Origin of the sequence: Nonomuraea sp. NPDC050022, from assembly GCF_044460705.1 — a bacterium.
In the GTDB taxonomy this organism is placed as follows: Bacteria; Actinomycetota; Actinomycetes; order Streptosporangiales; family Streptosporangiaceae; genus Nonomuraea.
Map to the genome: position 1 here is coordinate 1 of NZ_JBITKE010000025.1, position 55,060 is coordinate 55,060.

General features: G+C 69.8%; 56 protein-coding genes and 2 pseudogenes (1 of these 58 cut by a window edge). 39 read left to right on the forward strand and 19 right to left on the reverse strand.

Features of this window, described 5'->3' with window-relative positions; translation table 11 throughout:
- On the reverse strand, nucleotides 1-206 hold a 206-nt coding region (locus tag ACIBO2_RS57440), incomplete at its 3' end, for a TCP-1/cpn60 chaperonin family protein (protein ID WP_397305231.1).
- Between the two features lie 203 nt (nucleotides 207-409).
- Between ACIBO2_RS57440 and ACIBO2_RS57445 the strand changes: the two genes are divergently transcribed.
- From ACIBO2_RS57445 to ACIBO2_RS57495, 11 genes are all read left to right on the forward strand, one after another.
- Nucleotides 410-1,021: a TetR/AcrR family transcriptional regulator gene (locus ACIBO2_RS57445; protein WP_358556038.1), complete on the forward strand. Its 612-nt coding sequence runs from the start codon at nucleotides 410-412 to the stop codon at nucleotides 1,019-1,021.
- A 157-nt stretch (nucleotides 1,022-1,178) separates the two neighbouring features.
- Nucleotides 1,179-2,684: a carboxylesterase/lipase family protein gene (locus tag ACIBO2_RS57450; RefSeq protein WP_397305232.1), complete on the forward strand. Its 1,506-nt coding sequence runs from the start codon at nucleotides 1,179-1,181 to the stop codon at nucleotides 2,682-2,684.
- 123 nt (nucleotides 2,685-2,807) lie between these two features.
- On the forward strand, nucleotides 2,808-3,341 hold the full coding sequence (locus ACIBO2_RS57455; protein WP_358556032.1) for a PadR family transcriptional regulator: 534 nt from the start codon (nucleotides 2,808-2,810) through the stop codon (nucleotides 3,339-3,341).
- Complete coding sequence (locus ACIBO2_RS57460; protein WP_358556029.1) at nucleotides 3,338-4,078, forward strand: ABC transporter ATP-binding protein; 741 nt, start codon at nucleotides 3,338-3,340, stop codon at nucleotides 4,076-4,078. The genes ACIBO2_RS57455 and ACIBO2_RS57460 overlap by 4 nt, the downstream gene beginning before the upstream one ends.
- Nucleotides 4,079-4,083: 5 nt before the next feature.
- Nucleotides 4,084-5,874, forward strand: a complete 1,791-nt coding sequence (locus tag ACIBO2_RS57465) for an FtsX-like permease family protein (RefSeq protein ID WP_358556026.1) — start codon at nucleotides 4,084-4,086, stop codon at nucleotides 5,872-5,874.
- A 141-nt stretch (nucleotides 5,875-6,015) separates the two neighbouring features.
- Nucleotides 6,016-7,083, forward strand: a complete 1,068-nt coding sequence (locus ACIBO2_RS57470; protein ID WP_358556023.1) for a hypothetical protein — start codon at nucleotides 6,016-6,018, stop codon at nucleotides 7,081-7,083.
- A gap of 114 nt (nucleotides 7,084-7,197) precedes the next feature.
- Nucleotides 7,198-8,040, forward strand: a complete 843-nt coding sequence (locus ACIBO2_RS57475) for an SAM-dependent methyltransferase (RefSeq protein WP_397305233.1) — start codon at nucleotides 7,198-7,200, stop codon at nucleotides 8,038-8,040.
- A gap of 112 nt (nucleotides 8,041-8,152) precedes the next feature.
- Nucleotides 8,153-8,278, forward strand: coding sequence for a hypothetical protein (locus ACIBO2_RS57480; protein WP_357957063.1), 126 nt, complete (start codon nucleotides 8,153-8,155; stop codon nucleotides 8,276-8,278).
- A gap of 87 nt (nucleotides 8,279-8,365) precedes the next feature.
- Nucleotides 8,366-9,304, forward strand: coding sequence for a SagB/ThcOx family dehydrogenase (locus ACIBO2_RS57485; RefSeq protein WP_358556017.1), 939 nt, complete (start codon nucleotides 8,366-8,368; stop codon nucleotides 9,302-9,304).
- Entirely contained in the window at nucleotides 9,301-10,332 is a 1,032-nt protein-coding gene (locus ACIBO2_RS57490; protein WP_358556014.1) for a TOMM precursor leader peptide-binding protein, read from the forward strand. The genes ACIBO2_RS57485 and ACIBO2_RS57490 overlap by 4 nt, the downstream gene beginning before the upstream one ends.
- Nucleotides 10,325-11,689 carry a YcaO-like family protein gene (locus tag ACIBO2_RS57495; protein ID WP_358556010.1) on the forward strand — a complete coding sequence of 455 codons (1,365 nt, stop codon included), beginning with the start codon at nucleotides 10,325-10,327 and terminating at the stop codon, nucleotides 11,687-11,689. Before ACIBO2_RS57490 ends, ACIBO2_RS57495 begins: the two co-directional genes overlap by 8 nt.
- 56 nt (nucleotides 11,690-11,745) lie before the next feature.
- Here ACIBO2_RS57495 and bla read toward each other — a convergent pair whose 3' ends face one another.
- From bla to ACIBO2_RS57510, 3 genes are all read right to left on the reverse strand, one after another.
- The gene (gene bla / locus ACIBO2_RS57500; protein WP_358556007.1) at nucleotides 11,746-12,690 is read right to left on the reverse strand and encodes a class A beta-lactamase; all 945 of its coding nucleotides are present in this window, start codon (nucleotides 12,688-12,690) and stop codon (nucleotides 11,746-11,748) included.
- A gap of 107 nt (nucleotides 12,691-12,797) precedes the next feature.
- Nucleotides 12,798-14,846: a prolyl oligopeptidase family serine peptidase gene (locus tag ACIBO2_RS57505; protein WP_358556004.1), complete on the reverse strand. Its 2,049-nt coding sequence runs from the start codon at nucleotides 14,844-14,846 to the stop codon at nucleotides 12,798-12,800.
- A gap of 7 nt (nucleotides 14,847-14,853) precedes the next feature.
- A complete protein-coding gene (locus tag ACIBO2_RS57510; RefSeq protein ID WP_358556002.1) occupies nucleotides 14,854-15,666 on the reverse strand; it encodes a MerR family transcriptional regulator in 813 nt (270 codons plus the stop codon).
- A gap of 215 nt (nucleotides 15,667-15,881) precedes the next feature.
- On the opposite strand from ACIBO2_RS57510, the gene ACIBO2_RS57515 reads away from it, so the two are divergent.
- From ACIBO2_RS57515 to ACIBO2_RS57525, 3 genes are all read left to right on the forward strand, one after another.
- Nucleotides 15,882-16,721, forward strand: a complete 840-nt coding sequence (locus ACIBO2_RS57515; RefSeq protein WP_397305234.1) for an oxidoreductase — start codon at nucleotides 15,882-15,884, stop codon at nucleotides 16,719-16,721.
- 10 nt (nucleotides 16,722-16,731) lie between these two features.
- Nucleotides 16,732-17,322, forward strand: coding sequence for a TetR/AcrR family transcriptional regulator (locus ACIBO2_RS57520; protein ID WP_358555996.1), 591 nt, complete (start codon nucleotides 16,732-16,734; stop codon nucleotides 17,320-17,322).
- A gap of 575 nt (nucleotides 17,323-17,897) precedes the next feature.
- Complete coding sequence (locus ACIBO2_RS57525) at nucleotides 17,898-19,331, forward strand: MFS transporter (RefSeq protein ID WP_358555993.1); 1,434 nt, start codon at nucleotides 17,898-17,900, stop codon at nucleotides 19,329-19,331.
- Between the two features lie 236 nt (nucleotides 19,332-19,567).
- On the opposite strand, the gene ACIBO2_RS57530 is transcribed toward ACIBO2_RS57525, so the two are convergent.
- Nucleotides 19,568-19,966: a nuclear transport factor 2 family protein gene (locus ACIBO2_RS57530; protein ID WP_358555990.1), complete on the reverse strand. Its 399-nt coding sequence runs from the start codon at nucleotides 19,964-19,966 to the stop codon at nucleotides 19,568-19,570.
- Nucleotides 19,967-20,191: 225 nt separating this feature from the next.
- Nucleotides 20,192-21,235, reverse strand: coding sequence for an NAD(P)-dependent alcohol dehydrogenase (locus ACIBO2_RS57535; RefSeq protein ID WP_358555987.1), 1,044 nt, complete (start codon nucleotides 21,233-21,235; stop codon nucleotides 20,192-20,194).
- A gap of 310 nt (nucleotides 21,236-21,545) precedes the next feature.
- Between ACIBO2_RS57535 and ACIBO2_RS57540 the strand changes: the two genes are divergently transcribed.
- The 3 genes from ACIBO2_RS57540 (at nucleotide 21,546) to ACIBO2_RS57550 (ending at nucleotide 23,744) form a co-directional block, all read left to right on the forward strand.
- Nucleotides 21,546-21,923, forward strand: a complete 378-nt coding sequence (locus tag ACIBO2_RS57540) for a DUF2255 family protein (RefSeq protein ID WP_364014805.1) — start codon at nucleotides 21,546-21,548, stop codon at nucleotides 21,921-21,923.
- A gap of 110 nt (nucleotides 21,924-22,033) precedes the next feature.
- Nucleotides 22,034-22,912, forward strand: coding sequence for a TIGR03619 family F420-dependent LLM class oxidoreductase (locus tag ACIBO2_RS57545; RefSeq protein WP_397305235.1), 879 nt, complete (start codon nucleotides 22,034-22,036; stop codon nucleotides 22,910-22,912).
- Nucleotides 22,913-23,054: 142 nt separating this feature from the next.
- Nucleotides 23,055-23,744, forward strand: coding sequence for a type 1 glutamine amidotransferase domain-containing protein (locus ACIBO2_RS57550; protein ID WP_397305236.1), 690 nt, complete (start codon nucleotides 23,055-23,057; stop codon nucleotides 23,742-23,744).
- Here the strand turns inward: ACIBO2_RS57550 and ACIBO2_RS57555 are convergent.
- The 3 genes and pseudogenes from ACIBO2_RS57555 to ACIBO2_RS57565 all read right to left on the reverse strand — a co-directional run.
- A complete protein-coding gene (locus ACIBO2_RS57555; protein ID WP_397305237.1) occupies nucleotides 23,741-24,676 on the reverse strand; it encodes an SDR family NAD(P)-dependent oxidoreductase in 936 nt (311 codons plus the stop codon). The genes ACIBO2_RS57550 and ACIBO2_RS57555 overlap by 4 nt on opposite strands.
- Nucleotides 24,677-24,798: 122 nt before the next feature.
- Complete coding sequence (locus ACIBO2_RS57560) at nucleotides 24,799-25,092, reverse strand: alpha-L-rhamnosidase C-terminal domain-containing protein (RefSeq protein ID WP_358556047.1); 294 nt, start codon at nucleotides 25,090-25,092, stop codon at nucleotides 24,799-24,801.
- A gap of 3 nt (nucleotides 25,093-25,095) precedes the next feature.
- Nucleotides 25,096-25,308: pseudogene (locus ACIBO2_RS57565) on the reverse strand (hypothetical protein); the annotation flags it as partial.
- On the opposite strand from ACIBO2_RS57565, the gene ACIBO2_RS57570 reads away from it, so the two are divergent.
- Nucleotides 25,223-25,603, forward strand: coding sequence for a hypothetical protein (locus ACIBO2_RS57570; RefSeq protein WP_358556050.1), 381 nt, complete (start codon nucleotides 25,223-25,225; stop codon nucleotides 25,601-25,603). The pseudogene ACIBO2_RS57565 and the gene ACIBO2_RS57570 overlap by 86 nt on opposite strands.
- Nucleotides 25,604-25,637: 34 nt before the next feature.
- Here the strand turns inward: ACIBO2_RS57570 and ACIBO2_RS57575 are convergent, their stop codons facing one another.
- Nucleotides 25,638-26,042, reverse strand: coding sequence for a RidA family protein (locus ACIBO2_RS57575; RefSeq protein WP_358555973.1), 405 nt, complete (start codon nucleotides 26,040-26,042; stop codon nucleotides 25,638-25,640).
- 148 nt (nucleotides 26,043-26,190) lie between these two features.
- Here ACIBO2_RS57575 and ACIBO2_RS57580 point away from each other — a divergent pair, with 148 nt between their 5' ends.
- Entirely contained in the window at nucleotides 26,191-26,571 is a 381-nt protein-coding gene (locus ACIBO2_RS57580) for a helix-turn-helix domain-containing protein (protein WP_358555970.1), read from the forward strand.
- Between the two features lie 55 nt (nucleotides 26,572-26,626).
- Here ACIBO2_RS57580 and ACIBO2_RS57585 read toward each other — a convergent pair whose 3' ends face one another.
- Complete coding sequence (locus ACIBO2_RS57585; RefSeq protein ID WP_358555967.1) at nucleotides 26,627-27,070, reverse strand: helix-turn-helix domain-containing protein; 444 nt, start codon at nucleotides 27,068-27,070, stop codon at nucleotides 26,627-26,629.
- An 85-nt stretch (nucleotides 27,071-27,155) separates the two neighbouring features.
- On the opposite strand from ACIBO2_RS57585, the gene ACIBO2_RS57590 reads away from it, so the two are divergent.
- Complete coding sequence (locus ACIBO2_RS57590; protein WP_358555965.1) at nucleotides 27,156-28,034, forward strand: aldo/keto reductase family oxidoreductase; 879 nt, start codon at nucleotides 27,156-27,158, stop codon at nucleotides 28,032-28,034.
- 103 nt (nucleotides 28,035-28,137) lie between these two features.
- On the opposite strand, the gene ACIBO2_RS57595 is transcribed toward ACIBO2_RS57590, so the two are convergent.
- Nucleotides 28,138-28,881: a TetR/AcrR family transcriptional regulator gene (locus ACIBO2_RS57595; protein ID WP_358555962.1), complete on the reverse strand. Its 744-nt coding sequence runs from the start codon at nucleotides 28,879-28,881 to the stop codon at nucleotides 28,138-28,140.
- Between the two features lie 85 nt (nucleotides 28,882-28,966).
- Here ACIBO2_RS57595 and ACIBO2_RS57600 point away from each other — a divergent pair, with 85 nt between their 5' ends.
- From ACIBO2_RS57600 to ACIBO2_RS57630, 7 genes are all read left to right on the forward strand, one after another.
- Nucleotides 28,967-29,491 carry a DUF1707 domain-containing protein gene (locus ACIBO2_RS57600; RefSeq protein ID WP_397305238.1) on the forward strand — a complete coding sequence of 175 codons (525 nt, stop codon included), beginning with the start codon at nucleotides 28,967-28,969 and terminating at the stop codon, nucleotides 29,489-29,491.
- Between the two features lie 229 nt (nucleotides 29,492-29,720).
- Nucleotides 29,721-31,325 carry a DHA2 family efflux MFS transporter permease subunit gene (locus tag ACIBO2_RS57605; protein WP_397305239.1) on the forward strand — a complete coding sequence of 535 codons (1,605 nt, stop codon included), beginning with the start codon at nucleotides 29,721-29,723 and terminating at the stop codon, nucleotides 31,323-31,325.
- Nucleotides 31,326-31,395: 70 nt separating this feature from the next.
- Nucleotides 31,396-31,998, forward strand: coding sequence for a TetR/AcrR family transcriptional regulator (locus ACIBO2_RS57610; RefSeq protein WP_397305240.1), 603 nt, complete (start codon nucleotides 31,396-31,398; stop codon nucleotides 31,996-31,998).
- Nucleotides 31,999-32,079: 81 nt separating this feature from the next.
- Nucleotides 32,080-33,297: a cytochrome P450 gene (locus ACIBO2_RS57615; protein ID WP_358555951.1), complete on the forward strand. Its 1,218-nt coding sequence runs from the start codon at nucleotides 32,080-32,082 to the stop codon at nucleotides 33,295-33,297.
- A gap of 200 nt (nucleotides 33,298-33,497) precedes the next feature.
- Nucleotides 33,498-33,920 (forward strand): nuclear transport factor 2 family protein, encoded by a 423-nt coding sequence (locus tag ACIBO2_RS57620; RefSeq protein ID WP_358555948.1) that lies wholly within the window; start codon nucleotides 33,498-33,500, stop codon nucleotides 33,918-33,920.
- Between the two features lie 31 nt (nucleotides 33,921-33,951).
- Nucleotides 33,952-34,830: a helix-turn-helix domain-containing protein gene (locus tag ACIBO2_RS57625; protein ID WP_397305241.1), complete on the forward strand. Its 879-nt coding sequence runs from the start codon at nucleotides 33,952-33,954 to the stop codon at nucleotides 34,828-34,830.
- A gap of 70 nt (nucleotides 34,831-34,900) precedes the next feature.
- Nucleotides 34,901-35,296, forward strand: a complete 396-nt coding sequence (locus tag ACIBO2_RS57630; protein WP_358555941.1) for a VOC family protein — start codon at nucleotides 34,901-34,903, stop codon at nucleotides 35,294-35,296.
- Between the two features lie 18 nt (nucleotides 35,297-35,314).
- Here ACIBO2_RS57630 and ACIBO2_RS57635 read toward each other — a convergent pair whose 3' ends face one another.
- The 4 genes from ACIBO2_RS57635 to ACIBO2_RS57650 form a co-directional block, all read right to left on the reverse strand.
- Nucleotides 35,315-35,719, reverse strand: a complete 405-nt coding sequence (locus ACIBO2_RS57635; protein WP_397305242.1) for a YybH family protein — start codon at nucleotides 35,717-35,719, stop codon at nucleotides 35,315-35,317.
- 18 nt (nucleotides 35,720-35,737) lie between these two features.
- Nucleotides 35,738-36,736, reverse strand: a complete 999-nt coding sequence (locus tag ACIBO2_RS57640; protein ID WP_358555935.1) for a sigma-70 family RNA polymerase sigma factor — start codon at nucleotides 36,734-36,736, stop codon at nucleotides 35,738-35,740.
- Between the two features lie 31 nt (nucleotides 36,737-36,767).
- Entirely contained in the window at nucleotides 36,768-38,279 is a 1,512-nt protein-coding gene (locus ACIBO2_RS57645) for a carboxylesterase/lipase family protein (protein ID WP_397305243.1), read from the reverse strand.
- A gap of 119 nt (nucleotides 38,280-38,398) precedes the next feature.
- Nucleotides 38,399-39,022, reverse strand: coding sequence for a TetR/AcrR family transcriptional regulator (locus ACIBO2_RS57650; protein ID WP_358555930.1), 624 nt, complete (start codon nucleotides 39,020-39,022; stop codon nucleotides 38,399-38,401).
- A gap of 54 nt (nucleotides 39,023-39,076) precedes the next feature.
- Here ACIBO2_RS57650 and ACIBO2_RS57655 point away from each other — a divergent pair, with 54 nt between their 5' ends.
- From ACIBO2_RS57655 to ACIBO2_RS57665, 3 genes are read left to right on the forward strand one after another with little or no spacing between them, the layout of a single operon-like run.
- Nucleotides 39,077-39,439 carry a GatB/YqeY domain-containing protein gene (locus tag ACIBO2_RS57655; RefSeq protein ID WP_358555927.1) on the forward strand — a complete coding sequence of 121 codons (363 nt, stop codon included), beginning with the start codon at nucleotides 39,077-39,079 and terminating at the stop codon, nucleotides 39,437-39,439.
- A 19-nt stretch (nucleotides 39,440-39,458) separates the two neighbouring features.
- Nucleotides 39,459-39,644 (forward strand): hypothetical protein, encoded by a 186-nt coding sequence (locus ACIBO2_RS57660; protein WP_358555924.1) that lies wholly within the window; start codon nucleotides 39,459-39,461, stop codon nucleotides 39,642-39,644.
- A 50-nt stretch (nucleotides 39,645-39,694) separates the two neighbouring features.
- Nucleotides 39,695-43,114 (forward strand): hypothetical protein, encoded by a 3,420-nt coding sequence (locus ACIBO2_RS57665; RefSeq protein WP_397305244.1) that lies wholly within the window; start codon nucleotides 39,695-39,697, stop codon nucleotides 43,112-43,114.
- On the opposite strand, the gene ACIBO2_RS57670 is transcribed toward ACIBO2_RS57665, so the two are convergent.
- A complete protein-coding gene (locus ACIBO2_RS57670; RefSeq protein ID WP_358555918.1) occupies nucleotides 43,050-43,886 on the reverse strand; it encodes a pentapeptide repeat-containing protein in 837 nt (278 codons plus the stop codon). The genes ACIBO2_RS57665 and ACIBO2_RS57670 overlap by 65 nt on opposite strands.
- Nucleotides 43,887-44,024: 138 nt before the next feature.
- On the opposite strand from ACIBO2_RS57670, the gene ACIBO2_RS57675 reads away from it, so the two are divergent.
- The 5 genes and pseudogenes from ACIBO2_RS57675 to ACIBO2_RS57695 form a co-directional block, all read left to right on the forward strand.
- Nucleotides 44,025-44,855, forward strand: a complete 831-nt coding sequence (locus ACIBO2_RS57675) for an NAD(P)H-binding protein (RefSeq protein ID WP_358555915.1) — start codon at nucleotides 44,025-44,027, stop codon at nucleotides 44,853-44,855.
- A 125-nt stretch (nucleotides 44,856-44,980) separates the two neighbouring features.
- Nucleotides 44,981-48,739, forward strand: coding sequence for a S8 family peptidase (locus ACIBO2_RS57680; protein ID WP_397305246.1), 3,759 nt, complete (start codon nucleotides 44,981-44,983; stop codon nucleotides 48,737-48,739).
- Between the two features lie 160 nt (nucleotides 48,740-48,899).
- Nucleotides 48,900-49,259: a metalloregulator ArsR/SmtB family transcription factor gene (locus ACIBO2_RS57685; protein ID WP_358555909.1), complete on the forward strand. Its 360-nt coding sequence runs from the start codon at nucleotides 48,900-48,902 to the stop codon at nucleotides 49,257-49,259.
- The gene (locus ACIBO2_RS57690) at nucleotides 49,256-49,873 is read left to right on the forward strand and encodes an SRPBCC family protein (RefSeq protein ID WP_358555906.1); all 618 of its coding nucleotides are present in this window, start codon (nucleotides 49,256-49,258) and stop codon (nucleotides 49,871-49,873) included. Before ACIBO2_RS57685 ends, ACIBO2_RS57690 begins: the two co-directional genes overlap by 4 nt.
- Nucleotides 49,874-50,026: 153 nt before the next feature.
- A pseudogene (locus tag ACIBO2_RS57695) lies at nucleotides 50,027-50,356 on the forward strand (DUF4326 domain-containing protein); the annotation flags it as partial.
- Between the two features lie 57 nt (nucleotides 50,357-50,413).
- Here the strand turns inward: ACIBO2_RS57695 and ACIBO2_RS57700 are convergent.
- A complete protein-coding gene (locus ACIBO2_RS57700) occupies nucleotides 50,414-51,361 on the reverse strand; it encodes a zinc-binding alcohol dehydrogenase family protein (RefSeq protein ID WP_358555903.1) in 948 nt (315 codons plus the stop codon).
- 91 nt (nucleotides 51,362-51,452) lie between these two features.
- Here ACIBO2_RS57700 and ACIBO2_RS57705 point away from each other — a divergent pair, with 91 nt between their 5' ends.
- The 4 genes from ACIBO2_RS57705 (at nucleotide 51,453) to ACIBO2_RS57720 (ending at nucleotide 54,749) form a co-directional block, all read left to right on the forward strand.
- The gene (locus ACIBO2_RS57705) at nucleotides 51,453-51,929 is read left to right on the forward strand and encodes a MarR family transcriptional regulator (RefSeq protein WP_358555900.1); all 477 of its coding nucleotides are present in this window, start codon (nucleotides 51,453-51,455) and stop codon (nucleotides 51,927-51,929) included.
- A gap of 199 nt (nucleotides 51,930-52,128) precedes the next feature.
- Nucleotides 52,129-52,941, forward strand: a complete 813-nt coding sequence (locus ACIBO2_RS57710) for a hypothetical protein (RefSeq protein ID WP_397305247.1) — start codon at nucleotides 52,129-52,131, stop codon at nucleotides 52,939-52,941.
- A gap of 39 nt (nucleotides 52,942-52,980) precedes the next feature.
- Nucleotides 52,981-54,111: a histidine kinase gene (locus ACIBO2_RS57715; RefSeq protein ID WP_358555894.1), complete on the forward strand. Its 1,131-nt coding sequence runs from the start codon at nucleotides 52,981-52,983 to the stop codon at nucleotides 54,109-54,111.
- Nucleotides 54,108-54,749 (forward strand): response regulator transcription factor, encoded by a 642-nt coding sequence (locus ACIBO2_RS57720; protein ID WP_358555891.1) that lies wholly within the window; start codon nucleotides 54,108-54,110, stop codon nucleotides 54,747-54,749. The genes ACIBO2_RS57715 and ACIBO2_RS57720 overlap by 4 nt, the downstream gene beginning before the upstream one ends.
- A 70-nt stretch (nucleotides 54,750-54,819) precedes the next feature.
- Here the strand turns inward: ACIBO2_RS57720 and ACIBO2_RS57725 are convergent, their stop codons facing one another.
- Nucleotides 54,820-55,060, reverse strand: partial view of an SWIM zinc finger family protein gene (locus ACIBO2_RS57725; protein ID WP_397305248.1) — the final stretch only. It continues 866 nt past the right edge of the window; only the last 241 of its 1,107 coding nucleotides appear in the window; its start codon lies beyond the right edge, outside the window; it ends in the stop codon at nucleotides 54,820-54,822.

Consider the following 55,060-nt stretch of genomic DNA (forward strand, 5'->3'; position numbering starts at 1 on the left):
ATCTTCTCCCACGGGTCCTCGAGCTCGATCTCCTTGGCGATGGACACACCATCGTTGGTGATCGTGGGAGCGCCCCACTTCTTCTCCAGCACGACATTGCGGCCCTTGGGACCCAGGGTCACCTTGACCGCGTCGGCCAGCTGGTTCATGCCGCGCTCAAGGCCGCGCCGGGCGTCCTCGTCGAACGCGATCATCTTCGAAGCCATTCCTGCTCCTGCTCTCGATAGGGGGCTGTCCGGGACGGCGCCCGCGACGGACGGCCCGCCGACAGGCGGACCTCGCCGTCCCGGCACACCCCGCCGGTTGGCACTCTCCAGGGGCGAGTGCCAGGCGTCCCGTCGCACTCTACCCACAACTTGCGTGACACGCACCTAGTGCGTGTCACGCATCATCCGATAGTGTCGCTCCCATGAACGACGACGCCCCCGACCTCCGGGCGCGCAACAAGCAGGCCACCCGAGAGGCGATCAGCCACGCCGCGCTGCGCCTGGCCATCGAGCAGGGCCCGAACGGGCTGGCTCTGGTGCGCGTCCATGACATCGCCACGGCCGCGGGAGTCTCATCCCGTACCTACAACAACTACTTCTCCAGCAGGGCGGAGGCGATCTGCGCCTTCCAGGCCGACCAGGCCGGCCGGGTGGGGCAGGCGCTGCGCGCCCGGCCCGCCGGGGAGCCGCTCGACCAGGCCGTCATCGCGGCCGTGATCGAGCTCTACACCGACCCTGAGCCCGACAAGGCCGGCCTGCGCATGATCATGTCGACGCCCGAGCTGGAGGGCGAGGCGCTGAGGGCGTTCACCATGGCGGAAGGCCCGCTCGCCGAGGCGATCGCGGCCCGCACCGGCACCGACCCCCAGCGCGACCTGTTCCCCGCCGTCACGGCCGCCGCGGTCGCCGCCGCCATCCGGGTGGCGGGGCGACGCTGGCTCGAGCCCGGCAATACGGAATCCTTCGCCGCGATTCTGCGCGGCGCTCTGTCCTGCGTCGTTCCCGCCGCGCCCTCTGAACGGACTCAGCCCTAAGGGCTTGAAGCCGTGCTCTCGAGCGCGTGGCCGGAGCTGACGTCGTATGGGTGGCGGCGGCGACCCGCTCAATAACGAGGTGCGGCGAACCCGCGGTTCGGGCGAAGATGGCCGCGCCCGGCTGTGGGAGCCGGCATCCCCGGATGAGGAGCGTGCCATGAGCGCCATCGGATCCGCACACCCGGAGGTCCAGGTGGGCACGGGACGGCTGCGCGGAAGGATGGAGGACGGCGTGGCCGTCTTCCGCGGCGTGCCGTTCGGGCGCCCGCCGGTGGGCGCGCTGCGGCTGGCCGCACCGGAGCCGGCCGAGGCGTGGGACGGGGTACGCGAGGCCGCGGCGTTCGGTCCGCGGCCGCCGCAGTCCAGGTTGCTGGGCGCCGCCAGCGCGGACGGCGCCGACGGCGACTGGTTGACCGTCAATGTCTGGTCCCCCGACCTGGGCGCCGCCGGGCTGCCGGTGATGGTGTGGATTCATGGCGGGGGCTACATGTACGGGTGGTCCGGCGACCCCCTCTTCGACGGCCGAGTGCTCGCCCGGGACGGCGTCGTCATGGTCACCTTCAACTATCGGGTCTCCGCCGAGGGCTTCGGACATTTCCAGGGGGCACCGGCCAACCGCGGGCTCCTGGACCAGGTGGCAGCCCTCCGCTGGGTGCGGGACAACATCGCGGCCTTCGGCGGCGATCCGGACCGGGTCACCGTCTTCGGAGAGTCCGCCGGCGCCGGGAGCATCGCGGCGCTGATGACGATGCCCAGCGCCGCCGGTCTGTTCCACCGGGCGATCGCGCAGAGCGTACCGGGCCCGTTCTTCTCCACTGAGCTGGCCGCCGACATCGGCGCCGCGGTAGCCGGTGAGCTGGGCCTGTCCCCGCTCGCGGGCGAACTCGCCCGCCTGTCGCCGGAGCGGCTGATCGAGGCCGGGGACGCGGTGGCGGAGAAGATGGGCGACTGCCCGCGGTGGGGCCACGCGGCGCACGTCCGAACGCCGTTCGCGCCGGTCGTGGACGGCGAGGTGCTGCCCGCGGTGCCTTGGCGGTCACTGGCGGACGGGGCCGCGCATGAGGTGGAGCTGATCGTGGGTCACACCCGCGACGAGTATCGGCTGTTCATGGCCATCAGCGGTGACACCGGCCAGATCACCGCCGAGCGGGCGGACACCGCGCTGCGGGTGCTCGCCCCGGACCCGGAGGCCTACCGGGCCGCCTACCCGGGTGCCGACGAGGAGCGGCTGTACGAGCTGGTGCACTCCGACTGGTTGTTCCGGATGCCTTCCCTGCGCCTGGCCGAAGCTCGCCAGAGGCACGGCCGCGCCTACCTGTACGAGCTGACCTGGCCGGCCCCCGGCATGGGCGGAGCCATCCTCGGCGCCTGTCATGGGCTCGGCCTGCCACTGACGTTCGGCAACCTGACCGCCGGCGCGGCGGGAATGCTGATCGGACAGGATCCGTCCCCGGCCGCGGCCGAGCTGTCGGCCCAGGTTCGAGCGGCATGGATCGCCTTCGCCACGGCCGGAGACCCGGGCTGGCCGGCGTACGAGCCGCAGAACCGGCACACCTGGATCATCGACACCAAGCCCGACGTAGCAGCGTATCCGGAGGAGACCTCCCGTGAGCTGTGGGCCGGGCACGCCTTCGGCCCTCTCGCGTTGCAGGCGAATCCATAACCGTTCCAACCCCATACATGGGCCGACCACCGTCCAGGCGCTGACGACGAAGGCGCCTGGTGCGGCGTTTTGACACCTCCTACGGGTAACCGCTATCTATTGGCTAACCGTTAGGGGGATGGAGTGCAGGACGCAGTGCTGGCGATGCTCGCCAAGGAGCCGTCACACGGGTACCACTTGCACGCTCGGCTGCAGCGAACTCTCGGCCCGCTGGGCGAGTCGATGAACCGCGGCCAGATCTACGTGACGCTGGCCCGGCTGGAAAAGGCCGGGCTCGTTGTCTGTGAGCGGACGGACGGCCTGCCCGAGCGGCCCGAGCGCAAGGTCTATGAGCTGACACCGGCCGGGCAGCAGCGGGTGGCCGCCTGGCTGGCCGAGGTGGGCTGGCCGAAACCGGACCTGGCGGAGTTCCACCTCAAGCTCGCCGCGGCCGCCGCGGCCCGGCTCGCCGACCCGGTCGAACTGGTGGCGGCCCAGCGCCGTGAGTTGCTGCGCCGCTTGCGTGAGGTGCAGCAGGCGGCACTGGCCGAGCCGCCGGGGTCGGGCGCCGGCCTGCTGCTGGAAGGGGTCGTGCTGCGGTTGCAGGCGGACCTGCGCTGGCTGGATTCCTGTGAGCGGGCCTGGTCCAAGGCCGATGACGAAGTCGAGGGCGCATGAACGTGTCAAGTGCCGTGGTCCGGGCCTGCGGCCTGGTGAAGACGCATGGTCAGGGGCAGAGCCGGGTCCGCGCGGTGGACGAGGCCGACCTGGAGGTGCCTCAGGGGGAGACGCTGGCGGTGATGGGGCCCAGCGGCTGCGGGAAATCTACGCTGCTGCACCTGCTGGGTGGCCTGGAACGGCCCACCGATGGAGCGGTGTGGGTGGCCGGGCGGCGCATCGACACGCTGAGCGAGCGGGCTCTGGCGCGCCTGCGACGCCGGTCGGTGGGGTTCATCTTCCAGGCCTTCCACCTGGTGGAGGAGTTGTCCGCGGCCGAGAACGTGGAGCTGCCCGCGCTGCTGGCCGGACGCTCGCGCCGCCAGGCCAGGCGGCGCGCGAGCCTGCTGCTGGAACGGGTCGGGCTCGCCGACCGTGCCCGGCATCTGCCGTCGCAACTGTCGGGCGGACAGCGCCAGCGTGTCGCCGTCGCTCGCGCGCTGGTCAACGAACCGCTGGTCGTCCTGGCCGACGAGCCGACCGGCAATCTCGACACCGCGGCGACCCTCGACGTACTGAGAATCTTCGAGGAGCTGCGTTCCGCGGGCCAGACCTTCGTGATCGTCACGCATGACGAGCGGGTCGCGGCCACCGCGGATCGGCTGATCTCGATGCGCGACGGAATGTTCGTCGACGACACCCGGCTGGCCGGCTCCCACCCGCGCGGCCTCGGCGGGCTGATCGGGCTGGAGGGCTGAACGGCATGGGCTCCATCGTGCTCGTCGTCCGCCTGGTGCTGGCTGACGTGCGGCGACACAAGGTCCAGGCCGCGATGCTCCTGCTCGCGGTGACCGTGGCCACCGCCACGATGGCATTGGGCCTGTCGCTGGGCGGCGTGAGCGACGCGCTGTACGAACAGACCCGCGCGGCCACCGCCGGGCCGGACGTGGTGGCGCTCTCCGGCGACGCGGGCCCCGCCGAGACCGCGGCTCTGGCCGCACTGGCGGACGCTCCCGAGGTAGTCGCCCACCACGGCCCCTATCGCATCGTCTACGCCAACCTCACCACGCGCGATTCCACGACGTCCCCCGTGGTGGTGCACGGCTTCGCCGAGACGCCCGGCCCGGTCGACCGGCCGCTGGTGACCTCGGGGCACTGGGTACGCTCCGGCGGCGCGGTCCTCGAACGCGGCTTCGCCACCGCGCTGGGCGTCGGCGTCGGCGACCGCGTCACCATCTCCGGCCGTTCGTACCCCGTCCTCGGGATCGCCGTCACCGCGGCCACCTCCATCTACCCCTGGGCGGCGCAGATCGGCCCGGGCGGCGGCCCCAGCGACGCCAGCGGCCTGGCCTGGATGACCCGATCGGATGCCCGGGCCCTGGCGTCATCCAAGGATCTCTCGGTGACCACGGCTGTGGACCTCAAGCTGCGCGACCCCGCCGCGACCGAGGCCTTCATCGACGCCCACAGCGACACCACCGTCAGGGTCGACTTCCACTCCTGGCAGTTCAAGGAGACACAGGACCTGGTCATCCTCAAGAACAGCCAGCCGATCCTGGTCGTCGGCAGCTGGCTGCTCAGCTTCCTGGCCATCACCGGAGTGGCGGCGCTGGCCGCGGGACGCGCCGTCGAGCAGACGCGCCGGGCCGGGCTGCTCAAGGCCGTCGGCGCCACCCCGGGTCTGATCGCCACCGTCCTGCTCACCGAGTATCTGGTGCTGGCGCTGATCGGCGACACGCTCGGGCTGGTGATCGCCCGCCTGACCGCGCCCGCCATCGCCAGCCCCACCGCCAGCCGGATCGGCGACGTGGGCGGGCCCGACGGCGCCACCATCGTCACGGCGACCGCCCTCGCCGTGGCGGTGGCGGTGCTGTCCACGCTGCGTCCCACGCTGCGGGCCATGCGTACGGCGACCGTCACGGCGCTGACCGCCACCGCGCGCCAGCCCCGTCACCGGCCCTGGCTCACCGCGCTGTCCGCGCTGCTGCCCACGCCGCTGCTGCTCGGGCTGCGGCTGACCGCCCGCCGGCCGGGCCGCGCCGCACTGCAGGCGTGCTCCACCGCCACCACAGTGATCGCGATCGTCGCCCTGCTGACCATCTACGTCCAGCCGGAGCGGGGCTACGGCCTGGACGGCTCCTCCGTCCTGCCCAACCTGCGGGGCGAGCACGACCGCCGGCTGATGCTCGCCGTCACCATCCTGCTGATCGCGCTCGCCGTCGTGAACACCCTGACGTTCACCTGGACCACGGCCATAGAGGCCCGGGCGAACATGGCCATCGCACGTACGCTCGGCGCCACCCCCGGACAGATCACCGCGGGCCTGTCCACCGCTCAACTCCTGCCCAGCCTGCCCGGCGCCGTCATCGGCATCCCTCTGGGCATGGGCCTGCTCTCGCTCTTCTCCGCCAGGAACACGGTGGACCCTCCATCCTTGTGGCTGCTCGGCGCCGCACTCGCGACTCTCCTGGCGACGGCGGCACTCACTGCCCTGCCCGCACGCCTGGCGGCACGCCGGCCCGTTGCGCAGGCCCTCAGCGCCGAAACAGCCTGACCGGCCCCCGCGCAGAGGTCCACATCCGATGGGCGGCCCGGAATGAAGCGATTCGATAGACGGAAAAGGAAGCACGAAGTGGCATCTGACGCCGCCGGCATTCGGCGATTAGTGATAGACACAGGAGAGCCCCGCGGATGGGTGTCTCCCAGGACAGACCTGGTGACGGCGCTGCTCGGCACCTGGTTCGGGGTCGGATTGATGATCGACGCCTGGGCGCACAGCAACCTGGCGCAGCTGGAGACGTTCTTCACTCCATGGCACGCGGTGTTCTATTCCGGCTTCGCCGTGGTCTCCGGCTGGATCATCTGGCAGGTGTGGCGCAACGTGCGCGCCGGGCGGCAGGGTCTGGCGGCCGTCCCCACCGGTTATCTCGCCGGGCTGGTGGCGATTCCCGCATTCGCCGTCTTCGGGTTGGCCGACATGATGTGGCACACCATCCTCGGCATCGAGACGACCATCAACATCTTCTTCAGCCCGTCGCACCTCGGCCTCGTCGTGACGATGATGCTCATCATCACGACACCGCTGCGCTCGGTATGGAACGCCCCCGACGTCGGCGCCCGGCCGTCGCTCGGCCGCCTGCTGCCGGCGCTGATCGGGCTCGCGTTCGCCACCACGTTGGTGTCGCTGTTCCTGTCGTACGGCGGCGCCATGAAGTACCGCCCCGAGGGCATCGTCCGGGCTTTGTCCATGCTGCAGAACGCGGGCGGCGGTGCGGGAGGCGCCGGCCCCGTGGCGCTGGGCCCGGGCGCCGAGCAGGTGGCCGTCGCGATGGTCGTCACCAACGTCGTCGTGCTCGGCCCGGTGCTGTTCCTGGTGCGCCGCTGGCTGTTGCCGTTCGGCTCGGTGACCGTCATGTACGCGGTGATAGCGCTCATGCCGGCTGCCCAGACGGGGTTCCGCAATATACCGATCCTGGTGTCGTTCGTGATGGCCGGGGTCGTGAGCGACCTGCTCATCCGCTGGCTGCGGCCGTCGGGTGAGCGGCGCGGCGCCTACTGGGCTTTCGCCGGGCTGTCGGCCTTCGCCACCTGGTCGCTGTACATCGGGGTCGCCTCGGCCATCGGGGGCGGCCTGCCCGCCGTGCCCGAGCTGTGGACCGGGGCGCCGGTCGTCGCCGGGCTGATCGGGCTGGCACTCGGGGCGCTGCTCCTGCCCAACGCCGTCTCTGTCAGTGGACGGGGGATCCTCCGAGATCAAGACTGAGCACCGACAACAGACAACGATGCATCACGGCGACACTAGGTAATCGTAGCGCTACGGACAGTCACTGATCGGGTATGGTCGCGTTGATCACGCGCACTCCCTTAAGGCTTCCACATGACTGTCACCAAGCTCGACGCTGCCGCACATCGCCGCTGGCTGGGCAAGTCCATGGCGCTGAGCTGCGGGCTGTGGGAGGCGACGAACGACCTCGACGCCGCCCAGCTCGCGAAATTCCGGCTGCTGAGTGACTGGGCGGAGGTGAGCGCCCAGTCACGCGTCCTCGACGTGGGCTCGGGCTACGGCGGCTTCCTGAGCTATCTGAGCCGAGAACGCGGTGTCACAGCCGCGTGTGGTGTCGACGCCTCCGATCACGCATGCCAGGAAGCCGAAGGGTTGCGGCTGCGCGGGGTGACCATCCATCAGGGCGACTACCGCGCCTTCAACCCTGACCGGCCCTACGACGCGGTCGTCAGCATCGGGCTCCTGGAGAACCTGGAGAATGTCGACGGCACGCCCGACGCCTACACGGGGTTCTTCGCCCACGCACACGCGTGGACCAGGCCGGGCGCCCGCCTGGCGCTGGAGAGCACGATCCGGGGCCACAGCGAGAGCTGGCCGGCCGAGGCCGCACGATACGTCGAGGCGATGCGACGGCTGCGCCTGACCGGCACCGTTCTCACGCTCGACCGGCTCCTGGCCGCCTGCGGGCGTTGGTGGGAGCCGATCCACGTACGGACCCACCGCGACGACTACGCGCGCACCTTCGCGGCCTGGGCCACCCGGCTGCGCGGGTGCGGGATCGCCGATCGCGATGAGACGGCGCTCGCCGACTGGCTGGAGTTCACCACTACGGGCACGGCGCTGTTCCAGCAGGGCGCCCTGTCCGTCGCGCACCTCGGACTACGCCGAATAGATCAACCGACGCGCCCGCCGGCCGCACCAGGTCCGCAGGTGTGAAGACACCCGGGCCACGGCCCGGCCCACGAGCCCCGCGATCAGATATCGCGAGGATCCGGTGAGGCACTCAGTCCGCACCGGCGGCACCCTCACGCACGAAAGGAGAGAGAAGATGCTTTCGACGAGCACCTCGACCGAAACCCTGAGCGCCTGCCCGATCGAGATGGAAGACGGCAAGCTTCTGGTCGCCCCGATCACCAGCAGCAGCAGTTCGGCCGCCGTCGCCATGGAGGAGTAAACGCGAGAAGCGGTGCCGTGTCCCGGTCCTCGGACCGGGACACGGCACCCGCCGAACCCGGCCCACCTCGTTCAAGGATCGGTGCAGATGGAGAACACGCCGGTGCTGCGCTCCGCGCTCGGCACCAACTTCTTCCGTGCGGTCAGCCCATGGCTGGACAGCACGGCTTTCCACACCAACCAGCTCCGGCATTCCCATCTCGGGATCTCCCGGTCGGCCTCGCCCGCCGAGGAGTTCCTGTACGCCAGCCGGCTCCGCCGCCACGACCGTGAGCTGCAACGCTCGGTCGCCGACTACCTCACGACGGCGAGCATGGAGACGCTGAGCCACACCGATGAGGAGAGCATCCCCGCGGCACGCCGCGTCGACCTGCCGGATCCCGCGCCGGCGCGGATGGCGCTGGATGAGGCGATCGCGGCCCGGCGCAGCACCCGCTCGTTCAGCGGAGCCCCGGTGACGCTGCCCGAGACCGCCGCGCTGCTACGGGCCGCCGGAGCGTGCTTCGGCCACGAGGCGGGACGGCCGCACCGAGCCGTCCCCAGCGGCGGCGGGCTGTACCCGGTCGAGCTGCACCTCGCCGCACGCGAGGTGACGGACCTGGAGCCGGGCCTGTACCGCTACGCCCCCCGCCTGGACTGCCTGGCCCGCCACGGCGGCCCTCAGCAACTGGCCGCGCTGCTGCGCTGCGGCCTGGACGAGCTGCCCGACCTACTGCCGATCGACCGCGCGGCGCTCATCGTGCTGTTCGTCGGGCGCCCATGGCGCTCGATGCGCAAGTACGGCCCGCGCGGGCTGCGGTTCGTGCTGCACGAGGTGGGGGCGATGGCCCAGCATGTCCATCTCACCGCGGCCGCGCTCGGCCTGGCCGGCACGGACTGGTCGACCTACTACGACGAGGAGGCCCACGAGGTCCTCCGGGTCGACGGGCTGCGGACCGCCTTGCTGCATCTGATCGTCCTCGGCCGGCCGGGCGACCGGCCAGATCACCAGAAGAAGAGCCGACCGCGTCTGCAGGAGAAGATGTGACACAGCCCGCATCACCCCGTATCAAGCGGTCATTCTCGGTCATCGGGCATGATCCCGACACGGTCGAGCTCAGGCAGGGCGTGTGGAGCGCCACCTCACACACCATCACCGACGAAGCCCGGCGCGGCTGGTTGTTCTCGGTGGTGAACGCTCTGGACGGCTCCCGGGAGGTGGCCGAGCTCGCCTCGCGGGCGAACATCGGCATGGAGGAGATGTCCGCGCTCCTGGAGCAGCTGCGGACACTCGACGTGATCGAGGACACCGCGACGAACGCGCTCGACCACTATCTCGACCACTACGCCGACCTGCTCGCCGGGCCACCGCCACCCGCCCGTCCGATACGGGTGATCGGCGACGGCGCTATGGCCGCCCGCGTCACGGAGCTGATCGCGGCCAGCGATCCGGAGCTCGACGTGACCGACTCCAGCGACGATCCCGCCCTTGAGGTGCTCAACGACGCCGACACCGGCTGGACCACGCACGGGCTGCGGCTGCACGAAGTCGCCGAGACGTTCGCCTCCTGGGAGGGCGGCATCACCGTGTGGGCCGGTGTCCGCGTTGATCCGGTGGTGGTGAGCCTGTTCAACAGGGTCGCCCTGGAAGTCGGCATGTCCTGGCTGCACGGCACGATCGACGGGCCGTTCCTGTTCGTCGGCCCGACCTTCCACCCGGGTCGCGGACCCTGCTACAGCTGTCTGGAAACGCGCATCACGATGAACCTCGCCGACGGCGCGGGCTACCGCCGATACAAGAACGCGCTCACCACCGCGCAGGCATCGGGCGGACGTCCGCCCATGCTGCCCGCGCTGTCCTCGCTGCTCTGCTCCCATCTCGCCTTGGAAGCGATCAACCTCGCCCATACGGGCGCCTCCTTCACCCACGGCAAGATGCTGTGCGTCTACCTCCCCACCTGGGAGACGACCGTCAGCGAGGTCCTGCAGATCCCCGGCTGTCCGGCCTGCTCGCCCGTCGCGCAGCGCGACGAACCCGAGCTCTACTTCCAGGCCAAGGAGTGGCTCAGTGGCTGACCACGGCTCCGCCGCGGGCCTCGTACCGCGGACCACACCGTTCGACACCGGCACCCGGATGCTGGCCCGGCGCATGCTGAACCCCGTGTGCGGCCTGATACCGCGGCTGAAGTTCAGTGCCCGCTCACGTGGCGAACCACGCATCGCCATCGCGGGCGCCGAACTCACCGGCGTGCACGTCCTGTACGACGCCCGGCCGATCCCGGCCGAGCGCCACCACCTGGGCGGGGCCGGCATCCTGCTCGACGAGCCCCTCATCAAGTCACTCGGGGAGTCGGCCGAGCGTTACTGCCACCACTCCTTCCTCGCCCTGCACCGCGACCGGCTCCGCTTCGCCAGTCACCGTGCCATGAGCGGCGGTGGCCGCGGGATTCCGTCAGCTCAGTGCCTGTCGTTCTTCTCCGACGAGCAGCTCGGCCGCGACGGCTTCCTTTTCGAGCCCTTCGACCCCGACGCCCCGATGAGCTGGCTGCCCGCCGACTCGCTCACCTCGGACGACACCTACTGGATGCCCGCCCAGCTCACGCTGGTCGGCTACCTGCCGCGGCGCAAGGAGGGCGAGCCCTGGGTGAACGCCGCGGTGACCACCGGCACCGCGACCCACAGCGACCCGGGCAAAGCCCTGCTCGGCGCGCTGGAGGAGCTCATCCAGCTCGACTGCGTGATCGGGCACTGGTACGGCGGTCAGCCCTCCGTCAAGATCCTTCTTGACGGCCGCCTGCGGGCCCTGGCCCGGTTGATCGACCGCCACTGGTCGCCGGGCACGCCGCCCCCGGAGTTCCACCTCCTGCCCAGTCCCGACCTGCCCGGCTTCACCGTCGCCTGCGTCTACCGCGACGACCACCCCGGCAACGCGCCGGTCGTCGCGGGCCTGGGCAGCGACCAGCGCCTGGGCCACGCGATGTACAAGGCCCTCCTCGAAGCCGTCGCGGTGTTCCGCTACGCCAACTGGATGGCCGCCAAGGCCGCCATCGAGGACAGCGACATCACTGACAAGGACCGCTTCTTCGATCTCGACGACAACGTGGCCTACTACACAGATCCGGCCAACGCCGCGATCATCGACAAGCGCTTCGCCGTCCATGTGGAGGTCTCGGCGCGTGACCTGCCCCCCGACGCGGCCCCGGACCTCCGCGGCCGCGTGAAAGGGCTGGTGGCGGCCTTCGCCAAGACCGGGAAACAGCTCGGCTACCTCGACCTCACCACCCCGGACATCCGCCACCTCGGGCTCACGGTCTGCCGCGTCTGGTCCCCGGACACCCTCAGCCTGTGCCCGCCCAGCGCGCCGCCCCTGCTGCACAAGCGATTCGCCGACTACGGCGGCGCCATCAACCCCGAGCCCCATCCCTACCCTTGATCACCTCATGACGGGAGGACGTCGAGCGAGGTCACGGTGCCGACTGGCAGGCGGCGTCAGAGCTTGCCGAGTCCCCGGGCCAGGATGGTGGCGGTCTTCGCGATGGTCTTGTTGTCGGTGGGGAGGCCCGGAGTGCGGTTGGTATAGATGGCCATGACGATGGGAGCGGCACCCTGCTCGGAGCGGATCACGGCGATGTCGTTTCCGCCGCCGAATCCGTCGGAGTTGGTGCCGGTCTTGTCGGCGATCGTCCAGGTCTTGGGCAGGCCGGCCCGGATGCGCTCGGCGCCGGTCTTGTTGGCGAGCAGCCAGGCGTTGAACTGCTCCCGATCCTTGGCCTCCAGCGCGTCGCCGATCGCGAGCACGCGGAGATCGCGGGCGATGGCCGCGGGCGTGGTGGTGTCGCGCTTCTCCTTGGGCGTCCAGTCGTTGAGCTCGGGGTGCAGGCGGTCCATCCGGGATGTCGGGTCCTTCAGCGTACGGAAGTACTTCGTCAGCCCGGCGGTGCCGCCGATCAGCTTGAGCAGCAGGTTGGCCGCGGTGCCGTCGCTCTTGGTGATGGCCGCCTCGCACAACTGGGCGACCGTCAGGCCGTCCTCGACGTGCTTCTCGGTGACCGGCGAGTTGGGCGTCATATCGGCGGCCGTCCACTTGATGAGCTTGTTCATCAGGCCGGGCTCGGAGGTGCGCGCCTTGTTCAGCACGGCCGCGCAGAGCGGCGCCTTGAAGGTGGACAGAAACGCGAAGCGCTCGCCCGCCCGGTACGTCACCGTCTTGCCGGTGGCGGTGTCGATGGCGTACGCCCCGATGCGGCCCTTGAAGGACACCTCCAGCGCCCGCAACTCCTTCCTGACCTGAGCCTCGCCCGAAACGGCCGGGGACGCCGCGACGGCCGAGGCCGAGGCCGAGCCCGCGCCGAGAGCGCTGCCGGACAGGAGGGAGAGCGCCAACGAGGTCGCGGGGAGCGCTGCGCTGACGCGGCGGACGCGGAAGTGTCGCATGCCGAAATCCTTGCTTCTCATCTGTCAGAAGCTTGGAGCAAAGCAGATGTGATCATCCGCTGTCTAATAGCGATATCGGTGATCTAGCGATATCGCATCCAATATCACTAAAGGTCAGGCACCAGACCCAGTTCCCGCATGACGAACGCCAGCCAGAAGCTCTGCTGCTGAACGATCGTGCTCCAGCTCGTCCCCCCATGGCCCGCGTCGGACCAGACGCGCAGCAGGACAGGATGGGACGAGGTGGTGGCGGCCTGCGTTCTGGCGGCGAACTTGCGGGAGTGCCACGCCGGGCAGCGAGGATCGTTGGCCCCCGCGTCCAGCAGGATCGCCGGGTAGGCCGTGCCCGGTTTCACGTTGTGGTACGGCGAGTAGGCCATAAGCACAGGAGCGTCGGCCGGGTCGTTGGGATTGCCGTACTCGGAGAGGGTCGCGGCGGTGCCCAGCGGGTCGCGGGCGACGCGCATCAGGTCCAGCTTCGGGGCGCCGCAGACCACCGCCCGCCACAGCTCCGGCCGCTGGGTCACGGCGGCGCCCGTGAGCAGCCCGCCGTTGGAGGCGCCCTGGACCGCCAGCCGGTCGGGCGTGGTGACCCCGTCGGCGATCAACCGCTCCGCGATGGCGTACAGGTCATTGAAGGTGTTCTGCTTGGCGTGCAGCCGCCCGCCCTCCCACCACTCCAGGCCGAACTCCCCGCCACCGCGCACATGGGCGTGGGCGTAGATCCCGCCCGCCTCCACGAACGCGGCCAGGGGGCCGAGGTACGACGCCAGCACGGCGATGTTGAACCCGCCGTACCCCTGGATCAGGGTCGGCTGTGGCCGCGAGCGGTCCAGGTCGGCGCGGTGGACCAGGGTGCAGGGCACGCGCGTGCCGTCGGCCGACGTGGCCCATACGCGAGTGGTGACCAGCCCGGTGAGGGTGTGGCCCGACCCCTGCAGGGCGGTCAGGGCCCCCGACTCCAGCTCGTAGTGGTACACCGTGGGGGACTGGGTGTAGGAGGTGTAGCCGAAGGTGATGGCGTTCTCGCAGCCCACGACCTGGTCCATCACTCCCAGGGCGACGACTCCCTGAGCGATCGAGCTGACCGAGCCCTGGCCGGGCAGCGGGACCTCCCCGAGATCCGCGCCGTCCAGGCCGAGGATACGGATGCGCGAGACGGTGTCCACCAGCTCGCCGAGCACCAGCCGCTCGCCGACCAGGGTCACGCCGGTGAGCACGGCGTCGCCGCCCGGCACCAGCTCGGTCCAGGTGTCCGGGTCACCGGGGCTGTCCAGCGGGATGCGGACCAGCCGGCCTCGCGGGGCGCCCGCCGTGGTGACGGCCACGTAGGAGTCGTCGACGAGCACGCCCTTGTACAGGTGCGCGGCGTCGGTGATGAACTCGCGCCACTCCCAGGGGCCGTCCAGGCGGGCGATGAAGTGCGGCCGGGGCCGTAGATGGTCGACCTGGACCAGCGCCCAGCGCCCGTCCCGGGAGATCTTGGGGATGGCGAACATGTGGGGGATGTCCAGCGGCTCTGGCTGGGTGGGCGCCGGCTGCCCCAGCCGGTGGAAGAACAGCCGCCACCGTACCTGCGCCGCCCCCGATTCGTTGGCCATGTAGAAGAATCCGCTGCCGTCGGGGAGCCAGGCCACCAGCCCCGGCCGCTGCTGCGGTACGCCGTCCAGCAGCACCTTCCCGGTGTCGATCTCGATCACCTTGAGCGCCGGCAGCTCGCGGCCCCCGGCGTCCAGGGAGTACGCCAGCAGGCTGCCGTCAGGGGAGGGCTGCGGGCTCATGCGCAGTGGCGTACCGTCTGACAGCTCGTTGAGGTCGATCACCATGCGCCATGGGCCCGTGGGGGCGTCGGCCGTCTCGAAGACCATCAGCTCCCGGCCGTCGGGGATGCGCCCGCGGAACCACCGCGGCCCGTATCGCACCGGAACCACCAGGTTGCGGGCGTCCATCTGCTCGACCAGCTCATCGACGCGGGCCGCGAGCGCCTCATGGTGCGGCCAGCCGTGTACGTAGGAGCGGGCCAGCTCGTCCTGGGCCTTCTGCCAGGCCGCCACACCCTCGCCGTCGTCCTCCTCCAGCCACTGGTAGGGGTCGTCGAAGACTAGGCCGCCGACCTCGTTGTGCTCCGGCCGTATCGGTGCCTCGGGGTATCGCATTCTCGCGTCACTCTCCTGATTGGTGTTCGCGGGCCCAGATCACGGCCCGCTGGAGGTAGTCGAAGATGGCGGGCAGGCCGTCGGCGTCCAGCCACTCGATCTGGCGGCTGACCTCCTCGCTGACCCCGGCGCTGTTGTCGCGCCACCACGCCGTGCCGGCGATCTTGAGCCGTTCGTCGAGCCGCTCGTTGCCGCTCTGGAGCGCGGCCGCCATCGCCGTCCAGCGGGCGGTCACGGCCTGCACCTGAGGGTCGTCGACGGGCGTGCCCGCCAGCATGTTCTGATGGGCCTCCTTGAGCAGGACGAGCCACTCGGCCCGCAAGTCCCGCAGCGTGTCCTCGCCGAGTTGCAACCGGCGCTGGGCCAGGTGGTCTCGCAACTCCTGGGCGAAGTACGTCTCGTACACCGAGATCTCTTCGAGGGCGGTCATGAAGTGCTCGGAATCGGGCATGACCGACTGGTCGAGCAGCCCGAGGAGCCCGCCGATCTTCGTCTTGAGCTGCGCCATCCGGGCCGATTGCAGCTCCAGTTCGGCGAGCTGGGCGCCGAGCAGGTCGCGCATGGCCGCCAGGTCGTCGGCCGGCCGCCGGAGGACGTTCGCGATCTCCTCCAGCGACAGTCCCAGTCCGCGCAGGGCGCGCACGCGATACAGCTGCCGCAGATCGGCCTCGGTGTAGCGGCGGTGGCCCGACGCGGTCCGCTCGCCGGCCCGGACCAGGCCGATCTCGTCGTAGTGGTAGAGCGTACGGATGGTGACCCCGGTGGCCTTGGCCAGCTCTCCGATGGTCCATCGACGCTCGATACCGTCGTTTCCGGTCACGGAGTCGACGGTAGATCCTCCCGCCACGGGAGGTTCAAGCCAGAGCTCCCGCCCGTCTCATCGTGGCCGGTGGCCGTCGAGGCGGTGGGACGCGGCTCGGTAGCCCGTGGCCGCCTGACTCCCGAAGAGAGGTCGGCTTCCGTCGGGGGGGCGAGTGGTGGGAGCGATCCTCATCATCTAAACTGAACGTTCAGTTCACTTAGTGGAGGGCGTCCATGAGAATCTGGTTCATCACGGGTGCCTCGCGTGGGTTCGGTCTGGAGATCGCACGCAAGGCTCTGGCCGAGGGGGATGCGGTGGTCGCCACCGCGCGGAATGCCGAACAGGTCGAGGTCGAACTCGCGAGCGCCGGTGATCGGCTGCTGGCCGTGAACCTGGATGTCACAGACGAGGCCGCCGTCCAGGAGGCCGTGGCCGCCGGAATGGAGGCGTTCGGCCGTATTGATGTGCTCGTCAACAATGCTGGTCGGGGGTTGCTGGGAGCGGTGGAGGAGGCATCCGACGCCGAGGTCCGAGCGGTCTACGACGTCAACGTGTTCGGCCTGCTGGCGGTGACCCGCGCCGTGCTGCCGGTCATGCGCCGCCAGCGTTCCGGGCGGGTCTTGAACATCACCTCGGTGGGCGGGTTCACCGCGGGCCAGGGGTGGGGCGTGTACGGTTCGACGAAGTTCGCGGTGGAGGGCATGAGCGAGGCGATGCGCGCCGAGCTCGCCCCGCTGGGCATCGACGTGATCATCATCGAGCCCGGCGTCTTCCGCACCGACTTCCTCGACGACTCATCGCTGCACACGACCGAGCAGGTGATCGAGGACTACGCGGAGACCGCCGGTCAGACCCGGGCCTGGCGGACCAAGAACAACCACGCCCAGGCCGGTGACCCGGCGAGGGCGGCCGCCGCGATCGTCTCCATCGCCGGGGCCGGCGATCCGCCGGTCCGGCTTCAGCTGGGCGCTGACTGCGTCGCCCGCGTCGAGGCCAAGCTCGAACTGGTCAAGTCCGAGCTCGACCAGTGGCGCGAGGTCGCCGTGGCGACGGCCTACGACAATGCCGGCTGAGAAGGATCTCATGCCCCGCAGCCGCCGGGTGCGCGAGGCGGTGCTACGCGCCGCCACCGAGCTGCTGTCGCAGGGCGGGCTGCCGGCAGCGACGGTCGACGCCGTCAGCGCCCGGTCCGGGGTGAGCAAGGCGACCATCTACAAGCACTGGTCCAACCGCATCTGCGTGGCCATCGACGCGTTCGCCCTGCACATGGCCGAGGCGACCCCGGTGCCCGACACGGGCTCGGCGTGCGAGGACCTGACCCAGCAGGTACGCAACGTCGCCGCGTTCTATGCCGGTCCGGTCGGCCAGGTCTACGCCCAGCTACTGGCGGCCACCGTCACCGACCCAGGGGCCGCCGAACTCCTGCGGCAGCGCTTCCTGGAGGGCCGCCGCGAGCTGATTCGCCAGATGTGGCGACGCGGAGTGCAACGAGGTGAACTACGCACCGACGTCGACGTGGAAGTCGCCCAGGATGTCCTGTTCGGCGCCATTATCTTCCGCCTCGTCAGCGGCCACGCCCCCCTCACACCCACCGAGGCGGAGGCCATCGCGAACGCCGCCCTCACCGGCCTCCTCACCCAACCGGCCAGCGACACTGACAGGCTCGTTGATTGAGTGGGGTCTGAACACGTCGCGGGACTCGGACCTTGCGGTCAGGTCCCGTTTCCCGTGAGGTGCGCGTGGCCAGGCGGCGCTCCAGTTCGGCACGGTTGTGGCCGGAGGCTTGGGAGAGCTGGAAGGCTCCTTCCGTCGTATGCCGACACTTGTCGACCTGGTCGCGCTCGATGTCGACATCTGTTGGCCTACACCCGTTGACACGGGAAGACTTTAAAAGAGTTATTCCACTACTGGACAAATCCCGCTCGTTATGGCCATGCGCCGATGAGCATGGAGACATCTATCTCATTGTGCGGAGCGCCGTTTTATGGCCTCCCCATCGCTAGCCCCACTGACCTGGGACGCGACATCTCGGAAGCAGTTTTTCGGCTTTTCGAGCACCTGTGGCTTGCCATTAGGGTGCACATTCATGGAATCGACTTTTCGATCGGCCGAAGAACTCGCGGGCCGCCACGCGTGCCGGTGAGTGACCTCGGCGGAACTGACCGACGAGGCGATCCCCGCATCGAGCGGGACGACAAGGTGGTCAAAAGCGTGAGACCAGTCATTAACTGCTTTTTGGAGGGATCTGCGTGAAAGCGTTGCTCACCCTGACCTGCGCAGGTCAGTTCATGGTGCTGCTCGACAACACGATCGTCGGCGCCGCCCTGCCCGACATGCAGCAGCGGCTCCACACCGGGCTGAGCGGCCTGCAGTGGATCGTCGACGCCTACGTGCTGCTGGTGGCCATGCTGCTGCTGTCGGGCGGCGTCTTCGCCGACCGGTTCGGCCGCAGGCGGGTGTTCCTGGCCGGGGTGGTGGTGTTCACGGCCGCGTCGGTGGTGTGTTCGCTCGCACCCTCGATCGGCTGGCTGATCGCCGGGCGGGTGCTGCAGGGCGTCGGGGCCGCGGCGCTGAGCCCCGCCTCGCTGGCGTTGCTCGCCGCCGCGTATCCCGCCCCAAGGGAGCGCGTCAGAGCGATCGGGTTGTGGGCCGGGTTCAGCGGCATCGGCCTGGCCGCCGGACCGCTGGCGGGCGGGATCCTGGTGGAGGCCTTCGGCTGGCCCGCCATCTTCCTGGTCAACGTGCCCATCGGAGCGGTCCTGCTGCTGGCCGGGCTGCGCGTGCTGGGGGAATCCCGAAACCCGAGCGCGCCGCCGATCGACGTCCCCGGCACGGTCCTGTCCGTCGCGGGCGTGGGCGCTGTGACCTTCGGCCTGATCGAGGGCGGTTCCCGAGGCTGGACCTCGCCGGTGATCCTGGGCGGCTTCGCCGCCGGGCTGGCGCTCCTGACCGCGTTCGTCGTGGTCGAAGGTCGTGTGTCAACGCCGATACTGCCGCTTCGACTGTTCCGTCAGCGGCTGTTCACGGTGTCCAACACGGCGATGGTCGTAGTCGGGTTCGCGCTGATGGGGTCGTCGTTCTTCTTCTCCCAGTTCTTCGTCTACGTCCAGGGCACTTCGATCCTGGTCGCCGGGCTGCGAACCCTGCCCGCCTCGCTGGCCATGGTGATCGTCAGCCCGTACGCGGGCCGGTTCGCGGCCAGGTACGGCTTCCGCGTCGTCGTCAGCAGCGGCCTGGCGCTGGCCGGGCTGGGGCTGCTGGCGCTGGGCTTCGTCCACGCCGATACCGGTTACGGGAACGTGTGGTGGCGGCTGGCGGTCGTCGGCATCGGATTCGCTCTGACCATGTCGCCGCTGACCGGGGCCGCCATCCAGGCGGTCAGCCCGCAGGAGGGCGGCCTCGCCTCCGGCGTCAGCAGCACCACCCGGCAGATCGGCGCGGTGCTGGGCGTGGCTGTGCTCGGGGCGATCGTCCACACGCGGGCGTCCGGCGGCGCCTCCTTCGAATCCGGCCTCAACAGCGCCTTCCTCGCGGCGGGTGCCGTGACGCTGGCCTGCGCGGTATTCACCAGCCTGTGGCTGACCGCGGGCCGGACGCCGAGGGGCGTCCTGGCCGAACAGTCAGGAGGCCAAGCAGTCAGCGAGCCGCCGCTGACAGCTCCTCCCAGTCGGCCCACGTCTTGAGCCGCTCGGCGTAGGCCTGCTGGGTCATCCGCGGCCCTTCCCCGCGCCGAGCTCGGCAGGACCGAAGCCGTACGCATAGGCGACTTGACGAATTCCCACACGCACCAGCTGCTGCTGAGGCCAAGGCGTCTCTGATCAGTCGTCACGGTTTCTTCTCCCTGAGCCTGTATGTAGACCATGTCGATCGAAGAGAACGACTCAGGTAGGTCAGACGAACGACAGGATGCCTGGAACGGTCACATCACCGCGTCTGTTTTCAGCGGCCCGGCGGTGATGCGCACCGTCCGGATCTGGAGCGGTTCTCCCTCGTCGAGGTAGAAGATGTGCATGAACGGGGCACGCACCACCCGGTCCGGTTCAGCCTTCTTGGCCATGGTCGCTTCACCGCGCAGCAGGCGGACTCCGTCGCCCGCGGTCCAGAACTCCAACACCTCGTGGGTGATGTTCAGCGGCTCGTCGATCTTGACGAAGAACGCCTGGATGGCCTCGACTCCGTGGATGTGCTCAGTGCCGAAGTACATGTCGGTGTCCTCGGTCAGCGGCGCGAAGCCCTCGCCGAACTCCAGGGTGTCGATGGCTTCCATGAACTTCAGGACCCAGCCGGGTACGGCCATCGCTTGTGCGGTGTCTGCCATGGTGATGGTCTCCTGATCAGGCGGCGGCGGGCAGCTCGCGTGATCGCCACGATGTCCGACGACAAGGGGGGTGGCGCAGGACGAAGGCGATCGCCATCTCGATCAGCGGGACCCCCGCCTTGTCGGCCAGCTCCGCGAGCTGCTCGGCGGCCTCCAGCTTGCCGACCGAGACGCCAGTGCGTCCCAGTTGGCGGTACTCCTGAAGTACTCCTTCTCGAAAGTGGCTCAGGCCAGGGTCGAGATGTCGATCACGAACCGGTACCGCACGTCGGAGGCAAGGACGCGCTCGTACGCCTCGTTGATCTTGTCGGCCGAGATGACCTCGATCTCGGCCCCGAGGTGGTGCTGGGCGCAGAAGTCGAGCATTTCCTGGGTTTCGCGGATGCCGCCGATCGCCGAACCGGCGAACGACCGGCGGCTCATGATGAGGGGGAAGACGTTGAACGCCAGTGGTTCGGCCGGAGCGCCGACGTTGACCATCGTGCCGTCCACGGCCAGCAGCGACAGGTAGGCGTCGAGCTCGATCTTCGCGCTGATGGTGTTCACGATGAGGTCGAAGGAGCCGGCGAGCTGCTCGACCGTCTCCGGGTCGCTCGTGGCGTAGTAGTGGTCCGCGCCCAGGCGCAGGCCGTCCTCCCTCTTCTTCAGCGACTGCGACAGGACGGTCACCTCGGCGCCCAACGCGTGCGCGAGCTTGACGGCCATGTGACCGAGCCCGCCGAGCCCGACGACCGCCACCTTCTTGCCAGGGCCGGCGCCCCAGCGGCGCAGCGGCGAGTACGTCGTGATGCCGGCGCACAGCAGCGGCGCGGCGGAGTCGAGCTCGATGCCTTCAGGGATTCGTACGACGAAGTCCTCGGTCACCACGATGTGGGTGGTGTAGCCGCCCTGGGTGATCCGTCCGTCCTTGTCGGTGGAGCCGTAGGTGAGCGTGTTGCCCTTGAGGCAGTACTGCTCCTCGCCCTTGCGGCAGCTGGAGCACTCGCCGCAGGAGTCGACCATGCAGCCGACGCCGACCCGGTCTCCGACGGCGTACTGGGTGACCTCTGGGCCGACCGCGGCGACGATTCCGGCGATCTCGTGGCCGGGGGCGACGGGATAGGGGGCTGTGCCCCATTCGCCGCGTACGAAGTGGATGTCGGAGTGGCAGATGCCGCAGTACTTGATCTCGATGAGGACGTCTCGCGGGCCGACGTCGCGACGCTCGACCCTCGCCGGGGCGAGCGGCTCGGTCGCGGACGTGGCGGAGTAGGAGTTGACGGTGAGCATGTTCTTCTCCGTGCTGAAGCTTCTATGAGTGCTTCTACGACTGCTTCTATGACTGACGGCGGCGCGTGGCGAGGCCGCCGTAGCGAGCGTGTTCTGAGCTCTTCTGAAGCCGTTCTGAGCAGGGAAAACGTCTCTTTCCCCCATCCACTGTGCCACCGCCGCGTGCTGCGCGGCAGGGCGGGGTGTGCCGGGGAGCGGTGTTCAGGGGTGTGACAGGGCCCCCCAGGCGCCGGGTCGGCGGCGCGGGTTTGGGTATCGGTGCCGTACTCAAGACTGCGGCCACCACCGATATGACGAAGGAGACAAGCCGATGACTACGTGGACGAGCGACGAGCTCAGCAGGATCGAAGCGGCCGACGAGTTGCGGATCGAGCCCCGGCGCGGCGACGGCACGCTGGGCAAGCCGGTGCCGATCTGGGTCGTCCGCCATGGCGACCACCTCTATGTCCGCTCCTACAAGGCGGGCGCGGGTGCCTGGTTCCGCACGGTCCAGGAGACCCACGAAGGCCATATCCGGGCCGGCGGCGTCGACAAGGACGTCACCATCGAGGCGGAAACCGATCCTGACATCGACAATCAGATCGACGCCGCCTACCGCGCCAAGTACGGCCGCTACGGTCCGACGTACATCGACGCCATGGTGGCGCCCGAGGTGCGGGCCACGACCCGCAAGCTCGAGCCTCGCTGAACCTTGCGGCCCCCAAGACTTGCCTTGACGCTGGCGGCAACGTTCTAGCGTGTCGGCGACAGGCGGGGGGACGCAGGCCGATCCTCCGTGCGCCGATCGGAGGAATGACGATGAAGTTCGGGATCAGCTACAACATGGCCTATTTCGGCGTCGATCCCGAAAGGATCATGGCCTTCGCCCGGCATGCCGAGGACAGCGGCTTCGAGTCGCTGTACCTGCCGGAGCACATCGCGCTGTACCCCGGCGCCACGGTCGGGACCATGGAGCTTTCGCCGTCGCTGCCCTACGCCGATCCGCTCGACTGCCTGAGCTTCGTCGCCGCGGCCACGGAGCGGATCCAGCTCGGAACGGGTGTGCTGCTGCTGCCGTACCACCACCCGGTGGTCCTCGCCAAGCGTCTGGCGACGATCGACGTGCTGTCCAAGGGGCGGATGCGGCTGCTGACCGTGGGGCTCGGCTCCCTGCCCGGCGAGGCGCGGGCGGTGGGGGTCGACTTCAGCACCCGGGGCCGGCGCGCCGACGAGGCGATCGATGTCATGCGGCTGCTCTGGGCCGGTGGCGAGGACGGCGTCAGCTTCGCGGGGGAGTTCTTCGCCTTCGACGACCTGTGCCAATTCCCCAAGCCCGTCGGTGTCACCCACCTGCCGATCCACATCGGCGGATCGAGCCGGGCGGCCGCCCGCCGCGCCGGGCGACGCGGCGACGGCTACTTCCCCGGCGGTGCGCTCGGTCCGGACGAGCGCGCCCTGCAGTTGGACCTCGCCCGCTCGACCGCCGTCGAGGCGGGGCGCAGCCCGGAAGCGCTGGAGTACACGCGATGGGGGTCGATCGACATGTCCGCCGAGGGGGTCGAAGCCCTCGCCGCGCAAGGCGTGACCCGCCTCGTCGTGAACCCCACCGCCCCCGACCTGGACCGGCAACGCGATCAGATGTCCGCGTTCGCCCAGCGCTTCGCCCTCCTCGACACCTCCCTCAGCCACGGCAGGTGATCATCGCGGGGGAGCGGGCGGCCGTGGACGCCTGCGGTGCGGCATCCACCCCGCCACATGGCCTCGATAACACTCGACATAGGCTGCTTCCAGGAAGGGCCTGAGCCAACCGCAGCAGATGCAGACGGGGGGCGGTTGCCCGATGGCGAAGCTACTTTTCGTGATGACCGGCACGGCGTACTGGACGCTCAAGGACGGCACCAGGCATGCGACGGGCTACTGGGCCGAGGAGTTCGCGGCCCCGTACAAGGCGCTCACCGAGGCCGGCCACGAGGTCGTGGTCGCCACTCCCAACGGGGTGGTACCGACCGTGGACATGATGAGCCTGCGCCCCGAGATGGCGGGTAGCGCGCAGATCGCTCTCGATCTGGAGGCGATCATCCGTTCCGCGGAGGTGATGCGGCGGCCGATCCACTTGGCGGACGCCCGCCTGGAGGATTACGAGGCCGTCTACTGCCCGGGCGGCCACGGTCCCATGGAAGACCTCTACATCGACGCGGACGCCGGCCGGCTGCTGACCGCGGCGCTCGCCTCCGGCAAGCCCCTCGCGATCGTCTGCCACGCCCCGGCCGCGATGCTGGCCACCAGGATCCACGGCGTGTCGCCCTTCGCCGGCTACCAGATCACCGCGTTCACCAACGAGGAAGAGAACGCGGTCGGGCTCGCCTCGAAGGCCCGCTGGTTGCTGGAGGACGAGCTCATCGACCTGGGCGTCGACTTCACCAAGGGCGAGATGTGGAAGCCGTACACGGTGGTTGACCGCAACCTGTTCACCGGGCAGAACCCCGCGTCGGCGGCCGTCCTGGCCGAACGGCTGCTCAAGGCCCTTTAGCGGGCTGCCTTGCCGATCATGTCGAGGGACACCTGCCAGAGGCGGGCGGCGGCGTCGGGGTCGACGGCGTAGGCCGCGAAGCCGCGCCGGAGTCCGGGTGTGTGCGGGACGGCTGGTTGGCAGTCCTCGAAGTACTGTCCGGTCACGCCTTCGACGAGCGGCGAGGCGGCCAGCAGGGTCGAGGTGGCCGCCCCCTGCGGGATGTCCTTGACCGTCACACCGTCGCTGGATTCGGGCTCGAACGATGCCGGTGGGGCGGTCATGTGCCGCGACAGGCCGGTGCTCCAGATACGGCCGGGGTTGAGCGCGTTGACCGTGATGCCGTCGTCGGCCCAGCGTCTGGCGGCTTCGACGGCGAACAGGATGTTCGCGGTCTTGGACTGGCTGTAAGCCTTCCACTCGTCGTACGGGTGGCGCTCGAAGTTGATGTCGTTCCAGATGATGTCCCCATTGACGTGGCCCACGGAGCTCACGACGACGACCCGCGCGCGCCCGGCGGCCTCAAGGGCGTCGTGCAGTCCGGCGGTGAGGGCGAAATGGCCAAGATGATTGGTGGCGAACTGCATCTCCCAGCCCTCGGCGGTACGCCGCTCGGGGGTGGCCATGATGCCGGCGTTGTCGACCAGGATGTCGAGCGGGCCTCGCCATGAGGCGACGAAGACATCGATCGAGTCGCGGACCGATAGATCCATAAAGGCCACCTGTACCCGCGCATTGCCAGTGGACGCCACGATGTCGGCGGCGACCTTCTCTCCCGCGGCCGTGTCGCGGACCGCGAGGGTGACGTCGGCGCCGGCCTTGGCGAGCGCCCGCGCGGTCTCCACGCCGATTCCCGACGACGCTCCCGTCACGATGGCCTTCTTGGCGGACAGGTCGACGCCCTCGACGGTTTCCGCAGCGGTCGTGGCCGGCCCGAAGGGGATGGTGACCATGTGATGTTCCTTCACGTAGGGATAACCGGACCCGGCTCCGGTTAGCCTCACTATAACCGGACCCGGCTCCGGTTCGCCGGGCGAAGGTCCCGGAACCTCGCTGGACGCGCCGCAGATGCCTACTAGAGCCGGTGGGTGCCGGCGCCGAAGTGGTGAGCGTGTCCCGCGTGGTGGATCTCGGCTTCTGTTCCCGGCGGCACGGTGACCTCGATTGTGGAGTCCGCGCCGGTGACGTGCCGGCTCGCCGCGATCGTTCCGTAGCCGGTTTCCAGTGTCCCGCCGGCGGACGCGAGCCCGCCGCCCGGCGTGGGCGCTACGGCGAAGCGCCGATAGCCAGGCTCGAGAGGGCGAATGCCGACCACGTGCTCGAACAGCCATCCGGCCACTGACCCGAACGCGTAGTGGTTGTGGGACATCCGAGCGGCACCTTTCCGGTCAGAACCCTCCCAGGTTTCCCAGACGGTTGTGGCGCCTCGCTCGATTTGATGCAGCCACGATGGAGGCGTTGACTGCAGCAGAACGCGATAGGCCAGGTCGTCGCGTCCGATGTCCACCAGTACGGACAACAGCATCGGTGTGCTGAGAAAGCCCGTCGCGAGGTGTCCGCCGTTCTCCTCGATGAGCGCGGCCAGGCGTACGGCGGCACAAGGTTGTTCGACGGGTTCGAGGAGGCTCGCCCACGCCCGGCTCCGCTCCTGCGGGCAGGGGCTGCCTGTGGGGTTGCCGGCCAACGTCTGGCAGTGTGAGCTCATCGTCGCTGGGCCGGATGGCGAGCACGCCGCCGTCCTGCGGTGGACGCACCAGGCTACGGCCTCCGTCACCGTTCCCGGTGCCGGGAGCGTATGGCGGCTCGACGGCTCCGGCAGTCCGGTCCGGCCGGGCGACGCTGTCCAGATCACCGAACGGCCCGTCCTCATCACGTACTGACCGGCCGGAAATTCCGGTGCGCGATGACGAAGCCCTAGTCGATGATCGCGGTGACCTCGGCTTCCACGAGGATGCCGGGCTCGAAGAGGATGTCGACCCCGATCAGCGCGGCGGGCGGCGTAGCGAGATCGAACTCGCGGGCCGCCTGGTCGATTCCCGCGCTGAAGGCGTCGTACATCTCTCTCTTCCAGCCCGCTGCGTACCACGTGAAGCGGACGACGTCGTGGAACGTCGCTCCTGCCGCGTCGAGCGCCTTGGCGACGTTGCGGTAGACCTGGGCCACCTGTCCGGCGAGGTCGCCCGCTGCCACGAGCTCGCCATTCTCGTCCCAGGCGACCTGTCCCGCGATGTGGATCTGCCTGCTACCCGTCGCCACCGCGACGTGGTGGTAGAGCGGGATTCGGACATGCTTGTCAGGGTTGATGAGTGAGACGGTCATGAGTTTCCCATCAGTCTTTCGTTCGGTCGCGTGAGCGCGAAGGCAACGGACGAGTTGACCTTCCTGTGGTCTCTTGCGGTTACTCAGAAACCATAGGAGAGTGTGCGCTGACATGGAAGAACGAACTTTTTAGTGACTGGGGAACCAGATGGTGACCAAGCAGCTCAGGGACTCGTCCGACGAAGCCGATCTGCGGCGAGCGGACTCCCTCGCGCGGGAGATCTTCTCCGATGTCGCCAACAAGTGGGCGTTGCTGATCATCGAGGCTCTCGGCGAGCGCACCCTGCGCTTCAGCGAATTGCGGGACGAGGTCGAGGGCATCAGCCACAAGATGCTCACCCAGAACCTGCGCATGCTGGAGCGCAACGGCCTGGCGGAACGGAAGGTGCACCCCACAGTGCCGCCACGGGTCGAGTACACCCTTACCGAGCCGGGCCAAGCCTTGCGAGCGACGGTCGACCTGATCTGCGACTGGACCCACCAGTACTTCGGTCACATCGAAGCCGCCCGCCGCGGCTTCCACGCCTGACAGCTCACGTAGCTCGCGCCGGGCCGAGGCCGTCCGCTCGCGGCGTGGCTCCGGTTCAGGCGACGTGGCTGTCGTACGTCGCGCGGTTGGCGAGCACATCGTCCATGTGCGTCTCGGCCCAGGCCTTGAGGCCGCGCATCATTTCCTGCAGCGAGAGACCGAGTTCGGTCAGCTCGTAGGTGACCGTGACGGGCACGGTCGGCGTCACCGTGCGGGTGATGAGGCCGTCACGCTCCAGGGAGCGCAGCGTCTGAGTGAGCATCTTCTGGCTGACGCCGGCCAGCAGGCGGGACAGCTCCGAGTAGCGCATCGACCTGGGCTCACCGGCGCAGTCGGCACCGAACTGATGCGGGCCGTCGCTGCCCAGCGCGGCCAGGATCAGCGCCACCCACTTGTCGGAGATGCGATCGAGCAGCTTGCGGCTAGGACACACCGCCAGGAAAGCGTCATATTCCGCCTTGGCCTGTGCCTTCTTCTGGGCCACCGTCTCGGTTGCCATCGACCGCTCCTCTCACCCATGGGCGACTTACGCACTTTGAGGTGCCTACTTCCTATCAGGAAGTTACATCCCCATATATAGAGGTATGAGGATGCTTTCCACTTCACTCCCCGGCGGCACCTGGACCCTGGGCGACTTGACCGTCACCCGGTTCGGCTACGGCGCCATGCAGCTCGCCGGCCTCGGAGTCATGGGGCCGCCTGCCGACCACGACAGCGCACTCGCCGTCCTCCGCGAGGCCGTCGACCTTGGAATCACCCACATCGACACCAGCGACGCCTACGGACCGCACGTCACCAACCAGCTGATCCGCGAAGCGCTGCACCCATACCCCGAATCGCTGCACATCGTGACCAAGGTCGGCGCGATCCGCGACCAGCAGGGCGGCTGGCCCCCGGCCCGGCAGCCCGACGAGCTGCGCCGCTCCGTCCACGAGAACCTGGAGACCCTCGGCCTCGAAGTGCTCGACCTGGTCAACCTCCGGCTCGGCAACGCCGAGGGACCCCAATCCGGCTCGCTCGCCGAGCCGTTCGAGACGCTCGTCGAGCTCCAGCGGCAGGGCCTGATCCGGCATCTCGGAGTGAGCAACGCGACCGCGGAACAGGTCGCCGAGGCACGGGCTATCGCGCCGATCGCGTGCGTGCAGAACATGTACAACCTCGCCTACCGCCAAGACGACGACCTGATCGACACGCTCGCCGAAGCGGGCATCGCTTACGTGCCCTTCTTCCCCCTCGGCGGCTTCAGCCCGCTCCAGTCCGCGGCGCTCTCGACCGTGGCCACTCGGTTGGACACGACGCCGAAGGCCGTCGCCCTGGCCTGGCTGCTGCGGCGCTCACCGAACATCCTGCTGATTCCTGGCACCTCGTCGCCGGCGCACCTGCGCGAGAACGTCGCCGGCGCGGGAGTCTCACTCTCCGACGGGGAGCTGGCCGAGCTGGACAAGCCGGCGGCCGAGGGCTAGGCCCGCGACCAGGACGCCGAGGAAGGTCACTTCCTGCGGCCAGGCAGTACGCCAGGGTCAGGCCGTGGGTGAGCTCTCTTCTGGGCGTGTCGCCGCCCAGCTGCTACTGACGCGTCTTCGGAGGCTCGGCCGTTGGCGGGAGGGCCGCGGCGATGCAGTCGAGGACGCGCTCCAGCCCGTACCGGAACCGCTCGTCACGGCTCAGATGCGTCTGGCGGGCCTGCGTCGCGATCTTGGTGAAGATCGGGTACTGGCCGCTCTTGATCAGCTGCTCGACGTACGGGTAGGTCCGCGCCAGCCACTGCGACTCGGTGAGCCCGCTGCGGCGGACCTCCTCGGCCCAGCTGACCTCGTCGCGGACGGCGCTGTCGATGTAGCCGTTCAGAATGGCCATGAGGCCGAGGTTCTCGTCGATGGGAACGTGGGCGTCGAGGGCGCCCATCACTCGTTCGATCAGGCGCAGCTGGTTGGGGCCGAAGCCGGGGAGCGAGCGGTGCACGGTGGCGATCCACGGGTGCCGCAGCCACATGGCCCGCATCCCGTCGGCGTAGCGGGTCAGGTCCGCGCGCCAGTCGCCGGAGGGCATGCCCTCGACGTCGATCTCGCCCTGCAGCCGGTCGGCGACGAGCTCGATCAGGTCATCGCGGCTGGGGACGTAGCGGTAGAGGGACATCGCGCCCGCGCCGATCTCGGCGGCGATCCGCCGCATGGTGGCGGCCTCCAGCCCCTCGGTGTCGGCGATCCGGATCGCCGCCTCGGTGATCTGGGCGCGGCTGTAGGCCGGCTTCGGCCCGCGGGCCGGGCGCTCGGGCCGCATCCAGATGTTGACGTACTCGGCGTCGGTCACCGTTCCACCCCCAACTTGCGTACATAGTACCCAGTGACTTACCCTGGCCATCTCAACTGCGTACGAGGTACCCAATGGAGGGGTCATGGATCCGATCGTGGTCAGCGAAGACGACCGCGACACGGCCGTACGGCGCCTTCAGGAGGCGTACGCCGAAGGGCACCTCTCGTACGAGGAACTCGACGAACGCCTCCACCAGGTGCTCACCGCCAACACGCACAGCGAACTCGGGTCGGCTCTGGCCTCCCTCCCGGAGGAGGACGCGGGCACCACGGCCACGATCGCCGCCGTCAGCGGACGGATCCAGCGGCGCGGCCCATGGCGCGTACCTCGGACCCTCAAGGTCGAGTCCGCACTCGGAAGGGTCCGTCTGGACCTGTCCCGGGCGATCATCGACCATTCGGTGGTCGACATTGAGCTGCACCTCGGCACCGGCGGCGCCGAGATCACGGTACCTCGCGACGCGATCGTCGACGTCGAGGGTCTGCGCACCGGCTGGAAGACCCCGCTCCACAAGACCCCGCGGCGCGTACGACCCTGCGGACCGCGAATCCAGATCTCCGGGGCCATGGGGACAGGACGGTTGAAGATCCGCCACGCGCGGCGCTAAGCTGCGAACCGACTTCTCACCGTTGGGCTTTCCGCCCCGCCTACCAGCTTCCCCCGGGTCCCGATGACACGGGGAAGGTGGAAGTCGCTCACCACATCCTGGACAAGGGTGTTCTGCATGGTGGCGACGCGCGGCGGCCCTTCTGGTCTCCTCCGAGGTTTGAGCCATTCTGGCATCAGTGGCGCGTGTCCTCACCCAGCAGACGGTTGCCCTCAGAGAGGTCTCCGGAATGCCGGAAATCAAAGCCACCGAACCACCGGTCACGCGGCGTCCGTGGCTGGTTCTCGCGATCATGTGCATCGGCTTCTTCATGTCGCTGCTCGACGGATCCATCGTCAACGTCGCCGTCCCCACGCTGATCCATGGCATCGACGCCTCCTACGACCAGGTGCTGTGGGTCATCGACGGCTACCTGCTCGTCTTCTCGGTGCTGCTGATCACCACCGGGCGGCTGGGGGACATCTTCGGATACCGCCGGTTGTACGTGATCGGCATCAGCACCTTCACCATCGCCTCGGCACTGTGCGGGCTGGCCGACTCATCACCCCAGTTGCTGGCCGCCCGGCTGCTGCAGGGACTGGGCGGGGCGCTGCTGTTCCCGCAGGTCATCTCATCGATCCTGACGATCTTCCCGCCACGGCTGCGCGGCCGGGCGTTCGGGCTGTTCGGGTCGATCGTCGGCTTCGCCCCGATCGTCGGACCGGTCGTCGGCGGCTTCCTGCTCGCCCACCTCGACTGGCGCTGGATCTTCTTCATCAACGTCCCGATCGGGATCATCACCGCCGTGCTGGCGCTGACCTTCGCGCCGCCCATGCGCGCGGGCCGTCAGCACCGGCTCGATCTGGTCGGCGTCGCGCTGGCCACCGCCGGGCTGAGCGGCATCGTGTTCGGCCTGATCGAGGGAGAACGCTATAGCTGGGGCACCATCACCGGGCCGATCAGCATCGCCTCGGTCATCGTCGCGGGCGTCACGCTGCTGGTGGTGTTCGTCCTGTGGCAGCACCGGCAGCGGGACGAGCCCCTGATGCCGCTGGTCCTGTTCGGCGCGCGCAACTTCGCGGTCGGTAACTGGGTCGGGTTCGTATTCCAGCTCGGCATGATCGGCATCATGTTCGTGGTGGTGCTGTACCTGCAGATGGCGCGCGGGTACTCGGCGCTGGAGACCGGCCTGGTGATCCTGCCGAGCGCCGTCCTCACCGCGGTCGGCTCGGCGTACGCCGGGCGGCTGTCGGACAGGTTCGGCGGCAAGTACATCCTGACGGCAGGCCTGACGCTGCTGGCCGTCGGCCTGCTGGTGCTGGTCGCCATGGCCGGACCCGCCGGCGGCGCGTGGAGCCTGCAACCCGGTTTGACCGTCATCGGGATCGCCGGCGGTGCCACGTTCGTGCCCCTGCTGCAGGCCACCATGGACGGTGTCGATCCCCGGCTGGCCGGGGCGGCCTCCGGCGTGTCCAGCACCACCCGGCAGATCGGTGGCGTCCTCGGCACCGCCGTACTGGGCGTCCTGCTGTCGGCCCGCCTCTCCTCGACCCTGCGCGACGAGGCCGAGAAGCGCGCCGGTCAGCTACCGGAGAACCTGCGCGCCCGGTTCATCGACGACAGCGCCGCCGCCGCGCGCGACTACAGCCCGCCCACGCCGCCCGGCGGACTGAGCCCCGCCACGAGAAGCCTGTACGAACGCGTCACCGCCGACACGTTCGCCACCGGCTTCCTCCACGCCATGCAGACCACCCTCGTGATGTGCGCCGTGGTGCTGGTGGTCGCCGTCCTGTCCTGTCTCCTGTTCAGTCCGCGTGAGAAGCCGGCGACCGAGCCCGCCCGGCAGTTGACCTAGCGCTCGTTCGAGCATATATATCGAGAGGTAAACATATGTAGTAGACCCGATATCAGACGGGAGCACCCCGGTGGCGCGTACCCAGGATCAGCGGCGGGCCGAGACCCGGGCCCGGCTGATCGACGCGGCCGCTGACCTGTTCGCCCGCAAGGGGTTCCACGCGGTGTCGGCCGAGGCGGTGGCCGATGTGGCCGATCGCACGACCGGCGCGCTGTACAACCACTTCGGCGGCAAGGAAGGGCTGCTGCTCGCGCTGCTGGAGGTGTGGAAGGACCAGACCGCGGCCGAGTTGCTCGCCGGGTTCGAGGAGGTCACCGAACTCGACGAGCGGCTGGCCGCCCTGTTCGAAGCGCTGACATGTAAAGACGAGGATCGCGGTGCGTCATGGCTCCTGCTCGAGCTGGAGCTGTGGCTGCACGGCGCGCGTGATCCCGTCATCGCCGAGCCACTGGCCAGGCGTTATGCCGACATCCGCGCCCGGCTCGCCGGCGGGCTGTCCGACTGGGCCGAGACGGCGGGCGTGCCGCTGCGCCGATCGCCGGAGCGGACGGCCACGGCCGTGCTCGGGGTGCTGATCGGCTGCGCGGTCCAGCACCGGCTCGATCCCGCCGCGGTCGAGCAGCGGGCCGTCGTGGAGAGCCTGCGCGACCTGCTCGGACTGCCCGACCCCTGAGTCCTTCGACGTCCCGGGCCCCGGGCCGTCCCGACCGCTCGAACTGCTCGACTCCTAGATTCTCGCGCCGAAAGGGAGCCCATGCGGATCAACCTGCTCGAAGAGACGTGGGAACGCGAAGTTCCGCACGACCAGTTCGCCTACCTGCGCCGGAACGCGCCCGTCCACTGGCATGACGTTCCTGACGACACCGGCTTCTGGGCTGTCACGAAATATCAGGACATAAAAGCGATCAGCCGGGACGTACAGACCTGGTCGACCGAGATCGGGACCGCGTTCATCCGTACCCAGACGCCGGAGTTCATCGAGATCGCCAGCATGATGCTGCTGAACATGGACCCGCCCAAGCAGACCCGCTACCGCCGGCTGGTGAGCGCGGGCTTCACGCCCAGGACGATCGCCCGGCTGCGGGGCACCATCCAACGGCGCGCCGAGAAGATCGCGGAAGCCGTACGGGAGCGGGACGGCGAGGTCGAGTTCGTGACCGACGTGGCCGAATACCTGCCGCTGCAGATGATCTGCGACCTGATCGGCGTCCCCGAGGAGGACCACCACCTGATCTTCGAATGGTCCAACCGCATGGTCGGCTTCCAGGATCCCGACTTCCGCACCACACCCGAGGACGGCGAGATCGCCGGGGCCGAGATCTTCTCCTACTGCGACGGCCTGGTCGACGACCGCCGCCGCAACCCGCGTGACGACATCCTCACCGCGCTGGTGGAGGGCGAGGTCGACGGCGACAGGCTGACCAGGGAAGAGATCGACTCCTTCTTCGTGATCCTCTGCGTCGCCGGGAACGAGACCACCCGCAACCTCATCGCCCACGCCATGAACGCCCTCATCCTCCACCCGGACAGCTACCGCGACCTGGCGTCCGGCCTCGACGACGAAGGCCTGTGGAGCAGCGCCACCGAGGAGTTCCTGCGCTGGGGCTCCTCGATCCACAACTTCCGGCGTACGGCCACGCGCGACACCGAGCTCCGCGGCCAGAAGATCGCCGAGGGGGAGAAGGTGGTGACCTTCTACATGTCCGGCAACCATGACGAGGACGTCTTCGCCGACCCGTACACCTTCGACATCCGCCGCAGCCCCAACGACCACATGACGTTCGGCGGCGGTGGGCCGCACTTCTGCCTGGGCGCCAACCTGGCCCGGCTGCAGATCAACTGCATGATCAGGGAACTGCTGCGCCGCTTCCCCGAGGCGGAGCACGCGGGGCCGGTCAAGCGGATGCGGTCGGATTTCATTAACGGCGTTAAACGGATGCCGGTGCGCTTCTCCATGGCCGGGACAAGGTAGGAGTTCCGAACGTACGTGGCGGTCAGTGGCCGCCGAGGCGTTCCAGACCAGGGTCGCGGTCCGCTCCGGCCAGCCCTCCGAGGTGGACCGTGTGGCCGTAGCGCTCGCTCAGGTCGTTCAGGATCGGGTGCCCGAGCGAGCGGAATCAGCGAAGCGGCGTCGGTTGCTAAATGGGGAGTTCCCCACTTAGTCTGGCCGGCATGACACTGAGCGCCGACGACCGCGCGGCCATCACAGAGCTGATCTCCCTGCACGGGCACCTGTTCGACGACGGCGAGTTCGACCGGCTGGACGAGCTGTTCACCCCCGACGTCGTCTACGACGCCACTGACTACGGCGTCGGATCACTGGAGGGCGTGGCGGCGATCCTGGACGCCGCGCTCACGCTGGGCGCGCGAAACCCTGTGGCCCATCACGTGACCAACGTCGTGCTCACCGAACTCGCCGACGGCAAGGTGCGCGCCCGATCCAAGGGGATCTCCATCATGGCGGGTGGCACCTGCGGAAGCGCGACCTACGACGATGTGATCTCGTACGGCGGCCAGGGATGGCGGATCAGCCACCGCAAGATCATCGCGCGGCGAGCGCCTCTCGGAGGTTTCGGTAGCGATGGCGGCCAGTAGCCGTGGAGCTTGTCCGCCGTAGTGTGACAAGGTGACCGTGCCTGCCGATCAGATCTCCACCGCCTTGGCGCCATTCGTGGCGACGCTGGCCGCCTACGATCTCGGGCCGGGCTCGGGCGGCGTTCATCGCGGGCTTCCCTCATCCACGGTGTCGATCACGATTCCCGAGGACGACCCGCTGGAGATCGCCTGGGTCGGGCGGCCCGGTTCGCGCAGACGGCTCCGGGCCGTGGTGGCCGGGCTCCATCTGAGCGCGGCCGAGCTGCGGCAAGAGGGGTGCACGCGCGGCGTGTGGTTGACGCTCAGCCCACTGGGTGTCGGCGCGCTGCTGGGACTTCCCTCGTCGGCGGTGGCCGGGGACATCGCCGATCTCGCCGACGTCGTCCCGGCGATGGCGGACCTGCCGGAGCGCTTGGCGGCCTGCCGGTCCTGGCCGCAACGTCGCGCCCTCGTCGAACGCTCGCTGCTCACCGGCCTGGCCCGGCACGGCGACCGCGCCAACAGCCGCGAGCTGCGGGCCACGCTCGCGGTCCTGTCCGGGACCACCCGGGTGCAGGAGGCGGCTCGGCTGCTCGGGTGCTCCCGGCGGCATCTGAGCAGCAGGGTTCGTACCGAGTTCGGGGTGACGCCGAAGGAGTACCAACGGCTCGTCCGCTTCGAGGCCGCCCGGGGCCGGCTCGTGGCCGCCGCCAGTGGGGGAGGGGACGGCCTGGCGGCGGTGGCCGCCGCGTCGGGATTCGCCGATCAGGCGCATCTCACCCGGGAGTGGCGGGCCATGGCCGGGTGCACGCCCACCGAGTGGCTGCGGGCCGAAGGCCTGGCCGTACGGGGTTCGCCGGCCCGCGACCGGCCACCGGGCGAGGAGCGTACGTCGAACCGGCCGCTGGGCGAGGAGCGCGCGTCCAGGTGACGACCGATGCGGGCGCGTTCGTTCCCGTATGTTCAAGACCCCCACGCCCGCCCGACCTCACCATGGGCACATGACGCCAGATATCCGCATCACCCCTCGTCTCATCGTGCCCGACCCCGACCACGCGTCGGCGTTCTACCAGGACGCCCTGGGCGCCGAGCAAGTGTTCCGTGCTCCGCAGGGCGACGACGGACGGCCCGCCGTCGTCGACCACCACATCGGTGGTTCATCCTTCCGCGTCTCGCCGGCCGTCACCTCGTGGGGCTGGCTCTCACCAAGCGATCTCGGCGGCTCCGCGGTACTCCTGGAGATCGAGGTCAGGGACCCGGACGCGGTCGGCGAACGCATGATCGCCCACGGCGCCGAGGTGCTCGTGCCGATCGAGAACCGGCCCTACGGCAAGCGCTCGGGCCGCGTCCGTGACCCATTCGGCCACCTGTGGATCATCACCGGCGAGCTCCGCTGAGTCTTCCCCGGAGAGGCATCAGCCCTCCTGGTCGCCCGCGCTGTGGTCGGCGAGGGGGAACGAGTGGTGCTCGTGGGCCACGACCCATCGCCCGTCTTTCTTGCGCAGGCCGAGCGTCAGCCGCAGCCGGTGCCGCGCCACGTCCTCGGGCATGCCGCAGCGAAGCAGGGCGTGGGCGAAGGCGACATCGTCACCGGCGGTGACCTCCAGCGTCTCGATCTCGAACAGCGCTCCTTGCGCCTGCCACTCGAAGAACGGCGGCCACGCCTTCCGGTACGTCTCGATGCCGCGCACCTCCCCGGGCACGTCGAACATCACGATGTCCTCGGCGTGGTCGGCGACAACGGCCGCCGGCTCACCACGGTGCACGGCCTTGGCCCAGGCCTCGATCAGGCCGCGGATCCGCTCTTCGTTGATCGACATGGAGGCTGCCCTTCCGGTTCAGGTGTATCCGCCAGGACTACAACCCGAGCCATCGGCGAAAATCATCGGCGCGAGCCCGAACATGGCGAAATCGGCATCCAGGAACGAGACCACCTCCGCGACCCGCGAGCCGCGCAGGACGAGCAGATCCAGGCCGGCCGGAACGTAGGCGGCTCTGTGCTCTTCCCACATGTACGTGCCGAAGGCGAGCTGCCCGTTCGCCCGCGCGGGCAGCAACCGCCACCGCCGCTTGAGCGGCCCCTCGAGCAGGAAGGCCCGGATGGCTTCGTGGCCCGCGTACCAGGCGGTCAGCGGCGGCATCGAGTACTTCGCGTCCTCGGTCAGCATCGCCACGATGGCCTCGACATTACCGCTCTCCCAGGCGGCCGCGTACTGGAGCGCCACCTGACGCTGCTCCGCCTCGCTCGGCCGGGTGGCCTCGGGGAGGCGGCCGGCGAGGGCCTTCCTGGCCCGCTGGAGCGCGCTGTTGACCGCCGGAACGGTGGTCGACAGCAGGTCGGCGGCATCACGGGCGGCGTAGCCGAGGACATCACGCAGCAACAGCACGGCCCGCTGCTGGGCCGACAGATGCTGCAGCGCCGCCACGAACGCCAACTCCACACTCTCCCGCGTCACCGCCCGGGCCTCGGGCGACATCTCGGCCGTCCAGCTCACCAGCCGGTCTGGGTACGGCTCCAGCCACGCCACCTCGGCCGACGGCCCGCTCAGGTCAGTGGGCAGTTCGCGCCGTCCCCGACGCTCGATGAGGGTCAAAGCCCGATTGGTAGCGATTCTGTACAGCCACGGCCGGATGCCCACTCGGTCCTCGAACTTCGCCAGCTTGCGCCAGGCACGATCCAGCGTCTCCTGCACGGCGTCGTCGGCGTCGTGAACGGAGCCGAGCATCCGGTAGCAGTGCGCGTGCAGTTCGCCCCGCAACGGCCCCACCAGCCGGCCGAAGGCACTCTGATCCCCGGCCTGGGCCGCGGCCAGCAACCCTTCCGCCGTGGTCTCCATCGACCATCCTTGCTCAGATCGAAGGGAAGGTTCAGGGCATTCGTCCCCAGAAGTCGAGGTCATGCTCGGCCACGTAGTCCGTACCGCCGATCCGTTCGGGTGCCAGGGATTGAACGTAACCGGTGCTGACGTCGGGCCAGTCCGGCAGGTCCGCGCGGGCGGGATCACCGTGGCGGGCGAAGGTCGTCCAGTACTGGTTCATCCGGTCGGCGAACTCACGTTGTGCCGCCGACAGCGACGTACCGCCGCCGGGAAAGTCGAATTGGTACGCGAGAGCGCTCGAATGCTGGGCGCCGGCCGGGAACCCCGGAAGCGGTATGAGCGATGGGGCGGCCCGATCGGCGAACTCGTAGAACCAGGTGCTGGTGCGCGCGGCGAAGGCGCGGCCCAGCTCCCAGGCCGGCCGCGCCCAGGCCCGGTCCGTGGCGATCTGGGCCCAGGCGAGGCTCGGTGTCGGGAAGCCGTCGAGAGGGTAGCGGGCGGCGACCTGATCGGCCGAGTCACCGAACGCCTCGGCCACCAATCGCGGGTAGCTCTCGGCTGTGACCGGGTTGCCGACGAGGTCGGCGAAGAGCCCGACGAAGAAACGCGCCTCGTCGCGCGTGGCGCCCAGCATCAGCGGTATCCGGTGGAAGCGTCCGGCGGGTATCGCCGTCGAGGGCGACTCCGGCAGGGTGATCCCGCCGAAGGCGGGCCGGATGAAGGAGTCCGACGCCTGGAGCAGGTCTGTCACCGGGACCCGCCGGAGCTGCGCGAGCGCCGACTCGGGGTCACTGCCCGGCGTGACCCAGCCGCGCTCGGCCGCGATCGCGGCGCCGAACTGCTCCAGCTCGGCCACCGGGGCCCACCTCGGCGGGAGCTCCGGAACACCGGGAATGAAAGTGTGTGCCGGCGTCGTGCCCAGGACCGAGAACGCGCTCTGCAGGATCGCTCGGTGGAACAACCCCGCCGACGCGGGTGACACGAGGTGCGCGGCGATCATGAGGGCCCCGTACGACTCCCCGACCAGGGTCACATTCGCCGGGTCGCCGCCGAATTGCGCGATTTCCCGCCGCACCCAGCGAAGTACCGCCTGCTGATCCCGCAGACCGAAGGTGCCGCCGTCGGCCAGACCCGGGTGGCCAAAGCAGCCGAACACGCCGAGCCGGAAGTTCGGTGCCACGACGACGACGTCGCCGGCTACGGCCAGTCGCTGAGCGTCGTAGGCAGCGGCGCTGCCGTTCGTCCCGCCGCCGCCGTGCAGCCATACCAGCACCGGGCGCCCGGTGCCCTGGGCGGCCTCCGGAACAGTGATGTCGAGCGTCAGACAGTCCTCGTCCACGGAGGTGACGTCCGCGAACGACTGGGCCAGCTGCGGCGCCGGGTTTCCGGGCACGGTCGCGTCCCGGACCCCGGTCCACGGCTCGACCGGCGCGGGCGGCCGCCATCGCCGGTCTCCGATCGGGGCCGCGGCATAAGGAATCCCCCGGAAGGAGAGATGGCCGTCAAGCCGGTGGCCACGGATGGCACCGCCGCTCAGCCGTACGGTCACGTGCTGGGTCATGGTGCGAGCTCCGTGGTCAGTGTGCGCGTCGCGGGTCCTCGGCCGCCGGGCCTCCGTAGCAATATGGTCATATTGCTACGGTAACAGTATGACCATATTGCGATGGAAAAGCACCACAGTCAGGAGAGTGAGCGATCGTGACGCCCGGCGAACACCGTGGCGACGACCGGGCGCAATACCTCGCGCGCCGAGAACGCGTCCGCACCCGAGAGCGCGACCTGATCGGCCAGGCCCTGCAAGGTCGCCAGGATCATGCGGGCGGCGAGCACGGCGTCCACGCCGGAATCGACCTCACCGCGCCTCCTGCCGTCCTCGACCGCCATCGTGACGTATCCGAGCAGGTCACCGCCCGCCCGCCGGGCGACCTCGGCGAGTCCGGGGTGATACGGCGCCTGAGCCGAAAGGCACTGCCGGACGCGATACTCGATCTCCCGCTCCTCGTCCAGCGGCAACAGCTCGACAAGGCTGTCGAGCAGCACCTGCGAGACCTGGAGACCGGCATCCGAGCCCTCGCGGACACGCGCCCCCACCCGCTCGCTCATGCGACGCACGGCGTCGTCGTAGGCGAAGCGGAGCAGTTCGTCCTTGCCGGCGAAGTAGTGCTGAATGAGCCCGACCGAAACCCCGGCCTCCGCCGCCACGCGCGAGAACGAGACGCCGGCCAACCCCTGCGCGGCGAGCAGACGCTGGAATGCCCATGCGATCTGGACACGACGCTGGTCATGATCGGCAACCCGCGGCACCCCGCTATCGTACAGCCGTATTGTTATCCTCACCCCAGATCAGGAGCTCGGCACATGCGCGCCAACCTGCGCGACGACCTGAAAACCGCCCTCAAGGCCCGCGACCGCATCGCGATCACCGCCCTCCGCTCCGCCCTGGCGGCGATCGAGAACGCCGAAGCCGTCCCGGTCGACTCCCCGTCGCCCGGCGGCCCTGAGTACAACGAGCACTTCGCAGGATCGACCGCCGGCCTGGGCACCGCCGACGTGGAACGTCGCCTCCTCACCGAGGCCGATCTGCTGTCGATCCTCGAGAAGGAAGTGCGGGAGCGCTCGGTCGCCGCGCAGGAGTACGAGCGGCTGGGCCGCGACGACCACGCCGAGCGGCTCCGCGCGGAGGCCGAGGTGCTGAGCCGGTACCTGGAGCCGACCGTCTGAACACCCCACAACCGTCCCCGTGCCCGGGGGCGACGTGATCCACCTCCAGGGCGCCGACAACCTTCCGGACGCGCGGTCGCAGATGGTGGTGACCATGTTCGCGCTGCCGGGCACCCCGATTCTGACCGTGGTCGGCGCGGAGGAGCCGGCCGAACGACGACACCTACGGGTTACCCCGACCATGAGGGCCACCAGCATCTCCTGATATACGAAGAGTCCATCTCCCATCACGTTGGGTGACGGTAGATTTCCCATGTGGCGAACGCAGCGGATTCTCGTGAGGCCGAGTTGGGAGCCGAGCCGCGGCGGCGGGTCGAGACGGGCCGTGCGCGGTCCCGGCCCGCGGCCGGCTGCCCCTATCCGGGGCTGACGTCCTTCCGCACCGGGGACGCGCGCTTGTTCTTCGGCCGCGAGCGGGCCGTGGCCGACCTGGTGGCCCTGCTCGCCGACCCCGAGACGGCGGGTCATCCGGCGATCGTGATCGGCCCATCGGGAGTGGGCAAGTCCTCGCTGCTGCGCGCCGGTCTGGCCCCGGCCGTGCTGCGGGGCGCGCTTCCTGGTCGCCGGCCGGGCCGGCCGAGTGTGGCGTACCTGACGCCGACCGCCCAGCCGATGCGCGAGCTGGGCGGCGTCGACTCCCGCACCCTGGTGATCGTCGACCAGTTCGAGGAGCTGTTCACGCTGTGCGGCGACGAGGCCGCGCGGCAGGCGTTCATCGCCGAGCTGTGCCACCGGGCGGCGGCCGGGCTCGCGGTGGTCCTGGGCGTACGCGCCGATTTCTACGGCCAGTGCGTGGCGCACCCGCCGCTGCTGGCGGCGCTTCGGGCGCGTTGCCTGCCGCTCGGCCCGATGGCGGCCGGGCAGCTGCGGCAGGCGATCAGCGAGCCGGCCGCCGTGGCGCAGCTGGACATCGAAGCCGGCCTGGTCGAGCTGCTGCTGCGCGATGTGGGCGCCCGGACCAGCGGCGCCTGCGACGCCGGGGCGCTGCCCCTGCTGTCCCATGCGCTGCGGGCGACCTGGCAGAAGCGGACCGGCACGCTGCTCACCGTCGCGGGCTACGAGCGTACGGGCGGCATCCGGGGGGCGATCGAGGTCACGGCGGAGCAGGCGTACGCGGAGCTCGACCCGGCGCAGCAGCAGGTGGCCCGGCACATGCTGCTGCGCCTGATCCAGGTCGGCGACGGGACGGCCGACACCCGCCGCCGGCTCGCCCGCCAGGCACTGACCGACGACGGGGACGAGGCCGTCCTGGAGGCGTTCATCCGGGCCCGGCTGCTGACGGCCAACGCCGCATGGGTGGAGATCAGCCACGAGGTCCTGTTCGACGCCTGGCCCCGGCTGAAAGGCTGGATCGACGCCGACCGGGCGGGGCTGCGGATCCGGCGGCAGCTCGCCGACGCCGCCGAGGCGTGGGAACGCGCGGGCCGCGACGACGGCCTGCTGCTGCGCGGTCCCCAGCTGACCATGCTGCGCGAATGGGCCGACGCGGCACTCGCCGTCAACCTCACCCCCGCCGAGTGCGCCTTCCTGAGCGCCAGCCGGCAATGCGGTGAGGCCGAGCAAGTGGAGACGGTACGACGTAACCGCCGGCTACGCCGCCTGGTCCGCTGCCTCGGAATCACACTGGCGCTGACCGCGGTCGGCACGGTGGTGGCGGTCAGGCAGGCGGCGGAGGCGCACCGGCAGGAACGCAGCTCCCTGGCCGGGCGGCTGTCGGTCGAGGCGGCCCGGCTGACCGGCCACCGGCCGGAGGTGTCGGCGCTGCTCGCCGCGGCGGCCGTTGAGCAGGACCGCACTCCGCAGTCGCTCGGCGCGCTGATGAGCACGCAGGCGGGAGGGTTCGCCGGGCGCCTGGCCGGGCACGGGGCGGCCCTGTGGGGAGCGTCCCTCAGCGCCGACGGCTCGACGCTCGCCACCGTCGACCACGGTGGCCGCGCCCTGCTGTGGGACGCCCGCCGCCGGACCGTGACCCATACGCTGGAAGACCTCTCCGCCCGCCTCACCGCCATCGCCGTCAGCCCGGACGGGCGCCTGGTCGCCGGGGCGGGCGAGGACAGGCGGCTGCGGATGTGGGACGCCGGGACCGGCAAGAGACTGGCGACGCGCGAGCTGCCGGGCGGCACGGCGATGGGCGGTCTCTCCTTCGATCAGAAGGGCGCGGTCCTGGCCGTGGCCGGGACCGGGGTCGTGTTGTGGCGGGTGAGCGACCTGCGGGCGCTGCCGGCTCCGCCGTGGGGGTCCGACGCGATCGAAGGTGCCGCGTTCAGCCCCGATGGCACGCTGCTGGCCGCCGCCGGCCACGACGGGAAGCTGCGGCTCTGGCGCACCGACGGCGCGAGCGGGCCGCCGCCGGCTCTCCCAGCGGGCGCGCACGCGTTGCACGACGTCGTCTTCAGCCCGGACGGCACGCGACTGGCCGCCGCCGGTGACGACGGTGCCGTACGACTCTGGCGTACCTCCGACTGGCACCCGTCGGGCGTGCTCACCGGGCATCGCGGCGCTGTGTGGGATCTCGACTTCCGCGGCGACGGCCAGCTGCTCGCCACGGCGGGTGAGGACCAGCGGATCCTGCTGTGGGACGTGGCGGCGGGCCGCCGGGTCGCCGAGCTGACCGGCCACAGTGCCCCCGTACACGCGGTCGCCTTCCCCCGCAGCGGAACGCTGCTGGTCAGCGCCGCCGCCGACACGACCGGGGCCATCTGGGACACCGCGGGCTGGGAGATCCGCGGCTGTCCCGAGCCGGAGACGGTCGCGGCGGCATGGGGACCCTGGGGGCTGGTGACGGGTGCCGCCGACGGCGTGGTTCGCTTCGGCGGACCCGCCGCCGCGACCGGGCAGTGCGAGCAGTTGTCCCTGCCCTACCCACACATCCGCGCGCTGGCCAGGGGCGGGAAGGACGGAGACCTGCTGGTGGCCGGTGGTGACAGGGGGCGGATTCGGGTCTGGAGTCTCCGGCGCCGCACCGAGCTCTACCGGCTCGACTCCGGAGCCGGAGACCAGCACGGTGTCGCCGTCGATCCCGAAGGTGACCTCGTGGCGGGCGGCTATGGCAACGAGATCCTGGTGTGGCACATCACCGCGGGTCAAGCCGGCAGAGTGGACAAGTGGACGGCGAGCGGGACGGTGGGCACGCTCGCGTTCGACCCCGGCGCGGGGACGCTGACCACAGGCGAGGACCGGGCCGTCTACGTGCGGCGACTGGGTGATCCCGCCTCGCGGCGGCTCCTCATGGTCGCCGCCGCGCCGATCACGGCGCTCGCCTACAGCGCGGACGGCGCCATGCTGGCGATCGGCTCCGACGACGGCATGGTGCGGCTCTGGCAGGTCCAGGGACGCCGCGAGCTGTTCGCCCTGTCCACCCGTCAGGGCTCCGTCCGGGCGCTGGGCTTCGCCTCCGGCCATGGCCGGCTGGCCGTCACCGGAGCGCTCGGCACGGTGCGCTGGTGGGATCTGGACGAAGGGACGGCGCTGCGCCACGCCTGCGACATCGCCTCCGTGCCCCAGCCGCAGGAGTGGGCGCGACTCGTACCGAACATGAAACCCCTGGCGCCCTGCGCCTTCAGCTCTTCAGGCGCTCCGGTGTCGGCGCCGCACGCGTCGCCGGGGCGCGTCATCGGCGCGGCCGGGCACCCCGTCGTGGCCGGTCCGGGGCCGACCAGTGGGCCGGGCGCGTGAGCGCGGACGACAGCTTCGTGGCGCTGTCGCCTCTGGCCGCGTTGAGCTGCGGCTGGGTGAGGAAGATGCTGCCCGTGAGATCGGCGCCGGCCAGCTCGGCGCCCCTGAGGTCGGCGCCGATCAGGTCGGCCAGCCGCAGGTCCGCGCCGCGCAGATCGGCGCCGATGAGGTAGGCCCCCCGTAGGTCGGCGCCTCGGAGGTCGGCGCCCTTGAGCTTGGCGCCGATGAGGTCGGCGCCCCTGCGGTTCTTCCGGCGCGGGGTCTCGCCCCGGACCAGCTCGCTCGTACGCAGCAGCAGGGTGTTGACGCTCTGCCGGTGCGTGGGCACGTCAACGAGCAGGAGGGTGTCGGCGTCGGCACGGCTGAGCCGCCCGGTCTCGTCGAGCGCGGCGCGGAGATCGTCGTGGAGCTCGCGGGCCGGGTCGAAGGTCAGCGCCTCGGTGAGGTACCACAGCAACTCGTGGAGCTGGCGCACCACCGGGAACACCGCGAACATCCGCGTCGCCGTCTCCGGAGCCCGCCGCCAGTCCTGCCCGGCGAAGGTGACCTGGGAGACCTTCTGCCCCGCGCCGAAGCAGTCATAGACCGTGCAGCCCGGAAAGCCGCGCTCCCTGAGGTCGCGGTGGATGCCGCAGCGGAAGTCCGCCTCCAGGTTGGGGCACGGCCGTCCGGCGTCCTTGTCGATCGCGAAGTCGGCCGAGGCGGCGAAGGGCAGCGCCACGCAGCACAGCCCGAAGCAGCTCTCGCAGTCGGCCTTCAGGGATTCGGACAAGAGCAGAGGTCTCCTTCTGGGGCACCGAGTCTCCGAACATTACCCCAGCTCCGCAGCCGAGATTCCGGGAGCGCGTCACACTCCGGGGCCCGGCACCGCTCTTAGCTCGGAAACCGCTCAACATCGATGGGACATCTCATGATCTTAGTAACCGGATCCACCGGCCTCGTCGCACGCCCCCTGATCGAGCTGCTCGTCGCGGAGGGCGCCAAGGTCCGCGCCGTCAGCCGTTCACCGCAGACCGCCGGGTTGCCCGACGGGGTGGAGGTCGTGGCGCGACCGGACGTCTTCGACGGTGTCAGCGCGCTGTTCCTCCACCCGCGCGCGGTGGCCAGTGGCGGCGTCGAACTGCTGGATATGGCCCGGCGGAACGGGGTGCGGCGGGTGGTCGCTCTGTCGGCGAGCAACGTCGACGACGACTTGGCGGACCAGCCGTCCCGCTTCAGAGGCGACAGGAACAAGGAGGCCGAGGAGGCCGCCATCGGCAGTGGTCTGGAGTGGGTAAGCCTGCGGGCCTGTTCGTTCGCGGTCAACACCCTGCACTCGTGGGGCGGCCAGATCCGGGTCGGCGACGTCGTGCGCGGGCCGTACGCGAAGTTCGCCGAAGCACTGATCCACGAGCGGGACCTGGCCGCGGTCGGCGCCCGCGCGCTGCTCACGGACGAGTTCGCGGGCCAGAGGCTGGAGCTGACCGGCCCGCACTCACTCACCCACGAGGAGACAGTGGCGATCATCGGCGAGGTGATCGGCAGGCCGCTGCGCTACCAGGAGATCCCGCCGGAGGCAGCGGCGCAGGGGATGATTTCGCGCGGTTTCCCCCAGCCGTTCGTCGAGGCGCTGATGGCCAGGTACGCCAGGGGTGTCGGGCAGCCCGCACGAGTGACCGGGGAGGTGGAGCGCGTGCTCGGCCGTCCGGCGCGGACCTTCGCCGAGTGGGTTGCCGATCATGCCGCCGAGTTCGGGGAGTGAGCGCTCCTTAGGGCTGGCGAGTTCACGACAAGTCGGGATCTGGCCACACCTTTCGCATGGACAACGCCAGATCATGACCACTAGGAATTCGGTAGCTTCACTTACCGATTCGCTGGAGGTCGTCAATGCTGCGTGGGCGATGGGCGGTGGCCACCGTCGCGGCGGTGCTGGCCGTCTCCGCGCTGTCGGTGCCCGGTGCCCAGGCCGGCGCCGAGGTGGCGGCCTCGACCTCAGGGCTCGCGGTCGGTACGTCCGGCGGTGAGATCACGCTCATCACCGGCGACCAGGTGCACCTGCGCGCCGTCGACGGCGGGCACCAGGCGGTGACGATCACTCCGGCCCCGCGCGCGGACGGCTTCGTGCCGAACTTCCAGGTGCTGGAGACCGACGGACAGCTGAGCGTCATCCCCGACGACGTCGCCGCCCTGGTCCCGCAGCGTCTCGACGCGGCGCTGTTCGACGTCTCGGAGCTGGCCGAGGACGGGTACGACGCCGCGATCCCGCTCATCCTCACCTACGAGGGCAACACCACCAAGTCCGCCATCCCGGCCGTCAAGCAGCTCCGCACGCTGGAGAGCATCGGCGGTGCGGGGGTGTCGATCGCCACCCATGACGCGGCCCGTTTCGGCGCCGCGCTGGCCGGGCTCGCCGCCGGAACCGCAGCCCGCGCGGCGAGCCCGTTGGCCGGGGTGTCGAAGATCTGGCTCGACCGCAAGGTGGAGCCCGTGCTGGAGAACAGCGTGCCCCAGATCGGCGCGCCCGAGGCGTGGGCGGCCGGCTTCGACGGCACGGGCACGACCGTGGCCGTGCTCGACACCGGCGTCGACGCCACCCATGCCGACCTGGCCGGGAAGGTGACCGACCAGCGCGACTTCACCGGCGAGAACATCACCGGCGACCCCAACGGCCACGGCACCCACGTGGCGAGCACCATCGCGGGCTCCGGCGCCGCCTCGGACGGCCGCCGCAAGGGCGTGGCGCCCGGGGCGGGGCTGCTGAACGGCCGGGTTCTGGGCGCTGACGGCAAGGGTCAGCTCTCCTGGATCATCGACGGCATGGAGTGGGCGGCGGGGGAGAAGCACGCGCAGGTCGTCAACATGAGCCTGGGCAGCCGCGTCGCGGGCGGGCCGCTCTCCTCGGCCGTGTCGCGGCTGTCCCAGCAGTACGGCACGTTGTTCGTGGTGGCGGCGGGTAACGACGGCTGCGATGGCTGCGTCGGGGCCCCCGGCGACTCCGCCGACGCGCTGACCGTCGGCGCGGTCGATCGCGCCGACCAGCTGGCCACCTTCTCCAGCAGGGGCCCGATCGCCGTGGACGGCTCGGTCAAGCCCGACGTCACCGCGCCGGGCGTGGAGATCACCGCCGCCAAGGCGGGCGGCGGCTACGTCACGATGTCGGGCACCTCGATGGCCACCCCGCACGTCGCGGGCGCCGCGGCGCTGCTGCGGCAGGCCCGGCCCGGCATCACCGGGCCCGAGCTGAAATCCTTGCTGATGGAGAGCGCCAAGCCCATGCCGGGCACGCCCGCCGACGCTCGGGGCACCGGCCGGATCGACGTCGGCGCGGCGCTGAAGGGCGCCGTCGTCGCCTCGGCCGGCTCGGTGAACTTCGGCGGCCTCGTGGAAGGCGCCGACAAGAGCGTCACGATGACGTACCGCAACCTCGGCAAGGAGCCCGTCGAGCTGGACCTGAAGGCCGGCGGCCCGTTCACCGCCGAACCCGGCGAGGTGACCGTGCCCGCCGCCGGGCAGGCCGAGGTGAAGGTGACCCTCAAGGGCGCACCGCCCGGCCGACTGCGGGAGGAGCTGTCGGCGAGCGTTCCCGGCGGCGCCGCCGTACGGACCCTGCTGACCGCGAGCGTCGAGCAGCGGCGCGTTCAGCTGCGAGTACGCGGGGTGGCCAGGGACGGCCGCAACGCGCGCGGCGGGTTCACGGTGCTGAACCTGGACGAGGGCACCCTGGTCGGACGCGTCCTGCCCGGCGACCCGGCCCAGCCGTGCACCGAGCAGAAGTCCGGCACCGGCACCTGCCTGCTGGTCAAGCCCGGCACCTACTCCGTGCTCGGCCACATCTTCACCATGCCCGCCACCCAGGACAGCACGGCGACGGGCAAGCCACTGAACGAGAGCCTCGTCGGCGACCCCGAGATGAAGATCACCGGGGACACCGAGGTCGTCCTCGACGCCCGCAAGGCGGTCGAGGTCGAGATCCGGACCCCCGACCACAAGACCAAGCGGAACATGGGCGCCGCGGCGCAGCTCGCCTGGTACCGCGCCGGCGAGAAGGGGACGGCGCTGCGCGGCGGCACCAACATCTCGCCCGGCGGGCAGGTCGAGGAGCGGCTGTTCATCCAGCCGACCAGGAAGGTCACCAAGGGCACCTTCACCGTCGCCACCCGCTGGCGGCTGGAGGCACCCGCGATCACCCTGACGGCTCCGGGCCTCGACCTGAACCCCCAGTACTACGACCCGGTCTCCTTCAGCGACTACGCCACGGAATACCCGAAGCTGGACGGCACTGCCCTGCTCGCGGCGGTCGACGCCGGACGTGGCACGGCCGAGGAGATCAAGGCCCGCGACCTGCGCGGCAAGCTGGCGGTCATCCGCCGTACCGACGGCGTGCCCGTCTCGGCCCAGTCCAACGCGGCCGCGGCCGCGGGAGCCAGAATGGTGGCGATCTACAGCGACCGTCCGGGGGCGGACATCACCTCGGGCGGCACCGGCGTCAAGCTCACGGTCCCGACCGTACGGTTGACGCAGGAGGAGGGTCTGAAGCTGGTCGAGCGGCTGCGGCGGCTGCCCGTGCCCGTCCTGGCCAAGGGGATCGTGGCCAGCCCTTACGTGTACGACCTGTACCTGCGAGAGAAGGGCCGGGTGCCGGACTCGCTGCGGTACGTGGTGCGCGACCGGTCCCTGGCCAGGACCGAGGCGGGCTATCACAGCCAGCTCGCCGACGACGTGACGGTGAACGAGGCGCGGTTCGTGTTCGAGCCGTGGGACACCTCGTCGATCTCCACGAACCGGCCGCTGGCCAAGACGCCGCGTACCCAGGTCCAGTACTTCACCCCCGATCCCGACCTGCGCTGGAGCTCCTCGGCGGGCAGTCCCGAGCGGCACTACAACACGATGTGGCCGCACGTGGACACTCCACGCGTCGCTCTGTCGTCGCCGGAGTTCCGCAGCTATAAGGCGGGGGAGCGGGTGGAGCGCACCTGGTTCAAGCAGCCGCTGCTGCCGGGCGTCAACCCGCGCAATCCGCTGCGCAGGGAGGGCGACAAACTGCGCATCTCCATGCAGGGCTTCGTCGACGCGAGCGGCAACTACGGCGACACCTACACCAGCACGTTCGAGCACGGCATGAAAACCGATTTCCGCCTCTACCAGGGCGACTCACTGCTCCAGCAGACCAACTACCTGCCTTCGGGCAGCGTGCCCCTGCCGGTGGAGAAGTCCACGTACCGGATCGAGTACGACGTGCGCAACGAGGCCACCTGGGCGAAGCTGTCGACGCGTATCCGGTCGGTGTGGACGTTCGGCTCGGAGCACGTGGACGCGGGGGTCGCCACGGTGATCCCGCTCATCCTGGCCGGGATCGACGCGCCCGTCGACCTGAAGAACCAGGCCCGCTCGGCCAAGCTCGGCGTGTCCTTCCATCGCCAGGAGGGGGCGGCGCGGAGCGCGCTGAAGGAGGTGTCCCTGGAGGTGTCCTATGACGACGGCGCCACGTGGCGGGCGAGCCGCCTGCGCGCGAAGGGCGGCACGGACTCCTACGAGGCCACGCTGGACCGGCGGCCCGGGAGCTTCGTCTCGCTGCGGCTCAAGGCCGCTGACGTCGATGGCAACGCCTTCTCCCAGGAGGTCATCCGCGCCTACGCGACACGGTGACGATCATCCGCGGGACCGTGGCGATCATCCGCGCCTACCTGGCACGGTGACACACAGACCCGCCGGGCGGATAGGCCACCCCCCTCCGGTCCTATCCGCCCGGCGACCACTTGAATATCAACATTGACTTATATAAGTCCGGCTTGAAATAATCCGTCATGTGCATGCATTCGACGTCCTCGGCGACCCGGTCCGGCGCCGGATCCTGGAACTGCTGGCCGATGGCGAGCTGAGCTCCGGCGAGGTCACCGCGGTCATCCAGAGCGAGCACGGCATCTCCCAACCGGCCGTCTCACAGCATCTGCGGGTGCTGCGGGACAACGGGTTCGCCAGCGTGCGAGCCGAGGGCACCCGGCGGCTCTACGCCGTCGAGCCCGGGCCGCTGCGGGAGGTCGACCTCTGGCTGGAACGCTTTCGCGGGTTCTGGGAGCAGCGGCTGGACGCGCTGGCCACCGAGCTGGCTCGGGGCAAGCGGGAACGCCGCGCTCCCGGCCCATCATCGAGAAACGAGCACACATGATCGACATCATCAAGCAGATCGAATACGTCCACCGGCAACTGGAAGACGGCGACGAGCTCAAGACCGTCGTGCTGCGCCGCCACTACGACGCCGACATCGAGGACTTGTGGGACGCCTGCACGTCCGCGGAGCGCATCAGCCGCTGGTTCCTGCCCGTCAAGGGGGACCTTCAGCTCGGCGGCCACTACCAGCTCGAAGGCAACGCCGGTGGAGAGGTCCTGGAGTGCGAGCCGCCGCACCGCTTCAAGGTCTCCTGGATCTTCGGCGACGCCCCCGGGCTCTCCGAGGTCGAGGTACGGCTGTCGGCCGACGGCGCCGAGCGCACGCTGTTCGAGCTCCGGCACACCGCCGCCGCGCCGCCCGAGTTCTGGGACCGGTTCGGACCGGGCGCCGTGGGCGTCGGCTGGGACCAGGGGCTGCTCGGCCTGGCCCTCCACCTGGCGGGCGAATCCATCGGCGATCCGATCGCCTGGCAGGGAAGCGAGGAGGGCCGTACCTACAGCAAGACGTGCAGCCGGTTGTGGGGGGAGGCTCACGAGGCGGCGGGCGCCCCCGCCGACCAGGCGAAGGCCGCCGCCGACAACACCAGCGCCGCCTACGCCCCGCCGGCCTGAGCATCCCTTCCCGCGCGACGGGGGTACGACGTAGGGCATGCCGTGGCACTTCGTTCCGCTTGACTTCTGAGTCTTGCCGCATCGTCGCGATCTGTGAGCAGGTGCGCCAGTGTCTTCAGCGCTCTGGAGCCCATCGTCGATCCGAGGTGGGGGATGACTCCGGTTCGGATTCGGCGGCGCCGTGCCCCTGGTTGGCGGAAGCCGGCCGGTGCGGTGATCGTTGACCGTACCTCGCGGTGGGGCAATCCCTTCACGGTGGCGGACGCGCTCGCGGACGGCATCGCCGATGACGAGCATGCCGCCCACGAGCTATGTGCCCAGCGGTATCGGTCGTGGATTCTTGGCTCGATTCCGGGGGACTCGGACGTGCTCCAGGTAGGCAATCGTCGGTTCGATCGACGATGGATACGCGAACACCTTCACGAACTGCGCGGTCGGTCGCTGTGCTGCCCTTGCCCCGAGGGCGAGGCGTGCCATGGCGAGGTCCTTCTGGAGCTTGCCAGTGCGGCGCCTCCGCCGGCCGGCTTATGGTCGGGCGGGTCAGGCGATGCGGACGATGCTCTTGCCGTGGATGTCACCATTGGCCAGCCGTTCGATGGCGGTATCGAGGTCGGCCATCTCATACTCGGCGGTGACGTCCACGCGGACCGTGTGGTCGGCCAGCAGTCGCAGTGCCTGGGTGGCGCTGTCGGCCAAGCGTTGCGGGTGGGTCTGGCTGAGGAGGTTGCTGTTGTAGGTCAGGGCTGACCTTCCGCTCATGAGCAGGTCGTTGGTGTTGATCTCGACAGGTTCGAAGGTGGCGATGTTGCCATAGATCGTCAGGCGGCCGTGCGGCGCGAGCCGCTCCAGGCTGGCCAGACGGGTCGGCCCGCCGATGGGATCCAGGATCACATCGAACCGCTCGTCGGCGAGGGCGCCGGGGAAGTCCTCGCGTGTCACCAGCAGGTCGTAGCCGAAGCGCGTGGCGTAGTCGGCCTGGGCGGTGCCGCCGACCACTCCCACGATGCGGGCGGCTCCGGCGGCCTTGGCGAACTGGGCCGCGAGCGTGCCGACGCCCCCCGCCGCCGCATGGATGAGCACGCTGTCACCGGGACGTACCCGGCCGACGGTGTTGATCAGGTCGTAGGCGGTCGGGGTGGCCCAGCCGAACCCGGCGGCCGTCCGAGGGTCCACGCCGGCGGCGTCGAAGGCGAGGAGGTCTGGCGCCACCACGACCTCGGCGTATGCCCCCGCGCTGGTCAGGGCGGTCACGCGCTGCCCGACACGGCCCGCGTCCACGCCTTCGCCGACCGCGACGACGCGGCCGGCGGCCTCGAAGCCGGGCACGAAGGGGCGCGGCACGGGGAAGTGGCCGCTGCGGACGAGCACATCGCCGTACTGGATTCCGGCGTATTGCACCCGGATCGCGACCTGCCCCGCAGCGGGGATGGGCTCGTCGATGTCGGCGAGGGCGAACCGGTCGTCGGCGTCGAAAATCACGGCCTTCATCGTTACAGCTCCCTGTGTTGACTCAGTATCCTGATACCGAGAAACCTTACGAATATCAGGTACCTGAGTCAACACAGGGAGCTGTTGATTAATGACCGATGTCCCCGCCGAGGAATACCTCTGTACGCGCATCCGCCGCACCGAGCAGGCTCTGATGGCCCACCATGAGGCCGTTCTGCGCGGCTATGGCCTCACCATGACGCAGTACACCGTGTTGCTGACACTGTCGCGCGAGGACGGCAGGTCCGGTGCGCAACTCGCCCGCTCCTGTGGCGTCACACAGCAGACCATGGCCTCTGTCCTGACCGGCCTCCAGAACAAGGAACTCATCGTCCGCGAGGCCTCGCCCGTACATTCCAAGGTCCTCATCGCCTCGCTGACCGAACAGGGTCGGCGCGTGCTGGACGGTGCTTATCGAGAGGTCATCGTGCTGGAGCGCGCACTCGGCGCGGCTTTCACCCCGGCCGAGCGCGACGCGTTGTGCGCGCTCCTCGAACGCGCCACCACGATCCTGATCCAGCAGACGCCCGGCGCCGAGTCCCGGGCCCCGGCCACCTCGTCCGGATGAGCTTCGTCAGCTCACCAGCGCCGACAGGTCGCGTTCCGGTGGGCGCTCGCCCTCCCACCCGGCCCGCAGGAGTGCCCCGGCTCTGGCCAGGTCCTTCTCGGGCGGGGTCCAGGGCACTCGGGAGTGCTCCAACTAAAGAGACGCCTGCTGTATCGATTGACGGATGTGATCGCGCCATCTGTGATCCAGGGTGGTCGTCATGCCGCAAGCAGACCAGACTGCCCGACCGGGCAGCACATGGAAGACCCCTGCTCTCCTTCAGCACAATGCCTGGCTTCCAGGACGGATCATCGGAGGAGTGGCGCTTGTCCTTGCCCCTCTCGTATGGTCGGCCGGGTTGCTTCTGCGGTACCTGGCGCTGAACTCGGGAGCCTTTACCCCCGAGCAGTTGGCGGAGTTCGACAGGCAGCCGTTCGCCGCGCCGTCTCAGTTGGCCGCGTACGTGGAAAACCCCACGCTGGTCACCGCCGGCTACGCGTGCTTCGCCCTCGGCGCCATCCTGCTGTGTCCCGCGGTCATCACGCTCGCCCGGATCGTCGCCGCGAGATCTCCGTGGTCCGCCCTCGTGGGCGGCACGCTCCTCGTCCTGGGCCTCTTCTCTCGCCTGTACTGGGCGGGCGTCGATCAGACAGCCTTCCAGATGATCGGGCAGCTGGGCCTTGAACAGACGACCAAGGTCGTGATGAACACGTATGTGGACGTCTCTTATGGACCGTGGAGGGTTCCCGTCACGGCTGCCTTCTGCCTGTACATCGGAACGCTTGTGCTGGCCATCGGGGCCTACCGGTCGGGCACGTTCGGTGTGGGGCGTCTCCTGCTGTTCCTCTGGGCGGGAACACTGTGGACCGGCCATCTCAAGGCGAGCACCTTCCTCGACGTCGTCTCGACGGGCCTCCTGTGTCTGGTACTGGTGCCGCTCGGCATCCAGGTGCTGCGCAAGGCCGTCCCCGAATTGGCAACCGAACGACTCCCCACCCCCGACCGCAAGCCCCTGCGACTGGTGAGCTGGTGAGATGCGTGCACACCGGATACGGCTGTCTAGGCTGACCGAGTGAGGATCGAGGGGATACGTCATCGGCTGGTGGCGGCAGCGCTTCCCGCCGCCGCCTTCTGCGCCGCCTTCGTGCCGGGCTCAGAACCGGACATCTTCTTCGGCCTCGCCTCGGTGCCCTCGTACGTCCAAGGCGCGGCGGTCGGTCTCCTGGCCGCCGTCGCGGCTTGGGCGGTACCGCGGCGGCTCTGGCCGCTGTTGCTCGTCGTAGCCGTCGACTCGGTGGCGCGGTCGCCTGGGTTCCTGCTGTCCGTGGCGTCCTATGTCGCGGCGACCACGTATCGGCGGCCCCTGCACCTGACGGTCTTCACGGTGGCCGCGAGCCTTCTGGCGGTGTTGCCCCGGCCCGGCGCCGACATTCTTTCCGCTCTGGGCGGCGCGCCGCTGTTCGTCTGGTTTCCGCTGGTGATCGGGTTGTGGGTGGGCGCGCGCCGGCAGGTGGTGGCCGGGCTGCGTGAGCGCGCCGAACGGCTGGAGCGGGAGCAGGCCGCCCGTACCGAGCAGGCTCGCGCGCAGGAACGTGCCCGTATCGCGCGGGACATGCACGACGTGGTGGCGCACCGGGTATCCCTGATGGTCCTGCGGGCGGGGGCACTGGAAATCAACGCTGTGGACGAGAAGATCGCGGCGGAGGCGGAACTCATCCGGATCACGGGCAAGGAAGCCCTCGAGCAACTGCGAGCCGTTCTCGGGATCCTCGCCGAAGTTCCCCGGCGACGGCCGATGATCGAGGAGGAAGCCCTCGAACCTCAGCCGACGCTGGCCGATCTCGACTGGCTGCTCCATCAGTCACGTTCTGTCGGCGTGCCTGTGGAACGGCGCGATGAGGGGACGACGCGGGAGGTGCCTGTCATCGTGCAGCAGACCGCCTACCGGATGGTGCAGGAGGCCCTCACCAACATCCACAAGCATGCGGGCATGGCTGCCACCCAGGTCGTGGTGCGCTACCTGCCTTCGGCGCTGGAGGTCACCATCAAGAACTCCGTTCCATCAGATGACACGCCGACGATGCCCGGCAGCGGGCTCGGCCTGATCAGCCTGAGAGAGCGCATCGAACTGCTGGGCGGCGGGTTCACCGCCGGACGGGAGCCGGACGGCGGTTTCCTTGTGTCAGCGAGGCTGCCCACGTGATCCGGGTGCTTGTCGTCGACGACGAGGCCCTGGTGCGGACCGGGCTGCGCATGATCCTGGAGGCCGCCCACGACATCGAGGTGGTCGCCGAGGCGGAGAACGGGGTGGAGGCGGTGACCGCGGTCGCGCGCCACTGGCCGCACGTCGTGCTCATGGACGTACAGATGCCCCGCATGGATGGCGTGGCCGCGCTCAAGGAGCTCAACCGTTCCCCGAACCCGCCGAAGGTGGTCATGCTCACCACCTTCGACCGCGACGAGTACGTCTACAGCGCCCTGCGCGCCAAGGCCGCGGGATTCCTGCTGAAGGACACCGCGCCCCGTGACCTGATCGCTGCCGTCCGCACGGTGGCCGACGGCAGCGCCATGCTCGCGCCGTCGGTGACCAAGCGGATGATCGACGCCTTCGCCGGGCAGCAGGCACCAGACGTCGGCGCCGCGCGCGAACGTCTGGCCGCCCTCACCGAGCGCGAACGGCAGGTCGTCCAGGCAGTGGCCCGAGGGCTGGCCAACGCCGAGATCGCCCGCGAACTCAACATGAGCGAGACTACGGTCAAGGCCCATGTCAGCCGCTCACTCGCCAAACTGGGGCTGGCCAACCGGGTGCAGATCGCCCTCCTCGTCCGCGATGCCGGCTAGGCCGACGCCATGGTCGCGTGGACCTGGCGCCGCGGCTTCGGCGCGCGGCCTCCAGCCAAGCGTGGGCTCGCTAGCCCACCAGCGCCGACGGGTCGCGTTCCGGTGGGCCGGCGGGCCACCACTGGCCGTCGCGGTCGGTGAAGGGGTACCAGCGGCCGTCGCGGCCGTAACGCAGTTGCCGGGCGCCGATGGTCCAGCGGTTGCGCCAGGCCTCGACCTCCGGCGGGCGCTCGCCCTCCCAGCCGGCCCGCAGGAGTGCCCCGGCTCTGGCCAGGTCCTTCTTGGGCGGGGTCCAGGCCGTTTCGAGCGCC

Bases quoted from the DNA above. Each gene is read 5' to 3' on its own strand.
- ACIBO2_RS57445 (WP_358556038.1), top strand. From the start codon at position 410: ATGAACGACGACGCCCCCGACCTCCGGGCGCGCAACAAGCAGGCCACC.
- ACIBO2_RS57450 (WP_397305232.1), top strand. From the start codon at position 1,179: ATGAGCGCCATCGGATCCGCACACCCGGAGGTCCAGGTGGGCACGGGA.
- ACIBO2_RS57460 (WP_358556029.1), top strand. From the start codon at position 3,338: ATGAACGTGTCAAGTGCCGTGGTCCGGGCCTGCGGCCTGGTGAAGACG.
- ACIBO2_RS57465 (WP_358556026.1), top strand. From the start codon at position 4,084: ATGGGCTCCATCGTGCTCGTCGTCCGCCTGGTGCTGGCTGACGTGCGG.
- ACIBO2_RS57475 (WP_397305233.1), top strand. From the start codon at position 7,198: ATGACTGTCACCAAGCTCGACGCTGCCGCACATCGCCGCTGGCTGGGC.
- ACIBO2_RS57480 (WP_357957063.1), top strand. From the start codon at position 8,153: ATGCTTTCGACGAGCACCTCGACCGAAACCCTGAGCGCCTGCCCGATC.
- ACIBO2_RS57485 (WP_358556017.1), top strand. From the start codon at position 8,366: ATGGAGAACACGCCGGTGCTGCGCTCCGCGCTCGGCACCAACTTCTTC.
- bla (WP_358556007.1), bottom strand. From the start codon at position 12,690: ATGCGACACTTCCGCGTCCGCCGCGTCAGCGCAGCGCTCCCCGCGACC.
- ACIBO2_RS57505 (WP_358556004.1), bottom strand. From the start codon at position 14,846: ATGCGATACCCCGAGGCACCGATACGGCCGGAGCACAACGAGGTCGGC.
- ACIBO2_RS57515 (WP_397305234.1), top strand. From the start codon at position 15,882: ATGAGAATCTGGTTCATCACGGGTGCCTCGCGTGGGTTCGGTCTGGAG.
- ACIBO2_RS57520 (WP_358555996.1), top strand. From the start codon at position 16,732: ATGCCCCGCAGCCGCCGGGTGCGCGAGGCGGTGCTACGCGCCGCCACC.
- ACIBO2_RS57530 (WP_358555990.1), bottom strand. From the start codon at position 19,966: ATGGCAGACACCGCACAAGCGATGGCCGTACCCGGCTGGGTCCTGAAG.
- ACIBO2_RS57535 (WP_358555987.1), bottom strand. From the start codon at position 21,235: ATGCTCACCGTCAACTCCTACTCCGCCACGTCCGCGACCGAGCCGCTC.
- ACIBO2_RS57540 (WP_364014805.1), top strand. From the start codon at position 21,546: ATGACTACGTGGACGAGCGACGAGCTCAGCAGGATCGAAGCGGCCGAC.
- ACIBO2_RS57545 (WP_397305235.1), top strand. From the start codon at position 22,034: ATGAAGTTCGGGATCAGCTACAACATGGCCTATTTCGGCGTCGATCCC.
- ACIBO2_RS57550 (WP_397305236.1), top strand. From the start codon at position 23,055: ATGGCGAAGCTACTTTTCGTGATGACCGGCACGGCGTACTGGACGCTC.
- ACIBO2_RS57555 (WP_397305237.1), bottom strand. From the start codon at position 24,676: ATGGTCACCATCCCCTTCGGGCCGGCCACGACCGCTGCGGAAACCGTC.
- ACIBO2_RS57560 (WP_358556047.1), bottom strand. From the start codon at position 25,092: ATGTCCCACAACCACTACGCGTTCGGGTCAGTGGCCGGATGGCTGTTC.
- ACIBO2_RS57570 (WP_358556050.1), top strand. From the start codon at position 25,223: ATGTCCACCAGTACGGACAACAGCATCGGTGTGCTGAGAAAGCCCGTC.
- ACIBO2_RS57575 (WP_358555973.1), bottom strand. From the start codon at position 26,042: ATGACCGTCTCACTCATCAACCCTGACAAGCATGTCCGAATCCCGCTC.
- ACIBO2_RS57580 (WP_358555970.1), top strand. From the start codon at position 26,191: ATGGTGACCAAGCAGCTCAGGGACTCGTCCGACGAAGCCGATCTGCGG.
- ACIBO2_RS57585 (WP_358555967.1), bottom strand. From the start codon at position 27,070: ATGGCAACCGAGACGGTGGCCCAGAAGAAGGCACAGGCCAAGGCGGAA.
- ACIBO2_RS57590 (WP_358555965.1), top strand. From the start codon at position 27,156: ATGAGGATGCTTTCCACTTCACTCCCCGGCGGCACCTGGACCCTGGGC.
- ACIBO2_RS57600 (WP_397305238.1), top strand. From the start codon at position 28,967: ATGGATCCGATCGTGGTCAGCGAAGACGACCGCGACACGGCCGTACGG.
- ACIBO2_RS57605 (WP_397305239.1), top strand. From the start codon at position 29,721: ATGCCGGAAATCAAAGCCACCGAACCACCGGTCACGCGGCGTCCGTGG.
- ACIBO2_RS57615 (WP_358555951.1), top strand. From the start codon at position 32,080: ATGCGGATCAACCTGCTCGAAGAGACGTGGGAACGCGAAGTTCCGCAC.
- ACIBO2_RS57620 (WP_358555948.1), top strand. From the start codon at position 33,498: ATGACACTGAGCGCCGACGACCGCGCGGCCATCACAGAGCTGATCTCC.
- ACIBO2_RS57630 (WP_358555941.1), top strand. From the start codon at position 34,901: ATGACGCCAGATATCCGCATCACCCCTCGTCTCATCGTGCCCGACCCC.
- ACIBO2_RS57635 (WP_397305242.1), bottom strand. From the start codon at position 35,719: ATGTCGATCAACGAAGAGCGGATCCGCGGCCTGATCGAGGCCTGGGCC.
- ACIBO2_RS57640 (WP_358555935.1), bottom strand. From the start codon at position 36,736: ATGGAGACCACGGCGGAAGGGTTGCTGGCCGCGGCCCAGGCCGGGGAT.
- ACIBO2_RS57645 (WP_397305243.1), bottom strand. From the start codon at position 38,279: ATGACCCAGCACGTGACCGTACGGCTGAGCGGCGGTGCCATCCGTGGC.
- ACIBO2_RS57655 (WP_358555927.1), top strand. From the start codon at position 39,077: ATGCGCGCCAACCTGCGCGACGACCTGAAAACCGCCCTCAAGGCCCGC.
- ACIBO2_RS57675 (WP_358555915.1), top strand. From the start codon at position 44,025: ATGATCTTAGTAACCGGATCCACCGGCCTCGTCGCACGCCCCCTGATC.
- ACIBO2_RS57680 (WP_397305246.1), top strand. From the start codon at position 44,981: ATGCTGCGTGGGCGATGGGCGGTGGCCACCGTCGCGGCGGTGCTGGCC.
- ACIBO2_RS57690 (WP_358555906.1), top strand. From the start codon at position 49,256: ATGATCGACATCATCAAGCAGATCGAATACGTCCACCGGCAACTGGAA.
- ACIBO2_RS57700 (WP_358555903.1), bottom strand. From the start codon at position 51,361: ATGAAGGCCGTGATTTTCGACGCCGACGACCGGTTCGCCCTCGCCGAC.
- ACIBO2_RS57705 (WP_358555900.1), top strand. From the start codon at position 51,453: ATGACCGATGTCCCCGCCGAGGAATACCTCTGTACGCGCATCCGCCGC.
- ACIBO2_RS57710 (WP_397305247.1), top strand. From the start codon at position 52,129: ATGCCGCAAGCAGACCAGACTGCCCGACCGGGCAGCACATGGAAGACC.